The 57,671-nt window shown below is 36.8% G+C and carries 32 protein-coding genes, 2 pseudogenes and 1 riboswitch (1 of these 35 running past the window's edge); of the genes and pseudogenes, 15 read left to right on the top strand and 19 right to left on the bottom strand.

Annotation, left to right across the window (positions count from 1 at the left end; all coding sequences use genetic code 11):
* Window positions 1-672, top strand: the 3' portion of a protein-coding gene (locus F6K06_RS22020; RefSeq protein ID WP_287243784.1) for a T3SS effector HopA1 family protein. It extends 438 nt beyond the left edge of the window; the window shows 672 of its 1,110 coding nt (coding positions 439-1,110); its start codon lies beyond the left edge, outside the window; it ends in the stop codon at window positions 670-672.
* A gap of 387 nt (window positions 673-1,059) precedes the next feature.
* On the opposite strand, the gene F6K06_RS22015 is transcribed toward F6K06_RS22020, so the two are convergent.
* Window positions 1,060-2,439, bottom strand: coding sequence for a transposase (locus F6K06_RS22015; RefSeq protein ID WP_287243785.1), 1,380 nt, complete (start codon window positions 2,437-2,439; stop codon window positions 1,060-1,062).
* A 1,685-nt stretch (window positions 2,440-4,124) separates the two neighbouring features.
* Here F6K06_RS22015 and F6K06_RS22010 point away from each other — a divergent pair.
* Entirely contained in the window at window positions 4,125-4,304 is a 180-nt protein-coding gene (locus F6K06_RS22010; protein ID WP_287243787.1) for a hypothetical protein, read from the top strand.
* Window positions 4,305-4,689: 385 nt separating this feature from the next.
* Here F6K06_RS22010 and F6K06_RS22005 read toward each other — a convergent pair whose 3' ends face one another.
* The 4 genes from F6K06_RS22005 to F6K06_RS21990 all read right to left on the bottom strand — a co-directional run bounded on the left by F6K06_RS22005 (window position 4,690) and on the right by F6K06_RS21990 (window position 12,319).
* Window positions 4,690-5,451: a peptidylprolyl isomerase gene (locus tag F6K06_RS22005; protein ID WP_287243788.1), complete on the bottom strand. Its 762-nt coding sequence runs from the start codon at window positions 5,449-5,451 to the stop codon at window positions 4,690-4,692.
* Between the two features lie 936 nt (window positions 5,452-6,387).
* Window positions 6,388-8,286 carry an HlyD family efflux transporter periplasmic adaptor subunit gene (locus tag F6K06_RS22000; protein ID WP_287243789.1) on the bottom strand — a complete coding sequence of 633 codons (1,899 nt, stop codon included), beginning with the start codon at window positions 8,284-8,286 and terminating at the stop codon, window positions 6,388-6,390.
* A 668-nt stretch (window positions 8,287-8,954) separates the two neighbouring features.
* Window positions 8,955-11,678, bottom strand: coding sequence for a peptidase domain-containing ABC transporter (locus tag F6K06_RS21995; RefSeq protein WP_287243791.1), 2,724 nt, complete (start codon window positions 11,676-11,678; stop codon window positions 8,955-8,957).
* A gap of 32 nt (window positions 11,679-11,710) precedes the next feature.
* A complete protein-coding gene (locus tag F6K06_RS21990; RefSeq protein WP_287243792.1) occupies window positions 11,711-12,319 on the bottom strand; it encodes a helix-turn-helix domain-containing protein in 609 nt (202 codons plus the stop codon).
* A gap of 693 nt (window positions 12,320-13,012) precedes the next feature.
* Between F6K06_RS21990 and F6K06_RS21985 the strand changes: the two genes are divergently transcribed.
* Window positions 13,013-15,136, top strand: coding sequence for a pentapeptide repeat-containing protein (locus F6K06_RS21985; RefSeq protein WP_287243793.1), 2,124 nt, complete (start codon window positions 13,013-13,015; stop codon window positions 15,134-15,136).
* Between the two features lie 390 nt (window positions 15,137-15,526).
* Here the strand turns inward: F6K06_RS21985 and F6K06_RS21980 are convergent, their stop codons facing one another.
* Window positions 15,527-15,895: a type II toxin-antitoxin system HigA family antitoxin gene (locus F6K06_RS21980; protein WP_287243794.1), complete on the bottom strand. Its 369-nt coding sequence runs from the start codon at window positions 15,893-15,895 to the stop codon at window positions 15,527-15,529.
* A gap of 444 nt (window positions 15,896-16,339) precedes the next feature.
* On the opposite strand from F6K06_RS21980, the gene F6K06_RS21975 reads away from it, so the two are divergent.
* The 3 genes and pseudogenes from F6K06_RS21975 to F6K06_RS21965 all read left to right on the top strand — a co-directional run bounded on the left by F6K06_RS21975 (window position 16,340) and on the right by F6K06_RS21965 (window position 22,465).
* Entirely contained in the window at window positions 16,340-17,695 is a 1,356-nt protein-coding gene (locus F6K06_RS21975; protein ID WP_287243795.1) for an FAD-binding oxidoreductase, read from the top strand.
* 102 nt (window positions 17,696-17,797) lie between these two features.
* Window positions 17,798-18,883, top strand: a pseudogene (locus tag F6K06_RS21970) (RNA-guided endonuclease InsQ/TnpB family protein).
* A 1,860-nt stretch (window positions 18,884-20,743) separates the two neighbouring features.
* On the top strand, window positions 20,744-22,465 hold the full coding sequence (locus tag F6K06_RS21965; protein ID WP_287243796.1) for an alpha/beta hydrolase: 1,722 nt from the start codon (window positions 20,744-20,746) through the stop codon (window positions 22,463-22,465).
* Between the two features lie 358 nt (window positions 22,466-22,823).
* On the opposite strand, the gene F6K06_RS21960 is transcribed toward F6K06_RS21965, so the two are convergent.
* Complete coding sequence (locus tag F6K06_RS21960) at window positions 22,824-23,264, bottom strand: helix-turn-helix domain-containing protein (protein ID WP_287243798.1); 441 nt, start codon at window positions 23,262-23,264, stop codon at window positions 22,824-22,826.
* Window positions 23,265-23,625: 361 nt separating this feature from the next.
* Between F6K06_RS21960 and F6K06_RS21955 the strand changes: the two genes are divergently transcribed.
* Window positions 23,626-24,648, top strand: coding sequence for a tetratricopeptide repeat protein (locus tag F6K06_RS21955; RefSeq protein WP_287243800.1), 1,023 nt, complete (start codon window positions 23,626-23,628; stop codon window positions 24,646-24,648).
* A gap of 944 nt (window positions 24,649-25,592) precedes the next feature.
* On the opposite strand, the gene F6K06_RS21950 is transcribed toward F6K06_RS21955, so the two are convergent.
* Window positions 25,593-25,826: a hypothetical protein gene (locus F6K06_RS21950; protein ID WP_287243801.1), complete on the bottom strand. Its 234-nt coding sequence runs from the start codon at window positions 25,824-25,826 to the stop codon at window positions 25,593-25,595.
* A gap of 305 nt (window positions 25,827-26,131) precedes the next feature.
* Between F6K06_RS21950 and F6K06_RS21945 the strand changes: the two genes are divergently transcribed.
* From F6K06_RS21945 to F6K06_RS21935, 3 genes are all read left to right on the top strand, one after another.
* Window positions 26,132-28,162, top strand: coding sequence for a flavin-dependent dehydrogenase (locus F6K06_RS21945; RefSeq protein WP_287243802.1), 2,031 nt, complete (start codon window positions 26,132-26,134; stop codon window positions 28,160-28,162).
* Window positions 28,162-28,311 (top strand): hypothetical protein, encoded by a 150-nt coding sequence (locus F6K06_RS21940; protein WP_287243803.1) that lies wholly within the window; start codon window positions 28,162-28,164, stop codon window positions 28,309-28,311. The genes F6K06_RS21945 and F6K06_RS21940 overlap by 1 nt, the downstream gene beginning before the upstream one ends.
* A 517-nt stretch (window positions 28,312-28,828) precedes the next feature.
* Complete coding sequence (locus tag F6K06_RS21935) at window positions 28,829-29,479, top strand: hypothetical protein (RefSeq protein WP_287243804.1); 651 nt, start codon at window positions 28,829-28,831, stop codon at window positions 29,477-29,479.
* A gap of 993 nt (window positions 29,480-30,472) precedes the next feature.
* Here F6K06_RS21935 and F6K06_RS21930 read toward each other — a convergent pair.
* The 3 genes from F6K06_RS21930 to cax all read right to left on the bottom strand — a co-directional run bounded on the left by F6K06_RS21930 (window position 30,473) and on the right by cax (window position 33,162).
* Window positions 30,473-30,685, bottom strand: coding sequence for a hypothetical protein (locus tag F6K06_RS21930; protein ID WP_124142948.1), 213 nt, complete (start codon window positions 30,683-30,685; stop codon window positions 30,473-30,475).
* A gap of 264 nt (window positions 30,686-30,949) precedes the next feature.
* Window positions 30,950-31,720 carry an imidazole glycerol phosphate synthase subunit HisF gene (gene hisF / locus F6K06_RS21925; protein ID WP_287243806.1) on the bottom strand — a complete coding sequence of 257 codons (771 nt, stop codon included), beginning with the start codon at window positions 31,718-31,720 and terminating at the stop codon, window positions 30,950-30,952.
* Window positions 31,721-32,037: 317 nt separating this feature from the next.
* Entirely contained in the window at window positions 32,038-33,162 is a 1,125-nt protein-coding gene (gene cax, locus F6K06_RS21920; protein WP_287243807.1) for a calcium/proton exchanger, read from the bottom strand.
* 865 nt (window positions 33,163-34,027) lie between these two features.
* On the opposite strand from cax, the gene F6K06_RS21915 reads away from it, so the two are divergent.
* The gene (locus F6K06_RS21915) at window positions 34,028-34,339 is read left to right on the top strand and encodes a hypothetical protein (protein WP_287323298.1); all 312 of its coding nucleotides are present in this window, start codon (window positions 34,028-34,030) and stop codon (window positions 34,337-34,339) included.
* Between the two features lie 637 nt (window positions 34,340-34,976).
* Here F6K06_RS21915 and F6K06_RS21910 read toward each other — a convergent pair.
* Window positions 34,977-37,472: an HAD-IC family P-type ATPase gene (locus tag F6K06_RS21910; RefSeq protein ID WP_124154953.1), complete on the bottom strand. Its 2,496-nt coding sequence runs from the start codon at window positions 37,470-37,472 to the stop codon at window positions 34,977-34,979.
* A 1,119-nt stretch (window positions 37,473-38,591) separates the two neighbouring features.
* Here F6K06_RS21910 and F6K06_RS21905 point away from each other — a divergent pair.
* From F6K06_RS21905 to F6K06_RS34620, 3 genes are all read left to right on the top strand, one after another.
* Entirely contained in the window at window positions 38,592-41,270 is a 2,679-nt protein-coding gene (locus tag F6K06_RS21905) for a DUF3536 domain-containing protein (protein WP_124154952.1), read from the top strand.
* 681 nt (window positions 41,271-41,951) lie between these two features.
* Entirely contained in the window at window positions 41,952-42,116 is a 165-nt protein-coding gene (locus F6K06_RS21900) for a hypothetical protein (protein WP_161564302.1), read from the top strand.
* A 201-nt stretch (window positions 42,117-42,317) separates the two neighbouring features.
* The gene (locus tag F6K06_RS34620; RefSeq protein WP_161565008.1) at window positions 42,318-42,443 is read left to right on the top strand and encodes a transposase; all 126 of its coding nucleotides are present in this window, start codon (window positions 42,318-42,320) and stop codon (window positions 42,441-42,443) included.
* A 582-nt stretch (window positions 42,444-43,025) separates the two neighbouring features.
* A riboswitch (Glutamine riboswitch) is annotated at window positions 43,026-43,224 on the bottom strand.
* Window positions 43,225-43,440: 216 nt separating this feature from the next.
* Here F6K06_RS34620 and F6K06_RS21890 read toward each other — a convergent pair.
* From F6K06_RS21890 to F6K06_RS21865, 6 genes are all read right to left on the bottom strand, one after another.
* Window positions 43,441-45,420: a peroxidase family protein gene (locus F6K06_RS21890; RefSeq protein ID WP_124142942.1), complete on the bottom strand. Its 1,980-nt coding sequence runs from the start codon at window positions 45,418-45,420 to the stop codon at window positions 43,441-43,443.
* Between the two features lie 799 nt (window positions 45,421-46,219).
* The gene (hppD, locus tag F6K06_RS21885; RefSeq protein ID WP_124145114.1) at window positions 46,220-47,281 is read right to left on the bottom strand and encodes a 4-hydroxyphenylpyruvate dioxygenase; all 1,062 of its coding nucleotides are present in this window, start codon (window positions 47,279-47,281) and stop codon (window positions 46,220-46,222) included.
* Window positions 47,282-47,652: 371 nt separating this feature from the next.
* Complete coding sequence (locus F6K06_RS21880) at window positions 47,653-48,360, bottom strand: SDR family oxidoreductase (RefSeq protein WP_124145113.1); 708 nt, start codon at window positions 48,358-48,360, stop codon at window positions 47,653-47,655.
* Window positions 48,361-48,685: 325 nt separating this feature from the next.
* Window positions 48,686-50,095: an NYN domain-containing protein gene (locus F6K06_RS21875; protein WP_124145112.1), complete on the bottom strand. Its 1,410-nt coding sequence runs from the start codon at window positions 50,093-50,095 to the stop codon at window positions 48,686-48,688.
* A gap of 1,732 nt (window positions 50,096-51,827) precedes the next feature.
* Window positions 51,828-52,823: a pentapeptide repeat-containing protein gene (locus tag F6K06_RS21870; RefSeq protein ID WP_124145111.1), complete on the bottom strand. Its 996-nt coding sequence runs from the start codon at window positions 52,821-52,823 to the stop codon at window positions 51,828-51,830.
* A 158-nt stretch (window positions 52,824-52,981) separates the two neighbouring features.
* Window positions 52,982-54,604 (bottom strand): hypothetical protein, encoded by a 1,623-nt coding sequence (locus F6K06_RS21865; RefSeq protein WP_124154692.1) that lies wholly within the window; start codon window positions 54,602-54,604, stop codon window positions 52,982-52,984.
* Between the two features lie 896 nt (window positions 54,605-55,500).
* On the opposite strand from F6K06_RS21865, the gene F6K06_RS21860 reads away from it, so the two are divergent.
* Window positions 55,501-57,000 (top strand): NAD(P)/FAD-dependent oxidoreductase, encoded by a 1,500-nt coding sequence (locus tag F6K06_RS21860; RefSeq protein ID WP_124145109.1) that lies wholly within the window; start codon window positions 55,501-55,503, stop codon window positions 56,998-57,000.
* A 240-nt stretch (window positions 57,001-57,240) separates the two neighbouring features.
* Here F6K06_RS21860 and F6K06_RS21855 read toward each other — a convergent pair.
* Window positions 57,241-57,517 (bottom strand): annotated as a pseudogene (locus tag F6K06_RS21855) (reverse transcriptase domain-containing protein); the annotation flags it as partial.
* Window positions 57,518-57,671: the final 154 nt, after the last annotated feature.

Below are 57,671 nucleotides of genomic sequence, written 5' to 3'. Positions count from 1 at the left end.
AAGAATGGTTTGCGACTGCACATTGAACGAGAAAAGCATCTTCAAGAATCTCACAAAGCTGCTGTTGTGGGGGATTCGGTAGCGATTCTGATGCCTAAGAATTTGGTGCAAAATGGTTTCTATATGGCGGTTGGCAATTTGGGTACTCAGAGTAAGCTAGAGTCAGAAAGTCAATCTGGAACAGTGCGAGTTTATTTTAATGTTACTCCTGAAGGTGCAGTAGCAGTTATGGGTAGTTTGACAGAGAAATTAAATCAGATTGCTGTTCCTTTCAGTTTTAAAGTCTTGTATAATCCTGCTGATTACGATCGCTACGATTCTGGGGTGCTTTATTTTGATAAGGGTGATTATGATTTAGTGAGGCAAGTTTTGTCGGATGTTTATGGAGAGAATAAATCCTATTTTCAATCAGAAATACCTTTATTTACAATGGAGTTGGCACCGGGTTTGGGATTAGCTGAAGAACCAGACAAGAAATTTGCTACTCAGGAAAGTTTTGGTATGAATAGGTGTCAGATTATAGCAAATGGATTATTGACAGCTTGGCAACAGGGGGATAATTCGACCGAGGGAAAAATTAAGGCGATTTTGGAGCAATTTTCTTTATTAGGGATTGATTTACAGCGTCCTTATTTGAATGCTAATTCTCAAGATATTTATAGGAAATTATAGTCTCCGTAGGTTGGGTTAAGCGCGAGCGCAACCCAACAATAACGAAGTCAGAATTCAGAAGTTAACCCACCCCTAACCCAACCCACCCCCGCCCCTCCCAGGAGGGGAGCCAGGAGGGGAAGTAGGGGATTTAAGTAACTCTCCAAAAACATTTCGCCTTTTATTTAAGGCGGGGTTTTAGACCCATATTATTTTGATAACTCGTCAATATTAACCTTGTTGGTATTTGTAGTCGAAGGCGATCGCTCTTTTTTGACTGTCGAGTCCAATTCTTACTATTGTCCAATAGATAAATCCAACAATAGTTGGCAAAATCAGCGTTCGCTACTTGCTCAGAATTTATCGAAAATCTGAGAACTTAATGGTTGGAGTTTATTGGTATATGAACTACCCCGCCGTGTAGACGGACTGGGTTTCTAAGTCCCCGTCAACAAAGTCCGCACTTTGAGATTTTGATCGCTTCATTTGCCCCAGTTGCCTCATCGAGCCAGTATGCTTACGGGTCGAATCAGTAGAGCTAGAGCATCGACGATTAACGAGGCCAGTTCCTAACCCCGGTTGCCTATCTGCAGCAACATTCCACATCACCATGGCCGAGCCTTGGTCTCTTGGTATCTCAAAACCACAATCATCACAAACATGGTAACGATTACTCAATTGCACCCATTCCCTATGAACAGTTCCACAGCTAGGGCAACGTTGAGATGGTTTGACTTTTTTGGTATCTATGGTTATGTGCAAACCACCTTTAGCTAGGATTTTATATAGTGCCATTTGGTTTAACGCTCCGAAACCCACGTCTAATAAGGCACGGTTTAAACCTGCTTTCTGCTTTTTGCGTTTACCTTTTTTGGCCTTGCGAGTCATACCTCTAACATTTAATTTTTCGGTCACAACGATGTCATAACAACTAGCAATTTCTGTTGTGACTTTGTGCTGCCAATCTTGTCTTACGGCTGACTGTTTGGCCTTGAGTTTAGAGATTTTTCTCTTCGCTTTTTTCCATCTACTTGATGCTTTTTGCTTACCTTTAATTGGTCGCTGCTTTCTTTTGAGTTGACGTGAAGCTTGCTGAATTTTTGGAGCAAACTCCCTGTCAAATCTAGGATTACTGATTGAGTCGAACCCATACCCGTCATAGCAGGTCAATGCTGTTTCACATCCTAAATCAAAAGCCACCATTGATTCATAATCCAGTGGAGACTTACTACCAAATAATGGTTCAGGTTCCGAGGTCTTGATACTAAATGAAGCATACCACTCATCTTTATGAGGACGATAAACAATAGTACAAGTAGTAGGTTTTCCCCAATACTTAAACCTACCCCGCATCCTGAGTCTCATACCCAAGTCATTAAGTGTCACCCATCCACAGTTGACTGTATATTTTTGGCTACATTCAATCTGCACTTTAAAACCTTGCCGACCATCTGGGTAAGTCCAACCGGAGTAATTTCTAATTGACTTAAACTTTGGGCGTTTCCTAATTCCTTTGAAAAAAGCGTTATAAGCTAAGTCAACACGCTTGACTGTTGCCTGTAGCGCAGTCAGATTGAGTTGCTGATAATCTGGCCACTGCTGCCTAAAACCAGGCAGTGCGTTTTGTTGAGTAAAGTAATCTACACTTCTTTGCGTTTTTCTCCACTCAAAACGTCTATGAGCGACACAAGCGTTATACAAAAGTTGGTGTAGCTTTCTGGCTAAAAATAGTTTTTCTTTCTGTACTTTTGTCGGGTACAGTCGAAAAGTCAATCTTCTATTGGCCATAATGACTATCACCTCCTTTAATCTTTGAGTCGCTAAAATTATATTAATATATTAGAATGCGGAAAGTCAGCTCTTAAGTAGAAATTATGGAGAAACAATATCAACAAAGTTGATTTACTAATTTTACTTAAGGGTTAACTGAAAAATGGCTAACATAAAAATTCACGATTTGCATTCTCCCAGCTACCTAGATGACTTGAATATCAACGAACTCATGTTGATCTATGGAGGAACAAAAATTAAGCTAAAGGTAGACGTTGATGGTGATGGAAAATGGGATTACAAGTTTGTTATTAAATATTAGGAATTACTAGACCATATTCACTTACTTTTAATCTCATTTCAACCCGTTTCTTTTCATTAGTGAGATTTGAACTATATTAACATAAAAAGTGAAAGCGACTCAGCCCCATAATTTAATGGAGCTGTTTTTTTGTGACTTTTATTGCAGTTCGATACTAGAGGAAAATCAAAAAAGACATAATTGTGCGAGTTATTTCTTGAATAATTATCTGTTGAAATTGAATTAACTGGTTTTTAGTTAATTTTTACTGAATATAGATGATTATTTATCGAAAATTCGAGACATAATTGTGTTAGTTAGATGCAGTTTTAAGTTGTTCAAACCCTTGCAACATAAGAAAACTCAGGCAATAATATAAATGGAAAGAGACAAAAGCAAGTCTGATTCCAAATCAACAAAATTGATTTACTAATTTTACTTAAGGAGCAACTAAAAAATGGCTAACATTAATATCTCTGACTTACGTCCTGCTGGTGCTGACTTATTCTTAGATTCTGAAAGCTACCTCAATGATTTGACTGACGGAGAAATGATGAATACCTTAGGAGGCTTGTGCTCCGTGTTCTTGTGCTGCTCCGTGTTCTTTTGCAAATAAATCATTAGTGTCACAAAACTAAATCTTAGTTATCCCAGTCTTGATAACACAGGGCGGGATAGCGAATCAAGCAGGTATACATAGGCGAAAGCAAGCTACGCTGCCTACTTGAAGAAAAATTAAGCTCTACTGTGATTCTGGATATACGTCTCTAGTCTCTGTAGGTTGGGTTAAGCGGCACAGAAAAAAATATCATCTAGTCGAAAAGGTAATGCTCGACTGGGTGATATTTTGCAGTTGACCCCCCTTTGACTCAGGAGTTGGAAGTAGCGGTGTTGGGGAGAGGTAATATCGATCGCGATCGCCTCCCCCAACCCATTCAAGCTATGGGGAAATAGCTTGACTATTTGATTCTACATTATTATCTAACTCTGCTGGAATAACGTCCTCCACAAAAATTAAATTCACTCCCTTAGAAGTCATAATTCAAATAATAATTTTTCAGTTCGGCCTCATTAAATTATGTATGGGGCTGTTTTTTTGTGACTTTTATTCTGGTTCAATACCATCATCAAATCAAAAAAGACATAATTGTATTAGTTATTTCTTCAATAATTATCTGTTGAAATTGAATTAACTGGTTTTTAGTTAATTTTTACTGAATATAGATGATTATTTATCGAAAATTCGAGACATAATTGTGTTAGTTAGATGCAGTTTTAAGTTGTTCAAACCCTTGCAACATAAGAAAAGTCAGGCAATAATATAAATGGAAACAGACAAAAGCAAGTCTGATTCCAAATCAACAAAATTGATTTACTAATTTTATTAAGGAGTAACTGAAAAATGGCTAAGATTAACATCTCTGACTTAAATCCTGCTGGTGCTGACTTATTCTTAGATTCTGAAAGCTACCTCAATGATTTGACTGAGGGAGAAATGGCGAATACATTAGGTGGTGGTTCTTGTTGCTGGTACCCTGGCAAGATTTTAGGTCAAATCTTGGATTGTCTATGTCCTTGTTAAGCTTTTGCTTAATGGGTCATGTTGCATCTTTGCTTCTTTGACCTCAGGAATTGCACTCAGCCTAACCTACACTATAGAACCCCTGAAGGGGTTCTATTGAGAATATAGACGGAGAGGGTGGGAAGTGTGGGGAGAGGGGGGTATTTTTCTACTCTTTTTCCCCTATCTTATTTCTCAATCTCCTGAGGACTGAGGACTTGCCTAAAAACCCTCACCTTTGCAGAGATACGGTTCGAGCTTCTATAAAAAAATATCACCCAGTCACAAAATTAATGTTCGACTGAGTGATATTTTGCTGTTGACTTTGGTTTGACTCAGGAGTTGGAAGTAGGGGTGTTGGGAGGCGATAATATCGATCGCGATCGCCACCCCCAACCCATTAAAGCTATGGGGAAATAGCTTTACTATTTGATTCTAGACTCGTCACAACTTCAACTGACTCAACTTGCTTCTTAACCCACTCACCAAACAACTCTGAATAAATCTGAAGGCGCAAGTTATTATCTAACTCTGCTGAAATAATCTCCTCCACAAAAATCAAATGCACTCCCTTAGAACTCACAATAGGTTTAATCATTTGAGGAGGTTTAGCCGCAAAAACAGCAGCAGAAATCTCTGGTTTCAAATCCTTACGAGACAATACTCCTCGATATCCCCCCTGACGACGTAACTCTTTATCCTCAATATATTGATGGGCAACATCATAGAAACTCGTTTCTCCTTCCTGAATCGCATAGAATAATTCCATCGCTAAATCTTCATCATCCAAAACCACCTCATACATCACCAAACCAGCATAATTCAATTGATTTTCATAAAAATATGGCTCAACCTTATCTGCAAACAGATGAGTAACCAATTTTTCAGAAACAATACTTATATAGACAGCTTCTTCTAAATCATCTACAGACAAACAATTTTTTTCCAACCAAGCAAAAGTTTCTTGGGAGCTATGAAGTTTATTGACAAACCTCATAGTATCTGCTGCTTTCTGAAGTTCTTCAGTCTCTACTTTTATACCTGCTTCCTGAGCCGCATCCATAATAATCTTGCGAGTAATAATTCCTTCTGTAAGCTCAGAGGTTTTTAAAGATAGCTTGACTTGGTTGAGAATATCTTCAGCAGTAATAGTGATAGATTGTGACATGGTTTTTCTCCTATTAATTAATCAAAACAAATAAGTATCAAGGTAAGCAATCAGCTATCAGCAATCAGCAATTAGTAATTATTCATTACTTCTAAGGTTTTGTCCAGGGAATCATAACAGTAACTTTTTATTATTTTTCAATTTTAAAGGTTGCTTTTATGCGGACTCAAAATTAATAGCTGATAGCTAATATAGCATTTCCCAAGAAGCGTGAGGTACAGATATTGATAATTAAATTTTATCAGTGCGAGCATCTTGCTCGCGCAGGTGTACCTCACTAGGTTGAAATCTGCTATAGCTGACGGCTCAATGCTTACGTATCAAGAGTCATCTTTAGATGACTTTTGCTATTAGCCAAGAAATTCATTTCTTAGGGGGTGAGCGATTTTCCCTTTTAATTATGCGTAATATAATAGACTTGTCGCTTTATAACTTCAAAAACCCCCAAAAACCTTGTTATATAAGGATTGTAGCTATTGGTGACTAAAAAGACCTTGAAATTATTGCTCTGTCTAGGTTGGAGCGATTTTTTCCCTCTATTTAGCGACAACTCTAATGTCCGGATAATTAGTTATCGTATCTCTGAGTCGTAGGGGCGATTCGCGATCTGAGGAGCATTCCGGCACGGAAATCGCCCCTACACGAATCGCCCCTACTTCTTCCTTTTCTATACAATACTGATGTTACCGGACATGATATGAAAAATTAAATGTTCTAAGTCGCGAGCATCTTGCTCGCTTCGAGGTGTAGCTCACCAAGGTGGAACCCGCTGTAATTGTCAATTATATCATGTCCGGATAAGAGCGTGATCAAAAAACTTTCTTCTTTTTATGCTTTCTTTCTGCTCTCTTCCCTCCTGACTCCTGACTCCTGTCTCCTGACTCCTCCCTCATTTATTTATAACTATTCAACCGGACATGATATTATTCATTATTTCTACAAATCTAAACCTCCTTTTTGTAACTTCTTGAATGGGTCAAGAATAAAATCAATTAGACGACGCTGACGCACAACAACCTCTGCCGTTGCTGTATCTCCAGGACGCAAAGCAATACACTCATTACCAGTAGGAATACAAGTCTCATCCAACTCAATTTCTAACTCATAAATTGCTATATTCCCCTCAGCAGTTTCCTGCATTTTTGAAGTAGGAGAAATGTTTTTTAAAGTTCCCTCTACTACACCATAATCCTGAAAAGGATAAGCATCAAATTTCATTTTCACCTCCATTCCTTTCTTTAAAGAACCACTTTCTGAAGTTGCCATTTCTGCCTTCAAAAAAAGATTTTTACCTTGTGGTGATACTTCCACAATCATCTCCCCTTGTTGCACAACATCTCCCACTCCTTCAATCGGCAAATTAAAAATAATGCCTCCCTGTTGCGCCCTAACTACTCGTTGATCCAACTCAAAATTTAAAGAATCAATATCTTTCTTTGTCTGAGCAATTTCAGCTTGAATACTAATAATTTGACTATCCATATTCTTGAGCTGCTCTTTAATTTTTGAAATTGCAATCTCCCCAGAATGAGTAATAGTTTGAGAACTATTTTCTTGTTCTGTTAAACGTAACTCAGCTTGCTCAATATCTGCTTTTGCTTGATTAATTGTTCTTTCATAACTACTCTTTTGTTCTGTTAAACGTAATTCAGCTTGTTTAATATCAGCGTCTGCTTGATTAATAATTCTTTCATAACTACCTTTTTGCTCTGCTAAACGTAACTCAGCTTGCTCAATATCTGCTTCTGCTTGATGAATAACCCGGTCGTAACTACCCTCTTGCTCTTCTATTCTTAGTTTTGCTTGTTCCCGATCTGCTTGACTTTGCTCCCATATTCTTTGTCTTTCTTCTGCTATATCCTCCTTTTCAACTACCTGAATTTCTGTAACTGCACCCTCCTCCCAAAGATTACGATAACGTTCAACTTCTCTGAGAGATTTTTGCCAGCGAATTTCTGATAATTTATAAGCAGTATTACTATCATCTAACTGCTGTTTTACTTGATTAACTTGAGCTAATTTTTCTTCCCTTTGTAAATTTAATATTCTCCTAGCAGCTTCGAGATTTTGTTCTGCTTGATGAACTTGTGCTAGCTTTTCTTCTCTTTGTAAATTTAATATTCTCCTAGCAGCTTCGAGATTTTGTTCTGCTTGATGAACTTGTGCTAGCTTTTCTTCTTTTTGTAAATTGTAGGTGGTATTCAGAGATTGAAAGTTGCGTCGTACTTGCTCTACCTGAGCTAATTTTTCTAATGTTTGGGATTGATTTTGTCGTTCTTGGGTACGAAGTTCGATTTCTAATTGACTTTTTTGTTGTTCAATTTTACTGAGTCTATTTTGTTGACTTTGCAGTTGAATATTCAGTTGAGCAAGTCGGTCGCGAATAGGGCGAGATTCTAATTCTATTAAAATATCTCCAGCTTCAATTTTGTCTCCCTCTTTAACATAAACTTTCTCAACTTTTGCCGTTTGTGTATATACCGTTGCAGCCGTAAATGTTAAATTTAACTCTTGCTTAAGAGTACCACCTTGAGGTTCTAAACGCCCTCTAGCAGTACCAGTTTCATCTACTTGAGAAAACATTCCCCAGGGCAGAGCGATCGCTACAAATATGATTAAAAGATATAGTAATCCTCGCGTCCAACGTTGGGGTAAAGCATCTAATAATTCTTTAGTAGCAAAAGACCAATCATCAACAGATTTATTTGTATCTAATTTGGTCACTTCTGGCTCAGAAATTTTGGAGTTATTTAAACTTTTTTCTAGTGTTACTAAGTCAGTGTCTAAAGGTTTATGACCGTTTGATTCTACAGTTAAATTGAATTGTTGTGGCATGATTTTTATCAGTTATTAATTATCAGTTGTTAGAACTTTGTAGGTTTGGTTGAGGAACCGAAACCCAACACACACTTACCGAATAATTAATAATTAATAATTAAATAATTCGCGCCTTGAAGCCTCCCCTTTTAAGGGGAAAAAAAAGAAATAATATTTCCTTATATTTAATCAAGAACGGTTTTAACCAGAGGTAATTATCAATTATCCATTATCAATTAATGAAGGTTGTTGGGTTGCGCTATCGCTTAACCCAACCTACTACTTTTTTCTAGTTTTATTAAGTCAGTCTCTAAAGGTTTATGACCGTTTGATTCTGCAGTTACGTTGAATTGTTGTGGCATTATTTTCCTAATAATTGTGTTTTTTGTTAAATATAGGGAATAGGAGGGGACTTTGTAGGTTGGGTTGAGGAACGAAACCCAACATATACATTTTGCCCTTTGTCGGTTGGGTTGAGGAACCCAAACCCAACATATACATTTTGCCCTTTGTCGGTTGGGTTGAGGAACCCAAACCCAACATATACATCAGGAACAAAATCCAACAAATACTTACGGTTGTTGGGTTGCGCTATCGCTTAACCCAACCTACTACTTTTGACTTTTCATTTGAAACCCTAACATCTTACTTTTGACTTTTGAATTTTGACTTTTGAATTTGAAATTTTAACTTTCCAATTGTTGGCGATTCAGATAATAATAATGTCCTCGTTTCGCCATCAATTCTTCGTGATTTCCCTGCTCAATTAACACCCCCCTATCCAACACTAAAATTACATCAGCTTTTCTCACAGTAGATAAACGGTGAGCAATAATTAACGTAGTGCGACCCTGGAGAATACTATTCAAATTTGTCTGAATAATACGCTCCGACTCAACATCCAAATGAGAAGTCGCCTCATCAAAAACCAATAAACGAGGATTTCCCAACAAAGCACGAGCGATCGCCAATCTTTGCCGTTGACCACCAGACAACAAACCCCCACCTTCACCAATCTGAGTTTCATAACCCATCGGCAACCTTTGAATAAATTCATCAGCACCAGCTAACTTTGCTGCTCGTACAATATCCTCAAGAGTTGCAGAGGGATGAGCAATAGTCAGATTTTCCCGAATAGTGCCACCAAATAAAAAAGTATCCTGGTCAACCACACCTACTTTGTTGCGCAGGGATGGCAAAGAAATCGTCGTTATATCATAACCATCAATCAAAATTTTACCATCAGTAGGCGGATATAACCCCAAAACCAACTTAGAAATCGTTGTTTTCCCAGACCCAGAACGCCCCACTAAAGCCACAGTTTGTCCCGCTTTTACCTCAAAACTCAAATTTTCCAAAACATTAATATCGCTTTCTGGGTGGTAACGGAAAGTCACATTATCAAAAATAATATTACCCTGTAACTCTACCAAATACTGACGCCCCTCTGATTGTAAATCTTCCTCTGGTTCAGTATCAATCACATCATTAATGCGCTCCACCGCAATAATCACCTCCTGTAATTGATTCCACAAAACCGTCAGTCGCTGAAAAGGACTAATCACAGTGCCAATCAACATATTAAAAGCCACCAACTGTCCAATAGTTAACTCCCCTTGAATAACCAACCATGCTCCAAACCAGAGTAAACCCGTCGTTACCAACGATTCAATAGTTAAACTGAATATTTGCAGTCGGTTGCTAATCACCTGTCCAGAAAAGTTTTTTCTAATTGACTTATTCAGAAATTCCTCCCATCGCCAGCGTACTGTTTGCTCAACTGCTAGAGACTTGACAGTACTTACACCAGTCAGGGATTGAATCAGATAACTACTTTCTTCAGCTAGAGCAGCAAATATTTCTCTAGAGATTTTTTGTAGGAAAGGTGTGGCAATAAGTGCTAATAAAAAAAACGGTGGTATAATAACTAATGCTAGTAAAGCCATTTTCCAGCTATACCAAAACATTAGTCCTAAATAAATGAAGACTGTCAGCAAATCCAACAAAATAGAAAGCGCTTCTCCTGTTAGGAAACGCTCAATTTTCCGGTTTTCTTGAACCCGAGCAATAATATCCCCCACATAGCGAGACTCGAAAAAATTCATGGGTAGTCGGAATGTGTGACGAATAAACCCCACTATCATTGCCAAATGTACTTTATTGGCAGTGTGGTCGAGCAGATATTGTCGTAAACCAGTCATAGCAACCTTAAATAAGCCAAAGATGACTAGACCTAATCCCACTGCTGTTAGAGTTAGAGTGCTACCTTGAACGACTACCCGGTCTAGTAGTAATTGGGTAAATAGAGGCGTAATTAATCCAAATATCTGAATTAGTAGAGAAGTGATAAATACTTCCAGCAACACTTGTCCATGAGGACTGACCAACTCAAAGAATTGCCAGAAGGGAGTAGTGGAATTTTTGAGTTGTTTGATTAAGGCAGTAGGCTGTAGAAGTAGGGTGTAACCAGTCCAACAGGCTTTAAATTCTGGATAAGTAAGATGGCGTTGACCAATACCTGGGTCAGCAATGATGACCTGTTTGGGGGTTATTTCATAGACTACTATATAATGTTTGCCTTCCCAGTGGGCGATCGCTGGTAATTTTTGTTTGGCTAGTTGGTCAAGACTTGCCTTAACTGGTCTAGTGGAAAATCCGATACTTTCTGCTGCTGCAGATAATCCTCTGAGTGATGCACCGTTACGGTCTACATTGGCAATGTCCCGCACGCGATTAACACTGAAATTTTTGCCCCAGTAACGAGCCACCATAACTAAACAAGCGGCACCACAGTCAGAACTGCTTTGTTGAGCAAAGAAGGGATAGCGTCTGGTGATGCGCTGCCAGAGATGACCTACTCGTTGGGTGGGACTAGGGAAATAAGCTTTGTTAATAGTTTTTTGTGGTTTTACCTCTGGTTGCCTATATTCAGTTATATTCGCTTCTGGCAGATTTTCATCAGAGGAATGGGCAGTTTCTGGCTCACCTTTTTTTTGTAGAGAATCGAGTTTGAGAGCAACTTGATGAAGATGTTCTCGAATTTCAGGGTGTTTTTGAATTAGTGGAAGAAGGGTTTCTTCAGGGATATAGGAAAGTTTGAGGTTTACTGATGCTCTTGCTGAGTAGGGTTGAAAGGAATGATCGGGAAATAGGGTAGATTCGCCAAATGATGCTCCAGCATTGAGGGTAGTAATTAATTCACCCTGACTATCTAATAGCCTAACTTTGCCCACAGTTACAATATATATGCCTGGTTGAGCATCTGCTGCTTGCCAAAATTGACCAACTTTTGGTGTTAAGTCTTGTGTAGTTTTAAAGCAATTTTCTATTTCTTTTTGTGAAAGTTGATATCCCAAGACATCAGTAATTTGCCCCTGAGTCAAAGCAGGAGTAGGTGCATTTTGAACCATAACTCAAAATTTTATTTACTAAATATTTACTATTAGTTGTTAAAAGTCTTGAAATTTAACACTCCTACAGATGTGTTAAGATTAATGTCAGAGTTCAGATCGCGAATGATAATGTTTTTCCCATTGATATCTTGACCAGGAATTTCTTCAGCTTTCGGTGGTTTTGGTCTGGTAGATAAACCCATTTGTTTGAGTAAGCGGTTAATATGGCGATCGCTCAACTGTGTACCAAATTCTTTTGCCAAATGTTTGCTTAACCAACTAGCAGTCCACCGACCGAATACATAACCAAATTCCTTGGGACTATTGGTTACTAACTCTTTCAAGCGTTCTAAATATTCTTCGTTAACTTCTTGGGGGCGACCTATAGGATGATTGTTCCATTGGTGAGCTTGACCAGACTTAGCAACAAGTATCCAATGTCTAGCTGTACTAGGAGAACAACCTATAGCTTTGCAAATATGACTTTGGGTTCTGCCTTCATCTGCTAGCAGCATAATTTCTATTCTCTGACGATATTGCCACGGCAACTTATCGTCTAGATTTTTTTCTAGGAGTTTACGCTGAAAAGATGTTAAGCACTTTCCATGGACATCTAACTTACTCATTTTGACTTGGGAAATTGAGCGATCGGATAACATAGGTTTTATAGTTATTTGTTAATAACTCCGTTGTTTCTTGGAGTAAAGATATTTCTCAGCTACAGTTAGTTATACAATTTTGTCTTTTTAATTTGAAAAAGTAGGGGCAAATGGCCATTTGCTGGATTTTTGTGGTGACGATGTGGTTGGGCGATCGGCAAAAACGCTGTAATATTAAGTAACATTAATTAACCACAATGTAGGCGCGTTGCATAAGGGCATCCCTACCAGGTTGGGTAAAGATTAGTGGCGTTGCTGATTCTGAGTATGATTTTGCCCCCCTAGCCCCCCAATTTTGGGGGGAATAAAAGTCTAAAAGTCCCCCTTGGAAAGGGGGAAGCCAGAGGATGCTTCGCTTTTGAACGATGGGGGATGCGCGGGGGCTTGACCAGAACCAAACAATCGTGCATTTATACTTCAATTCAGCAACGCCAGATTAGTTATTACAGTTATTTAATGAGACATGATATAAGACTCAGACAATGCCAGATTTTTTCTTCTCTCCTAAATAAATAAACGCTTTCTTCTTTCTTCCTTATAATAATTGTTAAGATTGTTGAAACCAGTGGTCATTTTGCCAATGTTCCTTTACTCAATTCTTAGATAGATAAAAATATGAATCGGCGTAAACGTAAAATATTGCAACAATATTAACAAGGTGAACGAAATTTCCAAAGAGAAAATCTTAGAGGTTTGTCTTTTGAGAAAGAAGATTTGTCTGGAGCAGATTTCAGTGAGGCTAAGATTCAGAGTACTAATTTTCGTGAGGCAAATCTAACGGGGGCTAAGTTTTGTGGAGCTAAGGCAGGGTTACAGAAGCGTTGGGTAGTAGTTTTGCTTGCTAGTTCTTTTGTTTCAGCTTGTTTTTCAGCGTGTTTAAATTCATTCTCTTCATATTTGATATCACTAATATTTGATTTTGGTAGTATAAGCTCTCAAGTTGCTGGTTTGTCATCCTTAATTGTAATTATTATATTCTGGATAACATTTATTTATAAAGGAATAGACAATGTAGGTGTAGTTTTAGCCTTTGCCTTCGGCTTCGCCATAACCGGAACCGTACTCAGCATGGTAGGCTTCTCCATACCCATCAACGGAGCCGGACTCGCAGCCATGACCGGAGCCGTAGTCGTAGCCATAGGCATAGCTCTAGTCGTAGCTTTCACCGGAGCCGTAGCCTTAGCCGTAGCTTTAGCTATAGCTGGAGCCGTAGCCTTCACCGGAGCCGTAGCCTTCACCGGAGCCGTAGCCATAGCCTTCACCGTAGGATTTGCCGTAGTCGTAGGGGTAGTCGTAGGTAGAGCCGTAGCCATAGGGGGACCCGTAGTCTTATTACAAACACTCTTAATTGCTTACGTTGCTTATCAAGCAATAAAAGGAGATAAAAAATATACTCTTATTCGTAGCATAGCTATTTCTTGTGCTGCCATAGGAGGAACATCTTTTAGAGATGCAAATTTAACTAACGCTGACTTCGCTGATGCTGCCCTCAAAAGTACAGACTTCCGCAAAGCAAACCTCACTCATACTTGTTGGAGAGATACTATCAAACTAGACCGCATACGACCAGGAGAAACCTATCTAAAAGATACCAAAGTCAGAGAGTTAGTCAAAACTGGTGCAGGTGAAAACATCAACTTAGATCGCTTAAACTCTCTTCAAGGAATCAATCTCCAGGGAGCAAACCTAACTAATGCCAGTTTCATAGAAGCAAATCTCAATTTAGCAAACCTTCAAGATGCAAACCTTTCTCGTGCAAAATTAGTAGGAACATTTTTAGACCAAGCTGACCTCACAGGCGCAACTTTAACCGGAGCTTTTCTTGAGGACTGGGGGATAACAACTACAACTAAACTAGATGGTATCAAATGTGATTATGTTTATATGCGTCTGCCTCCAGATAAACGACCAGACTTTCTCAAACTTCCACCTGAAGAAAGTTTGGACGAGCGTGTGCGCCGAAAGCCTGCCGATGAAGATAAAAATTTTGAAGAAGGGGAGTTTGCAGAGTTTCTCAAACCTTTAGTGAATACCTTAGACCTTTATCATAATCAAGGAGTAGACCCCCGAATAGCTGCATATTCGTTTGAAAAACTACAAAAAGACCATCCAGAAGCAGAAATAAAAATGCGTTCTATGGAGGTTCGAGGCGAAAATAATGACAAACTATTGATTAGAGCTGACACTACACCTGAAGCTAACCATTCAGTATTAGATAAAAAATATTTCGATACTTATAATGAGTTGAAAGCACTTTCAGCAGAACAACTTCGAGCAGTATTGGCACAGAGAGAAAAAGATATTAAATGGTATAAAGGTGTATTAAGTGCAGCAGTTAATCGCCCTAGTGTTAATATAGAAAATTATAGTAATCAAGGAGATACAAAAATGTCAGAAAGTAGTGGAGACCAAATTCATGCTCATGAAATTCGTGGAGTAGTTGGTGACGTGGGAGAAATTGGAGCAGTTGGCAACACAGGAGGAAATTATGGTGTAGTTGGCAACAAAGCAGATATTAAAGACTCAAAAATTGCTCGCACAATTCATGAATCTCAGGAACAAAATTTAGCACAAGCAGCAAAAGATATTCAAGAATTATTAGCTCAACTAGATGAAACTTACCCGTCAGATACAACAATGGACAGAATGAAAATTGCTACAGAAGTAATTACACAAATTAATAATAATCCAACTAAGGCAGAAAGAATATTAAGTGCTATAAAATCTGGTGGAATTGCTGCTGTTGAACAATTACTAAATCATCCTGCAAGTAGCTTTGTTATTGCAGCGTTGGAAGATTGGAAAAAGAGTAAATAAATTAAATAATTTGAAAAATTTTTACATCTTAATATTTCAGGGAAAATTCTCACATTCAAAACCTTTACATTTATTCAATGTAGAGCAGGTAGTTGAATTTTGATCGGAGGTTATTTTTGCAATTAGGGAAATAATGTAGGTTGGGTTGACGTAGGAAACCCAACAAAAATAGATATCTCAATAATTACGCAACATTTGTCAATAAAGATGGAGAAATATTAAAAAAATTAGCTAGTTCTTGAATTTGATTTTCTGAGAGTTGGCATTTGCCATTCAATACTTCTAATACCATAAATTCATTGCCTAAAATCAGAGTTTTTTTTTGCAATTAGGGAAATAATGTAGGTTGGGTTGACGTAGGAAACCCAACAAAAATAGATATCTCAATAATTACGCAACATTTGTCAATAAAGATGGAGAAATATTAAAAAAATTAGCTAGTTCTTGAATTTGATTTTCTGAGAGTTGACATTTGCCATTCAATACTTCTAATACCATAAATTCATTACCCAAAATAGGAACTAAATCTTGAGGAGAAAGTTGAGATTCTTCCAATAAAGCTTTGAGAATTTCAACACCACTAATAGTAGGAATTGGTTCGTTTTCTTCCTCATATTCGTAGACTAACATTCCTAAAACTTTTAGATAGTCGCGGTCGTCTTTTGTCAGGGAACTTTTATCTAAAATAGAATTAATCCGATTTTGAGTAGCAATTAATTCAGTTTCGTTAGTTATAGGGCGAGGGGGAAATTTGGTCATTTCAGTGATCAGTGATCAGTTATCAGTTATCAGTTAATCATTAAAGTTTTGAAACTCTGCATTTGATACCCTATTATACCATAGCAAAAGCCCAGGTTTAGCATTAGAATGTTTTTCCCAGTATACTCTCAGCGTCCTCCGACTGATAATACGTATTTTAGCGATCGCTATTTATTAATTAAATTTTGTAGTATTATTATACATAATTAAAAAATCCGGGGTTGCTGAATTGAAGTATGAATGTGCGATTGTTTGGTTCTGGTCAAGCCCCCTAAATTCCCCTAATTTTGGCTTAATTTTAGAGTTTTATTCCCCCCAAAATTGGGGGGCTAGGGGGGCTAAATTATACCCAGAATCAGCAACGCCAAAAATCCAATGGTCAGATTCTCACAAATGATTTAATATTTTTATGTCTATCTTTTTACTTATTCTTTAAAAATACCAATGACAACAACTAAAACAAAACAAATAAATTGGAATGCCCTAGCATCAGAACTAACAAATATCGAAATTATTACTGAGCCAAATCAAGTCACAAAACTCTCCTTAGACTATTATCATTTCAGCCCAATTTTACAATCACAACTAAAAGATAAAAAGGCTAATTTAATTGTTCGCCCCACCAATGAAGCAGAAGTTTTACAAATAGCTAAAACTTGCGTTAAATATCAAGCACCTTTAATAGTTAGAGGTGCCGGAACTGGTAACTACGGACAATGTATTCCTTTAGAAGGAGGAGTAGTTCTCGACACTACAAAAATGAATAATATTAACTGGATAAAACCTGGTTTATCTTGCGTCGAACCAGGAGTAAAATTAGTAGCATTAGACAAAAAAGCTAGAGAAATAGGTTGGGAAATCAGGATGTTTCCTTCAACATATCGCATCGCTACAATTGGCGGTTTTATCGGTGGTGGTAGTAGTGGAATTGGCTCAATTAATTATGGTGGATTACGTCATCGTGGTAATGTTTCTGCTGTGCGAGTTGTCACAATGGAAGACGAACCAAGAGTTATAGAATTGCGTGGCGATGACGTACAAAAAGTTAATCATGCCTATGGAACAAATGGAATTATTACTCAATTAGAAATACCCCTAGCTCCTACTTATCCTTGGGCAGAATTAATAGTAACTTTTGACGACTTTATGACCTGTGCAAAATTCGCTCAAGCATTGGGAGATAGTGATGGAATTGTCAAAAAATTAATTACTGTTTTTGCTTGGCCGATACCTAGTTTTTTTGCTGGGGTAAAAAGTTCAATTCCTGAAGGAAAACATTGTGCTTTTTTGATGGTATCTGAATATAGTTTGGCATCTTTTCAGGATTTAGTTAAAGAATTTAAAGGTGAAATTTGTTATAAAAAAACTGCTCAAGAGGCAAGTAAGGGTACGCCAATATATGAGTTTACTTGGAATCATACAACATTACACGCTCGGAGTGTAGATACAAATTTGACTTATTTACAAAGTGGTTTTCCAAGTGATAGAAATCTAGCACTTGTAGAAAAAATGTATCGGCATTTTGGTGATGAAGTAATCATGCACTTAGAATTTATGCGAATGGATGGTCAAACTACACCAGTAGGATTACAAATTGTCCGTTATACTTCAGAAGAACGACTAAATGAAATTATTGAATATCACGAAAAAAATGGGGTAAATATTTTTAATCCTCATACCTATATTTTGGAAGATGGAGGAATGAAAACCACAGATTTTGAGCAGTTAGAATTTAAGAAAAAGGTAGACCCCTACGGATTATTAAATCCTGGAAAAATGAAAGCTTGGTTAGAGAGATAGAAAAAATTATTAGAGTTTTTCTATGGAGCATTGACTTAATCAGAGAATAACGATTTAATACGTATTAAAGCATACTTTTAGACAGGTTGCCCTCACCCATATATGAAATCCATTAGAACCAAGCTCAAATTAAATAATCAGCAAAAAACGCTTTTAGCCCAACACGCAGGCTATTCACGCTGGTGTTATAACTGGGGTTTAAGTCTGTGGAATGCTGCTTACACAGATGGTTATAAGCCTAATGCCCGCAAGCTTAGAGAGGTTTTTACCAATCATACAAAACCACTTTATCCTTGGATGAAAAACTTGTCATCTAAAGTTTATCAATATGCTTTTATAAACTTAGGTGAAGCATTTAAGAGGTTCTTCCAAGGATTGGGTAAACGCCCACGATTTAAGAAGAAAGGTAAGTCTGATTCATTCACAATTGATAATTGTGGAAAACCCATAGAATTAAATGGATGGAATCATAACATACCTTTTATTGGTTGGGTTAAGACTTATGAGCCAATTGAGGCGACTACTCAAAAAATAACCATTAGTAGACAAGCGGGGGATTGGTACTTAAGTTTAGCGTTTGATCAGCGTGCAACTCCCACACCAAAAACTACTGATGTTGTAGGTGTTGATTTAGGCGTGAAAACGCTAGCAACACTAAGTACTGGTCAAGTTTTCCCAAGCATTAAACCTTACCGTACAGCTCAAGATAAACTAGCAAAATTGCAACGCCAACTGAGCAGGAAAGTCAAAGATTCAAAGAATTGGCACAAAGCTGTAATCAAGCTAGCTAGACAGCACAGACGAGTAGCTAACATCCGCAAAGATGCACTTCATAAATTGACAACATATCTAGCTAAAAACCACACCGTTGTTGCTCAAGCGAAGATTTAAATGTTAGCGGTATGTTAGCTAACCACAAGCTAGCTAAGTCTATAGCCGACCAAGGCTTTTATGAGTTTCGCAGACAGCTAGAATATAAAACTCAGTGGTACGGTTCGGAGCTGGTAGTAGTTGACAGATTTTTTCCATCTTCGCTCGACTTGCTCCTACTGCGGTCATGTTCAAGATATGCCATTGCATCTGAGAACTTATGATTGCAAGAAGTGTGGGATATCTATAGACCGGGATCTGAATGCCAGTATGAATTTGAGGGATGCGGTCGGCTTGACCGTTGATGCCTGTGGATGAGTAGCCGCCGACGGTCTCACAAGAAGCAGGAAGTAAACATTAAAATATCACGCTATGTGACGTTTTATATCAGTTTTATGAAGCAGGTAAGGAGCAGACTTATTTCCTCTGTTAGAAAAAAGCTCAACTGCTCAAGATGATTTAATGAAGGAAAAAATAACTCGTCATATCAAATCCGGTAGGATCGGGATAAAATTTTTTGAAGGTAGGAGTCAGAAGTAAAGACGATAGCAATCGCTCTTGAATAGACAGTAAAAAATCAAAAAATAAGCGTTGGCGGAGTCTAGCGACAGCTATCTCGCTACTGGTTGATAGTGAAGGTGAACAATCCGGGGGAGTTATTGATGTTTGGAAGTTTCAAATACAGGATAAAGATAAAGATGTTGCAGTTTGACTCTAGCATCGAAGCGTGGAAAAACGCCAAACCACCTTGCTAAGATTTTGATTCCGCTGTTGATTCCAGGTTTCTAACTCTTGGCGTAACTGCTCAGTAGTAGGAATATGTCTATCTCGCCATGTTTAAAGATTGTAAAACAGGTGGATATAATCTAGAGGGAAGTCTAGGTAATGTACAAGGTTTGATTAATTTAATTTGACTGATCGCTATTGCTGATACTGGTTGATTTTATCAAGGTAAATTTATCAAAAAATCCGGTGTTCAAAATTACATTTGTAGATGAACAGAAGCTCAAAGAAAATATAGAATACGGGGATTGCTGGGGATTATTTAGTTGATATTGTTAACAGATAATTAACCTGAATCCTCAAAAAAAGTCTGATGTTTACAGGGGATTAAAAGCTCTGTCAATGTTAGATAATATTTAACTATTTACACTCAACGTCTTACCTTTCATCTAATTATTAAACAATTTTAAATTGACTTACATAAATGTTCTCGTGTCCCTAGGGACGTTCACGCAACGTCCCTACTGCTCCCTGCTCCCTACTGTACTTCATAAACCACCGAATACACTGTAACACTCCCTTTTTCATTGTTTCTAGCATACTGGATTAAGACTTGATTCTCATGCCTGTAATGTTTTATATCATGTCCGGTTAAACAGTGATAAATAAATAACTAGGGAGGAGTCAGGAGTCAGGAGTCAGGAGTCAGGAGGAAAGAGGGAAGAGGGAAGAAAGAAGAACAACTGGAGTTGAAGGAGAAAGTTTTTTTATAACTAATTATCCGGACATGATATTAGAGATTATCTGACAAAAGAATCTTAAGAAGTTCTATTATAATTAATTAAATAGATTGAATATGAGATAATAGATTATATTCTTATAGCTATCCTTCCAAGAGCTAGTGGAAAAAGCAATGGATTATCTCGCTTCAGACATATTAATATGATGTGTTTTAACTATCAATACACAGTTGCAAACAAACTACACATTTAGTTTGCTTCTTATTTTTAGTCACTGTAAGAGTGCAAAATTTACTAAATCCTTCTATTTTTCTTATGCGCTTTTAAAAATATATGCAAGTTAAATGTTCAATTACTGATTTAATATTTTGACTGATTTGTTGGTAAATAATATTATAAATTGACGAAAAAAAATCAGTATAAAACGATGCAAAAAGTCAATTAACACTCTGACATACTGAATTATAGTATCTCCAAAGGTACTGTGATTTCCGAGAAAAATTTAGAGAAAACGGTAAACATTTTTTTTCTGCAAACCCGAATTAATCTCAATTAGTTATATAGAATTATCCCTCCGATCAAGCAAAAATTTATTAGGGGATAGTATATTTATTTGTCTAGCATTAATAACTTTAGGGTTAGTATGCTTTCTCGAAAAGCAGAATAAACGGCTGAAAAGTTATTAATTATAGGAGTAATTAGGAGTAATATAATAGTGAAAAATAAAGTCTTTCCAGTAAAACAAACAAACAAGAGAAAAAGCAATTATTCTACTTTTAACCAATGGTTCAAATCTCTAAGTCTAAGCATAATTCCTGCTATTTTAACTGCTTTACCAGTGAATGCAGCAAAGCAGATTTCTCTAGGTCATAAAGATCTAAATATTTTGATTCCTGTATCAGCATTAGAAAATTATGCCAAAACGGGAGAAATTAGCTATGAACTAGCTAGTTATATGCTACTGTTAGAAGCTGAAAAAGAAGATAAATATCGGGATCTATTACACAACCGCTATAATTTTCCTCCTCAGATAGTCTCTCAATTTATCAATTCCCCTATGGGAGAATTATTCCTGAAAAACTTAGGGAAAGTAATCAAAACTTCATCAAATTCTGAGAATGAGAATTTAACTACTGTTGAAAATGGTGCTGAGGAAATTAGAACTGCTTTATTAAAGGCGGCAAATGATGCTGAAGGCTTAACTATCATAAATTTTATCCGTCATTTTCCCAGTGATACTATATGGTTCGATACAAAAGAAATTTTTGCTGTAACTGAAAAAATTGCTGCTGTACAAGAAGATACAAAAACTTTTATAGAAACTGTAGCAAATCTGACACAAACAGAAGCTTACAAAGAAGAAAAAGTAGATTTTTCTCGTTTACCAGATATTAGGAAAAAAGGAAAATATAACTTTTCAAAGCAACAAATTATCCTGCAAGATGAGGGACGCGATCGCAATTTTTCAGTACAACTTTATTTACCCAATATCTCTTCAGCAGAAATATCAATTCCTGTAGTTGTAATTTCTCACGGTTTAGGTTCTAATGGAGTTAATTTTGAAAGTTTAGCTAAACATTTAGCTTCTTATGGATTTGCTGTTGCTTTACCCCAACATCCAGGTAGTGATTATGAATATATCCAGAAATTTTTAGCAGGTAAAACTAAGGATATGTTCCATGGCAATGAATTTATTGACCGCCCCTTGGATATTTCTTTCTTATTAAATCAATTAGAGCAGTTAAATCAATATCAATTCCACAATCAATTAAACCTGAAAAAGGTAGGTATATTTGGTCATTCTTTTGGTGCTTATACTGCCTTTGCTTTAGCAGGTGCAGAGATTAACTTTCAGCAACTAAAACAAGACTGTGGCCCACAAATGGAAGTTTTAAATATGTCGCTGCTGCTACAGTGTCGTGCTTTGGAATTGAAGCCTCAAAAATATAATTTGAAAGATGATAGAATTGCAGGAATATTTGTACTCGATCCAGTCAATAGTAGTTTATTTGGAAAAGCTGGTTTGAGTCAGATTAAATTACCTGTTTTGTGGGGAAGTGCTAGTGAAGATAAAATTACTCCTATTGTTTTAGAACAAGCAAACTCTTTTACTTGGTTGACAACTCCTGATAAATATTTGGTCTTAACAGAGGGAGCAGATCATATCAATATTGATTTTGGGGCAATTAGAGAAAATAGTTTCACTTCTCTAGCAGAGTTGATTCAACCAGATCCAGACGTAGTCAATGGTTATGCTAATGCTTTTGGTTTAGCATTCTTCCAAACCCATGTTGCCGATCGCCCTGAATATAGTTCATATTTACAAGCATCTTATGCTCAGACCATCGGCGAAAAACCTTTTAATCTGAGTTTTGTGCGGTCTTTGTCAGAAACTCAGTTAAGTAAAACATTGAAACAGGCAAGAAAAACTAATTAAAACTATCTCCGGTTGGGTATCTAAAGAGTGGTATGTGAGCTATGGGAAATAATATTAGCAAACCTAAATCATTCCGCACTTTATGATTATAATAATACACATTCAGACAGATGGTCAGAAAATTTTGTCCTGCTCTACATGAATTTGTGATCGGTTTTTTGATTACCTGTTGCCTAAGTAATATCATGTTGTTTAATAGCGCGATAGATACTCTGTTCCGCTTTCCTACAGAATGCTACGCAAACACGATCAAAACTTTCTTCTCCTGTTGCTTCTTTTTCCCTATTGACTCCTGACTCCTGACTCCGTTCATTGTTAATTTGTAAGTATTCAACCGGAGATGATATAAAGCACCATACTACTTATTTTTTGTGAGTTTACCTTTTAACTGATATCTAACTGTGGAATAAACTGCTTTGTAAGAAGCATTAATATTATATTCTTCTTTCAACCATTTTTGAATTTCTCCATAACTCTGAAAACCATTATTGGGGTCGTTAAGTCGTTTTTGCAACCCATCTCGCGCTTCTGGTGGGATTGCTGGTTTGCGCCCCCCACTTTGTTTTACCTGTAATAACCCCGATAATCCTTCTTTACGATATTGTCTCAACCACCTTTGTACTGTAATCCGATTTACTCCTAAAGTAACTGCCAATTCTTTGACAGTTGTCACTTGACCAATTTTAAATAGATATAGTGCCTGAATCTTCTGAAAGCCACTAGCAGTTTTTTGGCCATTTAGCAATGTTTTGAGTTCTGGGACTGTTTCTGTAATTTCTATTTTACATACCCCGGCCATATTTGTTTCCTCTCAAGTCCATACTGCTATTCTCATATAAAAATCTTTTCTATCATATCTGTAGCATGCAAAAAAGTAAATTATTCTGATATTTTTTGCTCTTCGTTAAAAAAAATATCAGGTAATACCATTGATCAAAAATAATGCTACAAAAATGAAATTGAAAATTTATATTTTGAAGAACCTAATCCAATTCTTTTTCCTACCTATTTCTATCATTTTTTACCTTTAGATCTTCTTCTCTCTTGATTTTACTATTGCGATAAAATTGGTATAAGATTAAGATATGGTAAATAAAAAAAACTAACGGCTAATACATGATTTGCTAATTGCTTTACTGATGAAATTGAAAGGAGCAACTATGGGTCAAAGAAACCTAGTCAAAGTTATTATAGTTATCCTGGTTTTAGGTTACGGCATTTCAATTTTTTTGCTAAATAATGTACAAAAAAAATCCATAGCTCTAGCTCAAGCAAAGATAGCTAATTTAGGAGATATTAATCAAGATTCTGATGTTAATAAACTTAGAGCTGCCCTAGCTCAATTGCCAGAAGCAATAGATATTTTAGAACAAGTTATTCAACTGCCTGGTGTACCCTTACAACCTGTATCTAGAGAAATAACTAAACTAAATTATCAACTCATTGCAGTCAAGCGAAAACTATATTTAGCAGAACATGGATTAATCTATTTAAGGTTAGCAAAACAATCTGCAATGGCTGCAGCTTTATTAGTACAAAATCCTCCTCATCCTGTTGATACTTGGTATCAAGCGCAGCAAAAATGGCAATACGCAATTAATTTATTAGAAAAAATTTCTGAAGAAAGTTTGTCATATTCAGAAGCTAGAGAAAAATTAAAGCTTTATCGAGAAAATTATCAAGTAATAACTCAAAGATTCAATATGGCTAAACAGGCAATTAATCTAAATAACCAGGCTAAACAAAAGATGGAAGCAGGAAATTATCAAGGTGCTATTCAGGATTTAAATAAAGCTATAAGTCTCAATCCTGGTCAAAGTGAAGCTTACTTAAGTAGAGGAGTTGCTTATTCTCAACTAGGAAGGAGAATAGGAGCGATCGCTAACTTTAATAAGGCAATAGAAATTAATCCTGAAAATGCCGAAGCTTATTATTATCGAGGCGATGAATATCTACAAATAGGAGAGCAGAAAAAGGCTCTTCAAGATTTAAATAAATCTATCAAGATTGATGCTAATAATCCTAAGTCATACTTTAATAGGGGGATAGTTTACTACTTAATTGGAAATCAAAGTGAGGCGATGGAAAATTTTCAGCAGGCGGCTTTTTTCTTTGGATTGGATGGCGATTCCGATAATCAAAAAATTGCAGTAGATATGTTAGATAAATTTCAACAAAATTAGATTTAATGGCAGGAAAAGGAGTCAGTCCTCAGGAGTCAGTTAGGGGAGTAGGGGAGTAGGGGAGTAGGGGAGTAGGGGAGTAGGGGAGTAGGGAAGTAGGGGAGTAGGGGAGTAGGGGAGTGAGGGAGAAGTAAACAGAATAATAATTAATTAATGCACTCCTAAAGCCCTACTTAATAATTGAAGTGCTACCTAAGTTAAGCATTAATGCATAGTAATTGGGTGCATCTCATATTTGCAAAAATACTTTTTTCCTATATATTCCCTATTCCCTATTCCCTGTTGCCTGTTCCCTAAAAGCGATAAATTTTTGGCTTTATTCAGCATTGAGATGCACCCTAGTAATTGGTATTATACCAATTTGATAAATGTTTGTTACAAATGGTAGGGACGTTGCATAAGGGCGTCCGTACGAAAGAAGGAAGAGGAAAGAAGGAAGAAGGGATAAATATTGAAAAAAAGGGAAAAACAATATAAATAACTATCTAAAATGAACTGGAATAGCTATTTTTAAGCATATTCGAGCAAGGTCTACCTTTTTGTAGCATTCTTTTTTCAAATTGGTATTATAGATAGCAGTCTAAGGAAAGGTTAGAACAGATCAAAAGCTTCAAACTCAGACAAAGTCATATTTTTCCTTCGGCATTGCTGAACCAAGAGATGAATCTTTGCAGAAAAGGTAAATCTCATCTTTATACTTTCTCTTTCTCTAAAACTATAATTCCAATGTGCAAATATACAACGCCACCACACTAATTTATCCGGCAAGTATGCAATGCCATATTTTTCCTTCTTCCTTCTTCTTGTAATATCATGTCCGCTTAATTAACAATCAGAAAATTTCTTCTTCCATCTTTTTTTCTTTCTTCCCTCCTGACTCGGTCCTCCTGACTCGGTCCTCCTCCGTCGTTATTTATTAAGTATTCAACCGGACATGATATAAGTCACAGCAAATACTCCCAAGCTTCATTAAGGATCTGACTGAGCAATTGTCTTTGGGCCATATTTAATAAACGATCATCCGCAAGAATCTCCTCCTTCAATTCCTCTATAGATTTTCCTTGAGAATGAGCAACATTAACTATACCAGCTATAGCTAGAGCGACAAGTTCATCACTAACTGGCTGTTGTCGCAAAGCAATTACTTCTTGATCGCTTGTAGGTACAGGATAATTCATCTCTACTCCCTTAGTGTCTTTGAGATTTTTTCACTACTCTACTGATTGAGGCTAAACTATTTTGTTGGCTTGAACGAAGTTTACTAATTGAAGATAGTCATCTAGAGACAGATTTATCTTTAAAACCTATCAAGAGAGAGTAGAAACTTAAAAAAATACTACCCAAAGGAAAATTTCTCTTGGGTATACTTCATAGTAGAAAATATTGTAAACTTTTATATTAAATTAAAGTTTTATCTAACGATAATAGCATAAATTAAAATACTGTCAACTTTAAGATTAAAAATTAATTCCCAAAAAAACAGATGAAAGAAATTCTTTACCTAGAAGTACCAACGCCAGATACAAAAACTGTTTGTCAATGGTTACAGCATAAATTTCAACCAAAGTTCGGTGATAAAATTCTTACTTCAGATGGTTTTGTTATGAAATTTTCTGAAGATCCTACTCAGGAATTTTCTGTATTTACCTGGTCATTACAACGAACTACTTATCTCAAAGTTTTTGCTCAAGGAAATGTATCTTCAATACAAAAACAATTCATTTCATCTTTGACTACCAACTTGAGAAAAGAATTTCCTTTCAATTATCCAGAACCTCCGATAATTGACTTATCAAATCAGTCAATTTTTACAGCTTTAGCATCTGATTATCCTCTGACTGTAAAATACTTTCAAAAAATGCCTCAAGGGGAATATGATCTGAAACGTTTATACTGGTGGGAAAAACGTTGGCGCGAATCAGTTAAAAATCCTCAAACACCAAAACAAGTAGTGTGGAAAAAAGAGTTAGGAACAAATAATAATTCTGTTGAATATGACCTCATTTATGTTGGTGGCGCTCTGGGAGTTATTCATGCAGCTGTTATGGCAAAATTGGGGTACAAAGTCTTATTATTGGAACGTTTGACTTTTGGTAAAATGAATCGAGAATGGAATATTTCTCGCTCCGAACTACAAAGTTTAATTGACTTGGGTTTATTTACTGCTGCAGAAATAGAAGGTTTAATTGCTAGAGAATATAAAGACGGTTTTAACAAATTTTTTGATAGTAATAACCCTGATTTTGCTAAGGCTGCAATTCTGCATACTCCTACAGTTTTAAATGTGGCATTAGATTCAGAAAAAGCACTCACTTTATCTGGGAGAAAACTACAAGAATCAGGAGGCAAAATTGTAGATGAAACAGAATTTATTAAAGCTGAAGTTGAACCAGAAAAAGTTGTAGTTTATACTCAAAATCTATCTAACAAAACTGAACAAATTTTCTCTGGGCGTTTGTTAGTAGATGCTATGGGTAGTGCTTCTCCAATCGCTTGGCAATTAAATGGTAAACGTGCTTTTGATAGTATTTGTCCAACAGTTGGAGCAGTAATTGATGGTGGAATTGAATCGGAAGTTTGGGATTCAAATTATGGAGATGTTCTCAATAGTCATGGCGATATTTCTCGTGGTAGACAATTAATTTGGGAGTTGTTCCCTGGTGCTGGTAATGAGTTAGCAATTTATTTATTTCATTACCATCAAGTTCATCCTGAAAATCCTGGTTCTTTGTTAGAAATGTACGAAGATTTTTTCGCAATTTTGCCAGAATATCGACGGTGTGACATGGATAAATTAGTCTGGAAAAAGCCAACCTTTGGTTATATTCCTGGGCATTTTAGTATCAAAGGTAGCGATCGCCAGGTGGCTTTTGACCGTTTAATTTGTATTGGCGATGCTGCTTCTCTCCAATCTCCTTTAGTGTTTACTGGTTTTGGTTCTTTAGTCAGAAATTTACCTCGTTTAACCGATCTTCTAGATACTGCTTTAAAATATGATTTACTCAGCGCTAATCACTTAAATCAAATTCGTGCTTATCAAAGTAATATTGCTGTTACTTGGTTATTTTCTAAAGGCATGATGGTACCAACTGGAAAGTTTTTACCTCCCCAAAGAATTAATTCTATATTGAATACATTTTTTGGGTTATTAGCAGAAGAACCTCCAGAAATAGCAGATACTTTTATTAAGGATAGAGCTAATTGGTTTACTTTTACCAGATTAGCTCTCAAAGCAGCTAGAAAAAATCCTTATCTTTTATTGTGGATTCTAGATTTTATCAACTTTCAGGAAGTATTACTCTGGACAATAAGTTATATCAATTTCACCTTGTTTAGTTTAATGAATTTCCTATTAGGATGGTTGCCTAGTTTTGCCCGCTGGATTCAACCTTGGTTAGAACCTCGTTATCCTAGTTTATGGTTTTGGATATTAGCTAATAGTTATGCCTTAACTTATAATGTTGGTCAACCAAAAGTGAAATTTACACTACAAAAATCGGCGTTGGTGAATTAGTGTATGATACTAATCTTAATGACTTAGGAGTCAGGAGTCAGGAGTCAGGAGTCAGGAGGGAAGAAAGAAGAAGAAATAGGAGTAGAAAGAGAAAGTTTTTTAGTCGCGTAAACGGAATAGAAAATCAGAAAAAAACTGTATCTCAGTAACTTAAAAAACGCTATAGCAATCCGCGCATAGGTTGCGACAAATCAAAAAGTAGATAAAAAAACTGACACTTTTACCTGTTCCCTATTCCCTGTTCCATGTTCCCTAAAAATCAGTAATATTTTTGACACGAATAACACAGGATTGCTACATATTATTTGATTGCTCATTAACAACAAAATCTCTCACAATCAAATTTATCGGTATGTTCAATAATTAATAATTAATAATTAATAATTAATAATTAACAATTAATAATTACCTCTCCTTGAAAAGAAAATTTTTTCTTTTTTCTCCTTTAAGGGAGATGCTTTAAACTTTAATTATTCGGTAAAGGGTTGAGAATAATTGGAAAATACATCCGTTATTTGGGTGCATCTCACATTTGCAAAAATACTTTTTTCCTATATATTCCCTATTCCCCGTTCCCTAAAAGCTATAAATTTTTGGCTTTATTCTTGCATTGAGATGCACCCATCTATTTCACTCCATAGTTAGAACTAAAAATCTCAAAGAATTATGCGGTTAGATTTAGAAGGATTAGAAATTACAAAGGGTGAACTTAAACATCTCACTGGAGTGAGTTTAGGTAAAATATTGCGGCCGCCTACCAAAACTAAATATTTATTAGAAGGTTTGAAAAGTTTACTAATAGCTTTGCTTTTATTAGTTAGTTACTGGATGGTAGTACAAATCTTAAATCAACACCATTTATTATTAATAGTTATTTATTTAAGTATGGCAATAGGATTATTTTTAGAAGATATCTATAAAATATTTATGACTCGTAAAAATCAACGTCTGATTAGATTGTTTGAGGATGTAGATAAATATAATTCGATAGTTCAAGCGATCGCTATTAATGACAAAATTGAAGCTGCTGGGAACCCTCAAGTTAAATTAAGTAATCGCACCAAAATTATGGAAGCTCTAAAACTAATTAGAGAAGATTTAACTAGAGCTTTGAAAACCGAGCGAATTATTCGGGAAAATCAGAAATTTGTTAATAAAAATACAGACTTATTTACCTTGAATTTTAATACTTTGACAGCTTTGCAAATTAATGACAAAGCTAGCGAACATGGAAAATTACTTAACGAAGCTCTAGAAATAGCAATTGAAGTTAGGGAAGAGATGAAAAAATTAAAAAACGAACATTTGCTCAACTAAGGGACTTACAAGTAAAAAGCTGGTTTTTCCCAATCACTCTAATTCTTTTGCCTTTCTCTAGTAATTTTAAAGATACTAACTGATAGCTTTAGGCTTAAACAAACAATTAATTATTTGTTAATGATCTGGCACACACTTTCTTGATTTTCGTTGCATGATCGCTCTGCTCTAACTAAGAATACTTATAGAACCCATTTGGTCTCTTTGTCCACAATTAAGTTTTTTTTACCAGGAGTTAGGAATCAGGAGATTTCATTAATGGATAATTGATAATTGATAATTGATAATTACCTCTGGTTAAAATCGCTACGGAATTGAATATAAGGAGATATTATTTCTTTTCTCTTGGTCGATTGGATATGGCTCCGAGACCTCGCCATCCCATCCTAACGGACTGCTCCGCAAACGACCGCTTTTTCCCCTTAAAAGGGGAGGCTTCAAGGCGCGAATTATTTAATAATTAATAATTAATAATTAATAATTCGGTAAAAAAGGAATAGGGGAAAAAGGTAAAAAAATACTCCCTACCTCCCTGTATTCCCACCTCCTCATAGCTTCATTGATCGATTACTAATAGATACCAAAAAGGCAATAACCCCTAGCTACAGTCTTAATATATTTAGACCTGATTTTTTGGGGTTGCGCATTATGGAATGATATTGCCAAAAATTAGTTTATACTTTTACTAAAAAAACCTATAGCTACAGTCTTAATATATTTAGACCTGATTTTTTGGGGTTGCGCATTATGGAATGATATTGCCAAAAATTAGTTTATACTTTTACTAAAAAAACCTAATATTAATAATTCTAGCAATTGACTCATCCAAAATCCAATTCAATCAAAAATCTAAAATCATTTGTCACTGTACAACGCCGATTTTTTATAGTGTTGTCAACAGACAAGAAATTAATTAAAAAAATTCAACAACATCCCTATGGAATTATATTTAAGGTATAGGGTATTCAGGGACATTATATCTTCAAGAGAAGCTTAAAAATATGCATAGGAGTGTTGAGACATTTGAGTTAGGTGAGTCATGCAAGTACCCATCAGAAAATAAACTACCATCATTGCAGCAGCAGATGTAGCAACTAAAATACCAGCTAGCATTAGGGAAAATTCTCGATGATTGAATGATTCCTGCATGAGATGCAGAGACCAAGCCACTAAGGCCACATCAAGAATTAGAATAGTGAATAACATAAGTTACATTTTGTAACAGTTCCTCTATTCTAACAACATTTCTTAAAAAAACACCCTAATTTTTTTACTAAAAAAATCGGCGTTGGTGAAGCGCGTGTATGATATTAATCTTAATTATTTAGGAGTCAGGAGTCAGAACTCAGGAGTCAGGAGGAAAGAAAAAAGAAGAAAGAGTAGTAGAAGCAGAAACTTTTTTGTTCATGCTCTTATCCGGAGAGGATATCATACCTCTTTTCACCAACGCCAAAAAATCTAAAAATCATCTTAACCATGTCTCACAGGAACTTGATGGTTAGCCAAATAATCCTTAATTTCCGACACGCTTAGTTGACCATAATGAAGTAAAGAAGCAAGTAAAGCCGCTTCTGCTCTACCCTCAGTTAAAGCCTCAAAAATGTGCTGACAGTTACCCGCACCACCAGAAGCAACCACTGGAATTTGAACATTCTCTGCTATAGCTCTAGTGAGCGCTAAATCATAACCAGCTTGGGTTCCATCAGCATCCATACTTGTAACAAGAAGCTCTCCTGCACCTCTTTTCTCCACTTCCAATGCCCAAGATATTGCATCTTTACCAGTATTTTCTCGTCCACCCCGCACATAAACGTCCCACCCTAATTTGTCTGGGTCTAGACGACGACGAGCATCAATAGCTACTACAATACACTGATTCCCAAAGCGGTCACTTGCCCGATCAATCAAGTCAGGATTACGCACCGCTGCTGAATTTATACTGACTTTATCTGCACCTGCTCTTAATAAATCTTTAATATTTTCTAAGGATTGGATACCACCACCAACTGTCAGAGGAATAAAAACCTGCTCTGCAGTCCTATAGACAACATCTATTATGGTACCTCGGTCTTCGTGAGTAGCAGTAATATCAAGAAATACCAATTCATCAGCACCAGCATCATTATATACTTGGGCCAGCTCTACAGGGTCTCCAGCATCTTGAAGATCAACAAAGTTGACACCTTTAACTACTCGACCTGCATTAACATCAAGACAAGGTAAAATTCTTTTGGCCAGCATAGAAATTAAGTTAGTTATAAACTACATGAGGAGTCAGGAGTCAGGAGTCAGGAGTCAGGAGGGAAGAAAGAAGGAAGAAGAGAAAGTTTTTTGATCAAACAGGACTTACGCATTTTTCTGACAAAAACGCTATATATACCATAGTGCTACAGTTTTTATCTACTTTTATCTACTATATGTAGTGCCTTTGCGTAAGTCCTGTCAAAATAATTAGGTCGCGCAACCTCGCCTTTTAAGGCGAAATGTTTTTGGAATCATGCTCAAATCCCCGTTACAAAAAACAACTTCTGACTTCTGAATTATGACTTATGACTTCGTTAAGTTAATCCTTCAATGACAGGATGGTAATAGAAAGCTAATCCCAAAACTGCGTAAGCTGCTAATAATAAAGCTCCTTCTAACCAATCAGAACGACCATCAGAACTTACAGAATTAGCAATTAATACTGCTACGACTACTGCTACTAATTCAAAAGGATTAAAATTCAAATCCATTGGTTGACCCAGTAATAAACCCGCCAAAATTAACACTGGTGCTACAAATAAAGCAATCTGTAAACTAGAACCTACTGCCACTGAAACAGACAAATCCATTTTATTTTTCATAGCAACAGTAACTGCCGTAGCGTGTTCGGCAGCATTACCAATAATTGGAACTACAATTACACCAGTAAATAGAGTAGTTAATCCTAAAGTTGCGGTAGCTTCTTCAAGAGAATCAACCAATAATTCTGATTCAAATGCTACGGCTAAAGTTGCTACTAATAATACAGAAATCCACAGAAATAAATTAGGTTTATGTTCAGAATGTTCTTCTGATTCAGTATCAGTATTAGAATCTGATTCTTCTGATTCATTACCTGCCACACCAACTTCATATAAATAAGAGTGAGTCTTCATTGAAAATAATAAGGTGAGTATATAAACAGCAATTAATACTACTGCTACTGCACCCGACAAATTTTGCATCGTATTTTCACTAATACCATCAGAAGTAGCATTGACAGCTGTTGGAACTAAAATTGCAATTACAGCTAAATTCATTGCTGAAGCATTTAAACGAGCTACTACAGACTGAAATTTTTGTTCTTTGAAACGTAGCCCACCTAAAAACATTGATAAACCCATTACTAACAATAAGTTACCAATTATAGAACCTGTAATACTCGCCTTAACTACGCTTACTAACCCAGCATTTAGAGCAATAATACCAATAATTAATTCTGTAGCATTTCCGAATGTAGCATTCAATAATCCACCTAAATTAGGACCAAGAACAACAGCAATTTCTTCTGTAGCTGTACCCATCCAACCTGCTAAAGGAATAATTGCTATAGCAGATGTAATAAAGATAGCTGATGAACCCCATTCTAGGAAATTACCTGCAATTGAAATTGGAATAAATACTAATAAAATTGAAAGGATTGTTTTTGTATTTAGCATAAGTGTAAAATTCCAGTTTAGTGAATCATAAATTAGGTAAAAATCAACAATATTTGCTGATAAAGCATTTTACAGATGGGTATAATTCAGGAGTTAGAAGTCAGGAATTAGAAATCAGGATAAATACGAAAAACCCAAGTAAGAGATAGAAAAAATAGGCTATTTTTTTTGGATATCCTAGACTGATTATAGCAAATTAGTAGTTGAAATGAGTTTAAACTTTTAAGTAGCATAGGATTCAACCAAATAAAAATCCATTTTTCTAAGAATTGCTTTTTCGTATTCCCATAATCCTTGCGTAAAATTCTACCTCAATAACCCATTAATTCAAACTTGACATAGTACTAGAATCTCGATCTCTTTCCAGTCTAGTTTATTTATATTTTTTTACGGACTTAAACATACATTTGTTGCCATACACCACGAGTTGCCATTTCTTAGGAGTCAGGAGTCAGGAGTAAGAATGAATAGCTTCAATACCAATTTTGAGCTAAGAAATTCTCTTTTTTGTCAAAGGAATATTTCTTAAACTTGTCTTTTAATCGCACTTATTATTCGTAACATTATTTCTTCACGCTTGGTATTATACCAATAACGATTAAACCAATAAAGTATACTTATAGAAATACCTGAAAAATTAGATAACCATTTTTATCTTCAGTCTTAATATGTGTCAGGAAACTAGCTATGTATATTAGTGAACGAAAACTGATTTATTTAACGAAAAATTAAGATTTTCCAACACATTTTACTTAGACAAATAAGCCTGTTAAAAATAGTGAGATAGGTTCATTCTGTAATTACTTCAATATTCAATTTCCCCTACTGCTCTACTCCCCACCCCCAACTTTATAATAAGTAGGGTTTGCGCTTCACTAGTCTTTTTGTAGGGGTAGGAGACAGGAGACAGGAGACAGGAGACAGGAGACAGGAGACAGGAGACAGGAGACAGGAGACAGGAGACAGGAGACAGGAGACAGGAGACAGGAGACAGGAGACAGGAGACAGGAGACAGGAGACAGGAGTAAGAATTGCCCCAAGATTGTTCTACCATAGCCAGCCCAAAATACTAGCTTTTTGCAGCTCTAGGCACCGAAAAGCTGGCACTTTTTTGAACCCCAAAAAGGCTAATACCTTTATTTATCAATACGCGCGAGAATTAATCAGCAAGCCCTAGGGCGTGTCATCAATTAAATCTGAAAGTGCTATGTAGCAAGAGTTTTGAACTTTTGGCTGGGAAAGACTCCAGACGCTAAAAACCTTGACTCACAAAGCTTATAGTTCTAATTGATGACAGACCCTAAGTATTCAACCGAATTTGATATTACTGTAGCAATCAACAGAAAATACTATTACTATTAACCCACATTCCGCACTTCAATAGCGTATTATTAAAAGTAGTATAGAAATCTGTAACTTGGTAGGTATTTATCATCAGCAAATCATCTCAATACTTTTTTCGTTCATCAAATTCCTAGTAAAAAATTTACGCATAAATACTTGCTCTGATGATGACTCAATCACGGCAGCTATAATTTTCTTCTAAAATTCTGTCTCCAGTATAGCTGTCTCCTGACTCCTGATTCTATACTACATTTTGTGGTGCGGAATGTGGAATTAAACATCTGGTGATATAGTCATTTAACCTTAGATTGAGACAAAGCTTTCTTGCTATGAGGGAGTTTCAGACAAAAAAACGTCTCATTTTTAAGTTAAACTACTATAATCAAAAATAAAATCAATTATCGCCCATAAATCATCAATTATTTCTCCCTACTCCCTCTTTTCAGCAGAGGTCTATTAATAAACAAAAATTAACCAAGGTCCACACCTAAAAATCTGTCTAGAAGTTTAGCTCGCCAGACATAACGTAATAATATACACCACACTAAAGCCACCCAACTAATCACAACATAATCATGGGCACTTAGTAAAGATAATTCAAAAAATTGACGTAGAGGTGGAACAGCTAAAATTACAACATAGATTCCTAGCAAGGCCAACGCAACTAGGGAATAACGCCAGTCTCTACTCAAAGGTTCTCCACCAACCCAAACCCTATTGGGGGGCTTAAGAAAAGGCACTAAGAGTAGACCACACAAAACCATAATAGTTACTAAGGCACTGCGAGGAACAGAAAGAAGCTGATTACTAATAACTACACTATTATCTATCAGATTATTTTCCTCAATAGATTCCAACACTGTCACAACTAAGTAACCCAAATAAACACCCAAAGCAACAAGAGTAAGACTCAAAGTAGCAGGTAAAGTAAAGTGGAGTAGCGATCGCACCAAACTACGACGAGGCAACATTCCCGACTTTGCCCACAGAGGAATACAAAAACTAGGAAAACCCACCGATATAAGAGTAACAACCGCACTATGCTTATTTAATAGTGGAAAAGTCCCACCAACAAATCCTGTAGCAAAAATCAATAAGGTGACACAAAACACCCTAATCATAAAAAGTTTCAGTACATCCTGTATACCATTACGAATGCGTTGTCCTTCCAGAAAAGTATGAGGCAAAGACCCAAAAGAATTTTTCAGCAAAACAATATCCGCCACACTACGAGTGGCCTTACTACCACCCTCCATAGCGATCGCCAAATTTGCCTCTTTCAAAGACAGAACATCATTAACCCCATCTCCAATCATCGCTACATAATGACCCTGCTCCTTAAAACTGCGAATTAGTTTAGCTTTCTGCTCTGGAGTAACACGGCCAAAAATTGTATTAGCTTCAGCAGCTTGGATAAACTGGGCTTCATCTAGTTCGGCCAACTCCGCCCCAGAAATAACTTGAATATCCGAGCCAAGTCCAGCTTGTAAGGCCAAAGTAGCCACCGTCTGAGGATTATCTCCTGAAATTACCTTTACCTCTATTCCAGCTTCAGAAAAACCATGTATCGTTTCACGAGCTTCTGGCCTTAGTTCATCTTTAAAGCTAATAATTCCCAGAGGAGTTAATTCGGTAGGTAGTTGTGGCTTTTCCAAATCATTATTCAAGCTATTAATATTTGGGCTGTGAGTAAATAAAAGGACTCGAAGACCCTGTTGAGCTAATTCTTGAATTTGCTGAGTAACTTCTGTACTTAAAGGTGTAACTGTCGCTAATACTTCTGGGGCACCAAGAATGTATGTTCCAGAATCTGAATTTTTTTGACCTTCAAAACTCATACCGCTCCATTTACGAGCTGAAGTAAAAGGAATTTCCGCAATTAGCTCCAGTCGATGTCCAGAGCAAACTTCTTCTACAGCTTCAATAGTTTGATTTTTAGCAGTGGTACTAGCCGCATAATCACCCAATAAATGTCGTAACTTAACTTCATTAATTCCTATAGGATAGACAGTCTGTAAACGAATTCGGTTAGCTGTTAATGTGCCAGTTTTGTCCAAGCATAAAACATCTACATTACTCAATGATTCCACAGCATTAGCTTGCTGAATCAGAACTTCCTGCCCCACCATTTTGACTGCACCCAGGGCATAAGCAAGAGTAATGGCCAAATAAAGACCACTTGGTACTAGGCCAGCAATTACTGCAGCATATTGTACGCTGTCAGCAAATGTATAAATCCTGATAAACCAGTTAATGGCAACAAGTATCCACAGGAAGCATGACAAGAGTAGAAATACTCTAATTACCAAGTTAATTTCTTGTTGAAGGGGGGTGTAAATTTGACGGAATGCTCTGGCACTAACTGTTAATTGATAGGCCAAACTTTCGGTTCCTACTTTTTGAGCTTCATAACAAGCAGTACCACTAACACAAAAACTAGCAGAATAAACTGGTTGTCCTACTTGTTTCGGAATTAGGTCCGATTCTCCAGTTAGTAGTGATTCGTCCACTTCAATTCGGCCTTCTCCTACTACTTGGCCATCGACCACTATTTGATCTCCAGCTTGGGCAACTAATATATCCCCGACTACGATTTCACTGGGATCAATGTTTTGTTGTTTACTTTCTCGAATAACGGTAGCTAATGGTCTTGTTAATAAAGCAATTTGATCTAATTTTTGTTTAGCCCATATTTCTTGGCAAACACTAACTATAACGCCACCTAAAATAACCACAATTACAAGGAAAGCATCCCCATAACGAGAAAGAAAGATTAAAACGACACTAATAGTTAAGAAAACAGCATTGATAAAAGTAAATAAGTTTTCCTTTAATATCTGGCTATAGGAACGACTTGTATGTAATTTGACCTGATTTCCTAGACCTGCAGTACGACGAGCAATAACTTCATTTTCTGTAAGTCCTTGAGTAATTGAGGTCTGGTTGATATCTTGGCGATCAATCATGGCATTTGTGCTAAATATCTCAGAAAAAATTATGTGTTGACAGTTTCAGCAAAAGTTTTTGATATTCATCGGACTTACGCACCTGCAACGTATTTTCGTCCGAAACAAAGCAATCTCAAATCCTAGTTTTTCGTACCTCATGGGTAACATCACGTCCGCTTGAATACTTACACTTTGGAGGAAAAAAAGCAGAAGGCAGAAGGAAAAGAAAAGTTTAAAGGGAGAAGGTTTTTTATCGTTAATTATCCGGACATGATATAAGTTCTGATTCAATATAATGGCCTTTTGAGGACAATAAATTAACTGAAGTTGGTATCAACTCAAATTATCGCTTTTACCATTTTCTAATGATTTGACATTAACTGGTATAGTAAGAAACAGACAACAAGTAAAAGCTGTGAAACACCCTAAAAAGTTAGCATTTTTGCTTCATCTAGGAAGACTCCAAAACCACACCCCATCATCGCATTGGAGATAGAGGTCGGAACAAAGCACCACCAGGTCGTATCTGAATAGCAAATCTAGCACCCCTCGGTATAGTAGAGAACAGACAACAGGCAAAAGCTGTGAAACACCCTAAAAGGTTAGCATTTTTGCTTCATCTAGGAAGACTCCAAAACTTCACCTCATTATTAGCTTTGGAGACAGAAGTTTGATGACATGATAAATTAATATTACTAATTTATAGAGAATGGTAAGTAAAATTAAGTTTTATAACTACAGTCTTGCTTTTTAACTAAGTTAGACTTTATGATACAAATCACAAACATAACTATTAAATCTTTTTTAACTCTGCAAGTAAGCTCTCAACATTATATTAAACTGACAAAAATCTCACCTACTAAAATTAAGGTAAAGAAAGTGAGAAATTTGTAGCTTTTAATTAAAGAGCTTGGACAACTAATCAAGAGCATCTAAACATAATCTGCCTTTCATTAACTCTGCAAAAATTGCTAAAACGTAGAAAATGTAATTGAAATTATTGAAATTAAAGTAAATCAACTTGGATTTAGAATTGAACAACCGTATTCAATGTTTGAAAAAAATTCTAGACCTAGCAGTTTCGTCAGAGTAAGACGAAGACAATAATTTATTATTGAAAATGGAGAATGCGATCGCATGGTTTCCTCATTTGAAAAGAAATTGAATCAACTTAACGACTCTGTTGTAGAAGTATCATTGTCTGAAACAACCAAAGACCGTACAACTTCTGTAGCACCTTCTAACACTGCTACAGGAATTTATGTAACTATCCACGGTCACTTCTATCAACCACCAAGAGAAAATCCTTACCTAGACGCTATCGAACGTCAACCTAGTGCAGCTCCAAACCATGACTGGAATGAGCGAATTTTACACGAATGCTATCGCCCCAATGCTTTTGCCAGAATCTTAAGCGAACGAGGAGAATTGGTGGGGATCGCCAATAACTTTGAATATCTGAGCTTCAATATCGGTCCAACCTTAATGAGTTGGTTAGAGCGTCACGATATGGAAGTCTATCAAAAAATTATCGAGGCAGACCGCAAAAGTTGCCAACGACTAGATGGACATGGCAATGCGATCGCCCAAGCATACAACCATATCATCTTGCCCCTAGCCAATGAACGAGATAAATACACTCAAATTCGGTGGGGTAAAGAAGACTTCCGCTCCAGGTTTGGTCGCGATCCCGAAGGAATGTGGCTAGCAGAAACAGCGGTTGACTATCCTACCCTAGAAGTGTTAGTCGCAGAAGGGATTCGTTTTATTATCTTAGCACCTTCCCAAGCAGAACGTTGTCGCCCCTTCCCAAACTCAGAAAACGAAAATCCTGAATGGATAGAAGTAGGTGGCAGTCAAATTGACCCCACCCAACCTTATCGTTGTTTCTTACCAAATAACAGCGATAACTCCACAGAAATTCCATACATTGACATCTTCTTCTATGATGGTCCAATATCAAGAGATATGGGCTTCAACGATGTCCTAAATAGTTCCCATAACTTTGCCGGACGATTAGGCCAAGCTGTGCGGGGAGACCACCGACCCTCCCAATTGATTTCTGTTGCCACTGACGGCGAAACATTCGGTCATCACAAAGGTGGTACAGAAAAATGCCTTGCCTATGCCTTCTTAGGAGAATTTCCTCAGCGTGACTGGAAAGTAACCAACTTTGCTCATTATCTCAGCATTAGTTCCCCTACTTGGGAAGTTGTTTTAAAACCAGTAACAGCTTGGAGCTGTTCTCATGGTGTTGACCGTTGGCAAGATGATTGTGGTTGCGGTGGTGGAGGCACCTGGAATCAAAAATGGCGCAGACCATTGCGAGATTCACTCAATTGGCTACGGGATCAATTTGTAGAGATTTACGAAGATTTGGGTCGTCACTTCTTCAACGATGTTTGGGCAGCACGAGATGAATACATTAAAGTAATTCTCGACCGCTCTATTACTAACATTAATAATTTCTTTTCCAAGCATCAAAGTCACGACTTAACAGAAATAGAAAAAGTAGATGCTTTGCGTTTACTAGAAATGCAAAGACATTCACTATTAATGTTTACAAGTTGTGGCTGGTTTTTTGATGAAATATCCCGACCAGAAGGCACTCAAATTTTACGTTATGCAGCTAGGGCAATAGAATTAGCAGAGGATGTATCAGGGATACAGCTAGAACTTGAAAAAGAATTTATCGGGCGACTTGCTTTTGCCCCCAGTAATGTAGAGTTGTTCAAAACAGGTGATGAAGTTTATCGGCAATTAGTTGCTACAGCTAAAATTAGTTTAGAGCAAGTAGCAGCTCACTACGCCATTAATTCTTTGTTTACTACTTATACTCGCGAACAGCGAATTTACTGCTATAACGCCAAGCAACATGATTATCAAATGCGACGCATGGGTAATCTAAGTCTAGCAGTTGGTCAGTTAGAGCTAGTTTCAGAAATTACGCTAGAATGTAAGAATTTTGTTTTTGCTGTACTGCATTTGGGAGGATGGGATTTCCATTGCTGTATTCGCCCCTTTAGCGGACAAATAGTTTATAATAAACTGAAACAAAAGCTATTTGATGCTTTGCAAGAAGCTAGTATAGCAAATGTGATTATGACTATGAGCGAGTTATTTGGCGAACGTTCATTTAGCCTGAAGGATCTATTTGCAGAGGAACGTCAACGAATAATGGGGCTACTTAGTCAGGAAACTCTCAATCGCCTGGATCAATTGTATAGTCAGGTGTACCGAGATAATTATAGCATAATGATGGCTTTCCACCGAGATAATTTACCTGTACCCCAAGAGTTACAGGTAGCTGCCGAAGTGGCATTAGGTCATAAGTTCTTAACAAGTGTACGGGGGTTAGAAGCGGAAAGTAGTGATGGAAAATTGAGCCAGAATCATTTGGCTGATTTAGAAGCTCTTGCTACTGAAGTAGGTCAACAGCAATGTCGGTTCTACAACCTGGAAGTTAAAGAAGCTTTAGAAAGGTTAATAGTTAGTTCACTCCGGCATATTTTGCATGACAATGAACATTATAATGTAGAGCAAGATATCTACAACTTAGAGCGAATTATTGAAGTAGGTGATCGATTAAATCTAGGTTTATCATTAATTAATGCTCAGGAGATATATTTCCAATCTCTGGAGAATCATATTGTACCTCTGTGTTTAGGTTATATTCAAAGGAAAAATCATAGTGAAATACAAACTAATGGTGTAGAGGTAGGAGAAACTTGGGAATTGCCTCAAATTAGCAAGTTATTACAATTAGGTAAGAAGCTGGCCATTGATGTGGATCAATGGCTGAATCAATTGTATTAATATCGTTTCTTTTTCACAGTAGAACTAAACTCTCTCCTTTTTCGGCTAAGGTGTGCATTAGTCGCATCTTTCTTAACATCTCGATTGATTTTGTTATGTTAGGTGCAAAAGCTGATTAGGAGGGAGTTTTGGACAATAAATAACCCGAAATCCTCTCTATAGCTAAAACTGGAGCGTTGCATCATCATGGGATGATTTTGATATCTGTCAAAAAATTTGTTTTAACCTATCAACATTTTCAGATAGGTGCAAATGTGATTCTCATCCCGCAATTATGCAATGCCAACGATCAAAGGAGTCATTCATATCTGGCAGTGAAGAAAGCAAAGCATTAGACGGGCAGTATTCAAACCAGTGACCTAAGACGTCATCCATAATAGGTGTATTTACAGCACTTTCGAGGATAGTGAGGTACAGTAACAGTAATGATTGAATCAGTCAAATAATGTCTCATAGGCGATCGCTAAAGTCAAAATCAGAACTTAGTGATTTGGCCAAAATTAAATTTTGATCAATTATTAAAAATCTCATTTCTGTTCCTATATATGAAAGCTTATTCTCTCGATCTGAGAAAAAAAATTATGGAAACTTATTTGAATCAAAAAAGCTCAATTCGTCAACTGGCTGTTCGTTTTCAAGTAGCGAAAAGTTTTGTGCAAAAACTAATCAACAGATATACGTATGGCAGGTCATATAGATGCAAAATCTGATCGTCCAGGTCCAGGTCATAAATTAAAAGGTTCTCAAGAATTAATCTCAAAATTAGTTCCAGAAAAACCAGATGCTACTTTCAGAGAGTTATGTTCTAAAATTCAAGCTAAAACAGGAATAACTTTCAACAATTAATAATTAATAATTAATAATTACCTCTCCTTGAAAACAAGAGGATTGACTAATCATGAAAAATTTTTTTCTTTTTTCCCCTGAAAAGGGGAGGCGCATACCCACAATTTCTCGGTAAAAATGTTTTTCAAGTTTTTATGGACAATTTACCAGCTCATCAAGTTGAGGAAATCAGAAATATAATTGAAGAAGCTCCGAATAAAAGTGCTATATCTTTCTCCATATTCTCCTGAATTTAACCCAATTGAAAATTGTTGGTCAAAAATTAAAGAATATTTGCGAGGGGTTGCGGCTCGTACTAGAGATGATGCTCGAAATAGCATTAATTAATGGAAGCAATTGAGCAAGTGACTTTAACTGATATGAGAAATTGGTTCACTCATTGCTGTTACTGTACCTCACCATCCTCAAAAGTGCTGTAAATTGTGCCTTTAGTGTAACAAATACAAAACTTCTCAAGCTGTTGCTGGCTGAAATCAAAAAAAGTCCACCTCAAACAAGAAGTGGATTTATTTTTTTTGTATTTGATGAAATTGAAATTAGGATGCTACATAGTATTCTTGGGGTTGCACATTAAAGAATGATAATAGATTTTAAACTGTACATATATTGAGGAAAGAATTATCCAAAAATATCTACTTTCGGATTTTATCATCCCTGATTGTGCAACGCCGTATTCTTCCTTAATATTTCAACAATGGAAATTGAAAACACACTAAGGATATAACCAAAATTAAAACAATTGTCCAAGGAGCAAAAATAATACTCAAAAATAGACAAAGTAATGCTATCCCTGCTGTGACTATTTTGACAATCTCTTCAGTAGTATTGACATAAACATAAACGGCAAAGAAACAAATGATGAGACTCATCAATGAAGTCGAAATCATTACAACTACCTCAAATAATAGTAGTACGTTCCTTCGGGATAGATGATTTTGCTGAACTTACTAAAAGTAACCCATGCAAGATTGAAGCTTTATCTAGAACCTTGTTGAAGATAGGTATTTAAGTAAGTTTTTCTTTTTAGCTAATATTTCTAGCCCCTACTTCCGTCTTCCTCAAGCTCTTGGTTAATCAGCCAATCTACACTGTGGGGAAGATGAACGATGGATTTTGTTATTCAATCTAGTATAGCTTTTTATTAAAGCATTGTCAAGAAAATAAATATTTATAGCAGGGAGTAGGGAGTAGGGAGTAGGGGAGATTGAAGTAATTATATAACCTGACTCTATATGACTCCTAAAAATCCCCTAGCTATTTGTAGTAAACATTGATCACACTTGGTATTATACCAATCAGATCAAATCAAGATTGTATCCAGGATTTAAACAACTATGGGGTTATTGACTGTAAAGGCACTGGCCACAATTTTAACATCAGAGTTATCTTCGATAATATCGGCGAGACTAACGTTATCAAGATTCTTATCGATAATGCCTTCAAGTTCCTTGAGATACGGATCATTTTTAACATAAAAGCGATCGCCATCCCGTAAATTAGTGAATTGCTTGATGATGATGGCACTGATTGTCTCACCAACCACTCCACCATTAATATCCTGTTCGGCTAATCCACCAATCCAGAGATCCACATCATCAATAGAATCATACACCGATGCAAACTTAGCAGCAAGCTCGCTGTTTCCTCCTGTTAATTCATCAAAGTCTGTATAAGAGGATAAACCGATAGCATTACGAACTGTATTAATATCAGCTACACCATTCTCCCGTCCCCGTTGAATATTGAGAGAGGCTAAGTCAAAACCACCAGCCCCAGGAGGACCAAACAAGAAGTTACGAACATCATCAATCAGGAAATTATCAACTGCTTGAGCTTGTTGGGATTCTAACCCTTTCAATAAAGAATCAACTCCATCCTCCATAATTTTGCTAGGTTGAAAGAAAGCATCTCGTAGAGCAACGGCTTCATAGCTTCCATCCTCTTCCACTTGTAAGAGTTGAGGTGAAAGCATGGTATGACCAAAGCGGAAAACACCAGTGGAGAATTCAGTGAAAATACCCGGTTCAAGGGTTTCATCATAACCCGTATACTCACCAAGAGCATCCTTTCCTAAGAGCAAGGGTAAAAATTCATTATAGGTAATGGTCTGAATTTTTGCCCCAACTAAACGACGAGCTGATTCATAGATAAAGTCACCACGGCTTAACCCAGACTCTTCAAACAGTTCATTCAGTTTGTCTGCTTTACTTCCGTTTCCATTGTCTAAAACATCAGTAATTTCATCTGCCAAGCGGTTATGTTCTCTAACAAACAGGGTGTGAACAGAAATTAAGCCTAATTGTTCATTAACACGGATATCTCCGGCAAGAAAGTTACCATCACTATCAGTAGGCAGTAAAATCTCCCCATCAGGACCGATGCTGGTGGCTAGTTTTCCAGTGCCATCATCAGCTCTCAAAGAAAGGGCTGTTGCTTCATCGGAACCATAAACCATAGAACCATCAAGAAACGCCGTAATTTCGTTAATCTGTTCACGGGGGTTTGTGGTGCCAGTGGCAGGATCGAAAATAGAACGGGTTAAGGGGATGGTTTGAGTTCCTGTTCCAAAAGGATCAAAATCTGGATCGCCTGTAGGAACTTGAATAGGAAATGAGTCCCCTGAAGAATCGGCTTCCGTTAAATCGATGTCATGATCGATAAATTGTCCCCACTGCCAAAACCAGTCAGAAAGTTTAAAGTCGTTGACAATAGATTCTTCTCCTTGATCGGCGATCGCATTACTGACTGCCCGCGCACTAGGAAGTTCAAGGGGCGTAGTTAGTCCACCACCTCTTGGTTCAGATAATCCATCTTCGTAAGCTTCAGGACCTAAGCGTAATAATTGAGTGTATCGAGTGCCTTTTTCTGTTGCACTACCAAATTCAGGGTTTTGAAGATTATTATTTAAACCATTAATAGTGCGAAAGGTATTTTCGCCAATAACATCATCCCAGAGCAAATCATAGGTATTCCCTGAAAAAGTACCATCCCCTGAAGTGACTTGGATATAATAAGTCCCTGCTTTGTCAACAGTAAAATCAATTATTTCATTATCATCTAGAGAATCTGAAGAGGCAATTTCATTTCCTGTTGAATCAAGGAGAAATAAATCAAGATTCCCTTCATTATGGTTAAAGGTTAACTCGACAAAGATATCTAAAGAGCCTTCTGTGGCTTCAATTTTATAAAGGTCATCATCTAAAGCCACTCCCAGCCCATTAATGTCGCTCAGAAGAGTCTGTTCATTCTCCGAAAAATCAAAAGCTTGTTGGATACGATTATTTTTTTCGTAATTATCGTCCATTTTTGCACCCTATAATAATGTTGATTGACATCGCCAAAATTATATATCACATTCTATAGAATTTGCGTAGCATTCCATAGAATGTGATATACAATACTAAGCGTGAAAAAAGAATGTTACAAATAGTCAGAGAAATAAAAAGACAAATGCAGGATATGTCCTTTGACAAAGCGGTCCTTAGCGCAGTTTCCCGTAGGGTGGGATGGCGATCTTCGGAGCGGCTCTGTCACTCTTAGGGTCTCCTCGCCATATCCAATCGACCAAGAGAGCGGTGCGACCCCGCGACGACGCCAGCTCGCTTGCGGAACGCGCACCAAGAGAAAAGAATGATTTCCGACCTGAAAAATGGTATTGAAGCTATTCATTCTGACTCGGTCCTCCTGACTTCCCCTCCCAGGGGTTATATTAAATCCGTTTAATTCGGTATAAAAAAATGTTCCATCTTCAACCATTACCAAATATCTCCCCATCTCTCACACTCCCCACACTCCCCACACTATGAATCTAATTACACCGATGCTACCGGATTTGATATTACGGGTGGGTTGACTCCTAAGAAACATCCTAGCTATTTGTCGCAAATATTTATTGATTTGGTATAATATGAAATCCGGTTATACAGTTGTCGCACTCTATACTTCTATTCAATGCAGACATAAAATGCCGGAATATCCCCAGATAATTCCCACTCTCATCCTTCCTTTATCCTTGATCCTTGATCCTGACTCCTTGATCCTTGATCCTGACTCCTAAATGATAGGATAACTAATTATCCGGATACTATATCAGTCCAATACTCTTAACTTTTGCCCAAACTACCTCGCTGCATTTGCTCTCTTTCTATAGCTTCAAATAAAGCTAGAAAATTTCCTTCACCAAAACCTTGAGCTTGCATTTGTTTACCATTCACCCAAGCAACCCTGCGTTCAATAAACTCAAAAAATACAGTTGGTTGAGGAAAAATGGGTTTGGTGAAAATTTGCAGTAACATTGCTTCCGGTCTCATTTCCTGCCAGTCTAGCAAAATTTGATATTCTTGAACTTTTTGCCAGTCAACTTCCGGTAAATAACTTAATGCTTTTGCTTGCAGTTGAGAGTAATATGTTGCCGGAACCCGCAAAAAACCCAAACCACGCGATCGCAAATCTCCTATCACCTCCAAAATATTCTCTGTCCGTAAAGCAATATGTTGTATCCCCGCACCATGATTAGCATCCAAAAATTCTTGAACTTGAGAATTAGCAGATGCAGGTTCATTAATGGGAAATTTCACTCCACCATCTGGGTCAACCATCACTTGACTGCGTAAAGCAGATTTATCTGTTTGAATTTCAAAGCTTTGCTGGGGTTGAAATTCTAGAATTTGATGATACCAGTCGAGAGCAGATTGTAAATTATCCTCAGCTACATTCAAAACTACATGATCGATAGCTACAATATTTGTAGAGAGTTGAGAAGTAGGATGTAAAATTTGTGCATCATCAATTTTTTCAACTAGAGTATGACTTATATCTCCCCATCCGGAAATTTTTGCCCATCTCAAACCCTGTAAGTCTTGCTGAATAGGTTGCAAAACTTCTGCTCCATTCGCCGCAGCTTTGGCCACAACTGAGTTAAGGTCTCGAACCCTAAAAGCGACATCACCTACTCCGGGAGGATGTATCCTGAGAAAATCAGCAACAAAATTTTCTGATGTGATGGGAGAGGATAGGGCAAAATATACTCGACCTCTGTTGATAATTTCCTTATGAGTATGTTGAGTGGTTTGAGAGGCGATCGCTTTAAAGCCTAATTTTTCAATAAACCAATCTCGTGACTCCATTGCATTTTCAACGTAGAAGTGAATGTGATCGAATTCCATAACCAACCTTTATTACTGATGAGCTTAAATTCTTTTCTTTACCGAATAATTAAGGTAAAAATCCTCTCCTTTAAAGGAGAAACAATGAATTATAGCAATGTGCGCTGGCATCTTTACAAATTGTACGAATTGTCCAATAGCTAAAAGTCTTATATTATCAGATTTTTATTCCCCCTATTGCCTTCCGGAGCTGTGGCCTGTTGCCTGCGCGCAGCGCTATAATTTTCCTTTGAGTCTTACCTCTTCCTTTCCAAGAGAGGTAATTATTAATTGTTGAAAGGACTTACGCAAAGACACTACATATAGTAGATAAAAACTATAGCACTATGATATATATAGTGTTTTTCTTGGAAGAATGTGTAACTTCTGCTTTAAAAAAATAAATGACTGTCTGGCTGAATATTAATTTCCATTGGTACAGCTTGGGGTTCTGCATTGAGGGCAAACATTATTGCATCGGCAGCAGTTTCAGAACTTAGCATTTTTGAGCGATCGACCTTTAGGCTAACATTATCCCAGAAAGGTGTATTCACTCCTCCGAAATAGAAAAGAGTCACCTTAATACCATAGCGTCGTAACTCATCCGCCATACATTTACTCAAACCCACCAAACCAAACTTAGAAGCACAATATACAGTCCCCATGGCCATTGAATGTTTGCCGAGAATACCAATAACATTGCAAATATGGCCTGATTTTTGTCCTTTCATGACATTGGCAGCGGCTTGACAGGTATAGAAACTGCCTTTCAAATTGAGGTCAAGCATAATATCTAGGTCAGCAGGTTCAATTTTGTTCCATTGTTTGAGAATACCTGCTCCTGCTGCATTGATTAACACATCAATTTGGCCAAAATGACTGGAAGTTTTTTCCATTAGAGTTTCTACTTCCTCTGGGTTGGTAATATTTGTTGGTACAGTAATAACTTGGGTAGTAGATAGTTGAGTGGCTAAATTGTCCAATCTACTGCTATCTCTGGCCGCTAATACTAAGCTCGCACCAGAATTTGCCAGTTTTTCTGCCACTACTGAACCTATACCACCAGTAGCACCCACAACTACAACAACTTTGTCCTGCATTAACTTTCTCTTTACATTTCTTTACATATATTTTTATAATATAGTACTATGAAAATAGGACTCGGAGATTCCTCTATTTCCTTGCTCCGGTTTTCCCTACTCCCTACTCCCTTTCCACTCAAATTTATTCAGGACTTAGGCAAATTGACCTTTAAAGCACCATCTTTAGGGGCGAATGGCATTTGCTAAGGTAGAGCTGCCGATAACGCACTAGCTATATGTAGAGTCCCTATGTGGGATGTATTCAAAGTCCCTACCTATTCCCTATTCCCTATCCCCTATTCCCTAAGCACAAAAATCATAGCTAAATTCACCAATGCCGACTTTATCTCAAGCTTACGAACCAACGACCTTCTTCAGATTGATGCAACTTCAGCGAACTACACAACTCCAAATATTTGGGAAATTTTTTACTAGGTTGAAACCGCTTAATAGTTTTAGTAATTGGTCTACCATATAGTCGGTGAAACTCACTGCCGAGATTAGAAATAGGAACATAATTATTTGGAGATCCATCAATTAATTTACTCACAATTTTTACTAATACTTTTTCCATGATTTCCTGAGAAGTAATTTCAGAAATATCCGTAATATTGGTAGGTACTTCGCCATTATCTGTAGGAGGAGTTAAACTTTTTTGTTCCGGTTTAAACAAATTAAAAATGCTGACATAAGTTTGGGATTTTTCCGACGGTTGATGAATTGCAAAATAAGCTGGAAAATTGACAAATATTTGTCTAGACTTTTGGTCAGGAAAGTGATTTAAAACTACATCTTTAAGATTCACTTTATAGGTTTCTTTATACAACGCAGAAATTCTCGAAAATTTAATCCATTGTAGTCCTATTTTTTCTGATTCAGACCTGATTAACTCCTGTAATTGAATAATAAATGTGTCAATAGTAGGTATGTCTGGGACAGAAATCGCATATACTTGTGACTCCCCAGTTTGACTATTTAAAACAGTAATTTGGTTTTTATATTTCCGTACTTGATACACAGTTAATCCATGAGATTGAAGAGTAGTACCCAGATGAGTTAATCCTCGATCTGAAGAACAAACTAAAACTTCTTTAGCTGTGGGATAATTGACAAAAATAGAAGCACCTACAGTTGCCATTTTCAAATCAGCACTATCCTTGCCAGGAGGAACATGAATTAATTGATAACCACGTTGATGAAATTCTTCATCTTTTTTTCCCATACTGCGCCAATTAGCAAAAGCAACCTTAATTTGAATCGGATAATTGCAGATATCTACAAGGATTTTTTCTGTTTCAATATCAAGGTGTAAATTTTCTACATCTAACAATAAAATCGCCATACCAGACTCAACCAATTTAGTTCCATTTGTAGAGAAATCAGGAATCTGAGAATTAGTAATTTTGTCTGATGAAATGATATTTATTTCTGGATAAATGAATCTATCTATCTGAGAAATTAAAGCATTATATCGATCGGAATTAATAAACTCGGGAGTCAGAAGAATATGAAGATAATTTATGACTTTAAGCTGTAAATCCTCCTTGGTTGCAGCACAAGAAAGCCCTTTTGTCAACTTATTAGTCAAAGTAGATTGATTCTTGGCATTATTCCAAGGAATGCTCTTGTACTTTGGATTTATCCATTCTGGATGTTGTTGTTGAATAGAAACGATCGTTTGGTAAATATAATTGCTAATGGCCTTAATAGCAGTAGCATTATTAGTCATCAGCAAACCAGAATTATCTGACATAGTCCATAAGCAATTAATGGTCACTCAATTTTGGATGATTCACAATTAGCTTGGATCTACCATTTTGAGACCTATAGCAAAGAACGAGTTGGTTAAAACATAGACTGACAATCGACCTTAGATAGGGAAATGTTTTTCCCACTGTTGCCTCTGTTGCTATGCGTGCCGTCTCTTGGTCGGCATTATCATGGCGTTCCCTTCGGGAATGGAGGGACAGGAAATCCGAAAAGTGCAGAGGTCATCCGCTTTTAATATCGGCGTTTCGGCTATCGGCGACATGAAAAGCTTTAGCTCCTCTGTAAGAGGCTAGCCGTTAACGTACTTGTGCCCTAGCTTTTAGCGGAGCTTTACCCTAGCAAAACGCCTGTTTCCCACAGCTTTCGTCTGCCACCGATGCGGGGTTGCATCACTGTTCCTTATTGCCTGTTGCCTGTTCCCTGCTATACACATATCAATCATTTGACATACTCCCGACGTTGCGCTTGAGCTACAACGTGGAATTCGCTAACATAGCTTGTAGGAGCTTTTTGCTTCCTCTTGACAGAGGAGCTACCCTAACATAGCACCTTCCTCCAAGGACGAACCTTTTCTGGTCTCAAGGCGCGCTCCACAGTATGTCGCCAATCTGACGGCTTTCCTATAAACTGCTAGCCTAGCATCCTGATTAATTCTAACATACTATTAGGAAAACCGCAGCATTGATTAGTTTTCTCATCCCTCTGCTCCCACCCTCAGGAGAGTGCGGGTCTTCAAACAAAGTTTAGATCGGAGATCCCTAATAGTTTGACAATCCATTTTAATATGGCCACAGTCAATTTATGTTATAAAGTAAATAATATTTTTCTCCTCATACCAAATTCATTTCTAACTTGCATAGAATAATATCTCGATCGGGGTTGACTGTAGATCGAGATAGACAAGTTAATAAATTTCATAATTCTGTGCCACCTCACATAAAATTGGTATCACACCTAAAAGCTAACACCTAACACCTAATACCTAATACCTAATAACTAATTTTGTGCAGCCTCACATAAAATTGGTATCACTACAAACTTGAGTAGTAGAAAACTGGGGGGTGGTATCTGCAAAGAGATACTGCGAACTAATTAGTTTGTCAGGCTACCTGAAGACCCATCCCGTATTGAAAAAATCACTATGAATTCAAACATGAAGCCTACAGAATAACTCAACGGTAGCGAAAGGGGCGTTGCTGAAGTGTCATTTCAGTTATTAGTTAGCCTCCTGCCGGAGGAACTGCGTTAACAGTATCTATGCAATAAGGAGGCTTGAAAGATAGAATATTCTCTTTGTCTTGGTCCATTGGATATGACGAGGAAACCCGCTCTTGACAGAGCCGCTTCGCTGTTAGCGTTTGCGGTAGCATTCCGGAACGGAAAGCTTTGCGGTAGCAAACTCCATCCCAACCTACGGGAAGCTACGCTAACGAAAGCTTTTTATCCCCTTAATTAAAAGGGGAGGCACATACCCACAATTTCTTGGTAAAATTGAAAAATTTATGTTTTGCGTTGATACTTAATCTAAAAATCGTTACCATTCAGCAACGTCGTGAAAAGAACTGAAAAACATGGCAAGCACAACTATTATAGAAATATTTGCCCAAAACTATTCAGACAGGAGTATTAAGAATTAAAATTAATTTCAATTAAACAAGAGTTAAGAAAAACCTTCCTCTCAAAAGTGAGAATATCCTGAAAATACATATCAAAAATTAACCGTGAATATCTCCATTAGGCATTACAGCACCTTGCATTTGAGCACCACTTAAATTAGCTGTACTTAATTCAACCCTGGTTAAGATTGAGTCATTCAAACTGGAATTACGGAAATTTGCTTTTGCGAGATAAGCGTCAGTTAGGTCTGCTTTAGTGAGATTGGCCTGACTTAAATTGGCTCTGCTAAGATCGGCCCTCACCAAATTTACTTGAGTTAGATTTGCTTTGATTAACTGAGCTTTACCCAATTTTACATCTGCCATGACCGCGCCAGTTAAATTCGCTTCATTCAGCCGTGTATCCATTAATCCTGCTCTTTGAATTTTGGCATTAATTAAACTTGCCCCAGATAAGTTAACTCCTGCCAAATTAGATTCTGTTAAAAATGCCCCATCCAAAATTGTTTGAGCTAAGTTTGCTTTTGTTAATTTAGCACCTCTAAGTAAAACTTCACTTAAGTTTGCTCCTCTTAAATCAGCTTTTGTTAAATCTGCCCCAGTCAAATCAACACCACGCAAATCAGCTCCACGCAAGTTTACTCCTCTAAGATTAGCTATTTTATAAGCTCGCTTTTCATGGCGGAGATTTGCTCCACGCATATAAGCACCACGCAAGTCAGCACCCTGTAGATTAACTCCTCGCATATCTGCCCCACTCAGATTAGCATCAATTAAACTTGCTAATTCTAGATTGGCCTGCCGAAAGTCTGCATTCTGTAAGTTTGCGCCATGAAGATCGACATCAGCCATTTTAACAGATTGCAAATTTGCTTGAGTTAGATATGCACCACTGAGTCTGGCAGTAATTAGGTTAGCACGTTGTAGATTAACTCGGTTAAGGAAGGCTAATACAAAGTCTGCTCCTTGAAGATCTGCTCCAGAGAAATTTGCACCAATTAAATCTGCTCCATTTAACTGTACACCTTTAAGATTGATGCCATGAAAATCAGTATCTCCTGCTGCATATCTTCTCAGAATTTCACCACCACTCATTATAATTTTCCTTTCCTTACTTAAAAAATTAACTCGAAGTAAGAAGGAAGAGGTAATCAGGAAGAAGGTTAGTTAATTGTTTTGACTAAAATCAATTCTTACGTCTTACTTCCTTCAGGTTTTACTTCTTCTTTCTTACTTGTTTTCATCAAAATATTTTAGCATTCAATTGTTTGCGTCCAAGCAATTGATTTTTCTCCTAGTTTTCTACCATGAATTTTGACATTTTTCAGAGATTCTGATTTCAAACTAGCAATTTTTTGTTGCACTAATGAAGTTACCATTTCTTGATTTGGGATTTGCTCAGATTCTAGGATAAGATGTAGCCAACCATTTCTTCTACCAGCTATTATTTTAATTTCTTGTTGCTGAAGTAATTGATGAATTATTAAGGCAACTGCTTTTGGATTACCTTGGGTTGCTAATTCTAGAATTTTTTGTTGATTCTCATCAACACTTTCTTTTTTTTGTTCTAATTCTGTAGAGTTGGTATTGCTAGAATTACTGAAGTTAAGTTTTTTTCTTTCTTCTATTTCTAATTGTTTCAGAATTTCTTTGAATTTTGTGGACTGGTCTTGTATATTACTAATTAAATTTTCTAACGCTGTATATTTTAATAATAAACGTTGTTCTTCTAGCTCAGATTGTAAAAGGTGGTTTAAAGTTTCCTCTAAGGAAATAAATTGTGTTTCTACAGTATCCATTACAGTATCTACACTCTGATTTACCAATGTAGAAATTTCATGCTCTATTTCTAATTTTTGTTTGATTGAATCTAGGATATTTTTTCTTTCTATAGAATCTGTTTGCTCTTGGCCTTGACTATCTATTTTTGGTTGAATAGTAACAGAAGGGATTATTTGTTGTGGCTCAATTGAATCGGTAACATTTTTGGCTTTTTGTTGATTATTTTTTTGGTGAATTCTTTTTGTTTGGGAATTTTCAAATGAACTTATAGACGATGATTCTTGAGTAAAAAAATTACCTTTCTGAAAAGCACTGTTATTTTCTGGATTGCTGATTTTTTGCTCTGAATCTTCAACTTGTACTTGACTATTTGTAGGTAGGATAATTTCTGATGAATAGCAAGTACTTAAAGCATTGATAATTACATTTGCTACTTGAACATATTCATCTGGAGATTCAAAATTATTAGCCATACTATATAAAGAAGATTCTAAATCTGTAATAGATAGGCATAAATTAAATATTTGCCTGATTAGACTATCTAAGTTTTTTGTTTTCAGCAATAACCAATCTCTTTCCCCAAAATTAAATTGATGTTCTACGATTGAAAAAATCAGAATTTTTGTCTTTAATGGATTAGTTCCTTCCATGATTTTTTGCCGGACATCAAACAATTTTCCAGGGTCTCTTTCATAAGATTCTTCTACTACTAATCTATCTTTAAGAGTTATTTGTTCACCTGAATCTCCCTGAAGACCCCAAATGGGACTAGATTCCATAATTGTCATGTCTTCTTCTTCTTCAGGATATAGTTTACCTACACTCTCAATAATTTTCTGTGCTAATAAACCATATTCTGTTTTTTTGTTAACTTTAGAAACTATTCTAGATAAGCGATGATCTAAGGTTTCTATATTTCCGGTTTTTTGATATAATTCTTCTATTAATTCCTTGAGATTAATTTCTTCTAATTTAGTTTCATCATTTTCCCACCTGCCTTCGCAAGCACAATAGATTACTTTCTTAATTCTGATTAAATCTCCATCTTGTTTGAGTTCATTAACTACTGTATCTATGATTGAAAATGATTCCATACTTTTTATCCCTGAATAATTTGTAATTTTTTTTCTAAGTTATTGAAACTTTAAAATGATTTACTGATAATAGTCACATCTTAAACATCAGTTTGGGCAAAAAATAATACTCAAATTGCTGTTCATCAAAAATAGGATTTTATTGGATAATTCAAGATGCTGTGTTTGATTTAGCTATAGTCATGGATAATAATCAGCCCATTATAAATTATATAGTAGTCCTATTTGAGTTGTGCAGAAAATATCTCGGAATTAGGCAACAGGAGTAAGGCTTTTCACTTTTTGATCTACTATTCGATTGTTTACAAATTATTTAAGCTACTATATTACTGTGGTTATAGAATTATTTGAAATACAAAAGTAATATAGTCATCAACTCTACTAGAATATCAAGTCAATTTGTAATTAATTCAGTCACTTTGCTACAGTAGAAAATTATTAAGCTGTTTAAATATTGAACAGCTTATATCAATTTTGGGAAAGGGAACCAGATGGGGAGATTGGGAAATAGTCCGATTTAATATTGAAGTGTGGATAGAATTATAAACATATACTGTATAACCGGATTTTATATTAAACAGAACTTACGCAAAGATACTATATATAGTAGATAAAAACTATAGCACTATGGTATATATAGCGTTTTTCTCGGAAAAATGCGTAAGTCCTGTTCAACCCAAAAGAAAAAGATAATTATCTTTTCTGTGGCGGGTTTAATACCCCACCATCAACGGGGGTGCTTAAAATTGTGTGGGGTTTGAATCCATAAGCAATTTTCCCTTCTGTCTTTCCTAGGTCATGCTACGCAAACAGTTCCCACTGCCTTCTGCCTTCTTCAAAAAGAGGTCTTAGATTAATAACTGTTAAAGCTATTGTCAAAAAAAAATTAATATGATATGGAAAACTTTAATGTAATAGTCATTGGTAGTGGTATTGGAGGATTAGTTGCAGGAGCAATGCTAGCCTACTATGGCAAAAAAGTATTAGTTTGTGAAAGCCATGCTATCCCTGGGGGTGCTGCTCACTCTTTCTCCCGCCAAGGTTTCCACTTTGACTCTGGCCCTTCGTTTTATTGTGGATTAGCTGACCCCAATAGTCTCAATCCTTTACAAAAAGTCCTAGAAATTTTGGGAGAATCTATTGAGACAGTTGTCTATGACCCTCTGGGACACTATCATTTTCCTGAAGGTAGTTTACCTATCTATTCTGATGCGTCGTCCTACATAGAAGCTGTTGCTAAGTTCACAACTCAAGGTGCTGAAGAATTAGAACAATTTCAAGAGCATCTCTTGCAAATATATAACGGCCTGAAAGAAATTCCCACTACAATTTTAAGAGCTGATTTTTGGTTAATTCCTATTTTATTGGGAAAATATGGATTATCTTTGCTGAAGTTACTGCCTTCTCTCAGAGATATTGGGGGTTCTGTTGGGCAAATAATGGACAAATGGGTGCAAGACCCATGGGTACGTCGTTTAATAGACTTGGAATGTTTTCTCCTCTCTGGTTTAAAAGCTGATGGTACTGTTGCTCCAGAAGTGGCCTTTATGTTGGGAGAACGTTCTAACTCAGTTGTGGAATATCCTATGGGTGGTAGTGGTGCTATAGTTGATGCTCTGGTTAGAGGTCTAGAACGTTGGGGTGGTGAGTTACGCTTGAATACTCATGTGGAACAAATATTGATAGAGTCTGGCAAGGTAATAGGGGTGCGGTTGCGTGGGGATGAAGTTGTTAGAGCGAATATTGTGATTTCCAATGCTACGATTTGGGATACCTATACTAAGTTATTGCAATTAGAAGATTTACCTTTTTCTTACCGCGAAGTTGCTTTGGCGACTCCTGCTGTAGAAAGTTTTATGCACTTACATTTGGGTATTCGTGCTGATGGTTTGGAGGATTTGACGGGACATCATGTGGTTGTGCTTGATGGGGATGTTGATATTAGCACTCCTGGCAATACTTGTATGATTTCTATTCCTTCGGTTTGGGATTCTCATCTTGCTCCCCCCGGTCATCATGTGGTTCATGCTTATACTCTGGAATCTTTTTCTGGTTGGCAAAAGGATGACTCTTATCAACAACGCAAACGTGAAAAGGCTGAGTCTTTATTTTTGGCTTTGGAAAGGGTTATTCCTGATGTCCGACAACGTATAAGTCTGGAGTTAATTGGTTCCCCTCTTACTCATGCTCGTTTTTTACGACGTTATCAAGGTTCTTATGGGCCAGCTATTGTCGCTGGTGATGGTAGTTTCCCTGGGCCTCATACTCCTATTCCTGGTTTGTATCGAGTGGGTGATAGTACGCTGCCTGGTATTGGTGTTCCGGCAGTGGCTGCTTCTGGGGTGATTTGTGCTAATACTTTGGTTTCTGTTTATAAGTCTTTGTCTTTGATTTAGCTGTTTATTTTTTAAGTTATGGGGAGAGAGGCGATCGCTTACTTAATTGATTGAATAAAAAATCAAGAGTACGGGCGAGTTGCAACCCATAATACAATACTACTTGGAAAAAAATCCCCTGTCAACTCTCTTTACCCTTCCATGGCGCGGATTTTTTTGGGAATGGTTTGGCTCATATTTTTTGAGTTGGTGGTTCTGTGGATGATGGGGGGATGGGGACCCACCCTTAACCCCTCCCAGGAGGGTATGACAAATTCTCATCTTTATCCTCTTGTAGTTCTAGTCCTACAGGTTTTAACCATTCTTGGATTGCTTTCTTGCATTGTAGAATGACCTCTAATTCTCTATGAATTACTACGAAATCATCAGATACGCTGATGATTTTGGGTTTGTACCCTTGGATATAATTCTTCTGGTTAGGAAAAATTTCTTGGGTGTCCCTAATCATTCCATCCAATGCGATGTTAGCCAGCAGAGGTGATATGACACCACCCTGAGGTGTGCCAGACTCTGTTTCTTTGACATACTCCCGGCATCAAATCAGAGATTATGATGCGGGATTCTCATCATTGATGATTCTACGCTCACAGAGATGACTTAGATGGACAATATCACTATTACCAAACCAGAGGTCGGACTCTCCCGTAGCTTTTGGGTCTCCCCCAGATTCC

Source organism: Okeania sp. SIO1H4, assembly GCF_010672695.1.
GTDB lineage: Bacteria > Cyanobacteriota > Cyanobacteriia > Cyanobacteriales > Microcoleaceae > Okeania > Okeania hirsuta.
Note: the sequence above shows the minus strand (reverse complement) of the source record. Positions and strands in the feature narration are given on the sequence as shown.

Bases quoted from the DNA above. Each gene is read 5' to 3' on its own strand.
- F6K06_RS22015 (WP_287243785.1), bottom strand. From the start codon at position 2,439: ATGGCCAATAGAAGATTGACTTTTCGACTGTACCCGACAAAAGTACAG.
- F6K06_RS22010 (WP_287243787.1), top strand. From the start codon at position 4,125: ATGGCTAAGATTAACATCTCTGACTTAAATCCTGCTGGTGCTGACTTA.
- F6K06_RS22005 (WP_287243788.1), bottom strand. From the start codon at position 5,451: ATGTCACAATCTATCACTATTACTGCTGAAGATATTCTCAACCAAGTC.
- F6K06_RS22000 (WP_287243789.1), bottom strand. From the start codon at position 8,286: ATGCCACAACAATTCAATTTAACTGTAGAATCAAACGGTCATAAACCT.
- F6K06_RS21995 (WP_287243791.1), bottom strand. From the start codon at position 11,678: ATGGTTCAAAATGCACCTACTCCTGCTTTGACTCAGGGGCAAATTACT.
- F6K06_RS21990 (WP_287243792.1), bottom strand. From the start codon at position 12,319: ATGTTATCCGATCGCTCAATTTCCCAAGTCAAAATGAGTAAGTTAGAT.
- F6K06_RS21980 (WP_287243794.1), bottom strand. From the start codon at position 15,895: ATGACCAAATTTCCCCCTCGCCCTATAACTAACGAAACTGAATTAATT.
- F6K06_RS21975 (WP_287243795.1), top strand. From the start codon at position 16,340: ATGACAACAACTAAAACAAAACAAATAAATTGGAATGCCCTAGCATCA.
- F6K06_RS21960 (WP_287243798.1), bottom strand. From the start codon at position 23,264: ATGGCCGGGGTATGTAAAATAGAAATTACAGAAACAGTCCCAGAACTC.
- F6K06_RS21955 (WP_287243800.1), top strand. From the start codon at position 23,626: ATGGGTCAAAGAAACCTAGTCAAAGTTATTATAGTTATCCTGGTTTTA.
- F6K06_RS21950 (WP_287243801.1), bottom strand. From the start codon at position 25,826: ATGAATTATCCTGTACCTACAAGCGATCAAGAAGTAATTGCTTTGCGA.
- F6K06_RS21945 (WP_287243802.1), top strand. From the start codon at position 26,132: ATGAAAGAAATTCTTTACCTAGAAGTACCAACGCCAGATACAAAAACT.
- F6K06_RS21935 (WP_287243804.1), top strand. From the start codon at position 28,829: ATGCGGTTAGATTTAGAAGGATTAGAAATTACAAAGGGTGAACTTAAA.
- F6K06_RS21930 (WP_124142948.1), bottom strand. From the start codon at position 30,685: ATGTTATTCACTATTCTAATTCTTGATGTGGCCTTAGTGGCTTGGTCT.
- hisF (WP_287243806.1), bottom strand. From the start codon at position 31,720: ATGCTGGCCAAAAGAATTTTACCTTGTCTTGATGTTAATGCAGGTCGA.
- cax (WP_287243807.1), bottom strand. From the start codon at position 33,162: ATGCTAAATACAAAAACAATCCTTTCAATTTTATTAGTATTTATTCCA.
- F6K06_RS21910 (WP_124154953.1), bottom strand. From the start codon at position 37,472: ATGATTGATCGCCAAGATATCAACCAGACCTCAATTACTCAAGGACTT.
- F6K06_RS21905 (WP_124154952.1), top strand. From the start codon at position 38,592: ATGGTTTCCTCATTTGAAAAGAAATTGAATCAACTTAACGACTCTGTT.
- F6K06_RS21900 (WP_161564302.1), top strand. From the start codon at position 41,952: ATGGCAGGTCATATAGATGCAAAATCTGATCGTCCAGGTCCAGGTCAT.
- F6K06_RS21890 (WP_124142942.1), bottom strand. From the start codon at position 45,420: ATGGACGATAATTACGAAAAAAATAATCGTATCCAACAAGCTTTTGAT.
- hppD (WP_124145114.1), bottom strand. From the start codon at position 47,281: ATGGAATTCGATCACATTCACTTCTACGTTGAAAATGCAATGGAGTCA.
- F6K06_RS21880 (WP_124145113.1), bottom strand. From the start codon at position 48,360: ATGCAGGACAAAGTTGTTGTAGTTGTGGGTGCTACTGGTGGTATAGGT.
- F6K06_RS21875 (WP_124145112.1), bottom strand. From the start codon at position 50,095: ATGTCAGATAATTCTGGTTTGCTGATGACTAATAATGCTACTGCTATT.
- F6K06_RS21870 (WP_124145111.1), bottom strand. From the start codon at position 52,823: ATGAGTGGTGGTGAAATTCTGAGAAGATATGCAGCAGGAGATACTGAT.
- F6K06_RS21865 (WP_124154692.1), bottom strand. From the start codon at position 54,604: ATGGAATCATTTTCAATCATAGATACAGTAGTTAATGAACTCAAACAA.
- F6K06_RS21860 (WP_124145109.1), top strand. From the start codon at position 55,501: ATGGAAAACTTTAATGTAATAGTCATTGGTAGTGGTATTGGAGGATTA.